At 72.5% G+C, this 57671-nt stretch carries 44 protein-coding genes and 1 pseudogene (1 of these 45 running past the window's edge); 27 read left to right on the forward strand and 18 right to left on the reverse strand.

Features of this window, described 5'->3' with window-relative positions; genetic code table 11:
- Both V7793_RS03140 and V7793_RS03145 read left to right on the forward strand, forming a co-directional pair.
- Nucleotides 1-1097, forward strand: a 1097-nt coding sequence (locus V7793_RS03140; RefSeq protein ID WP_335581326.1) for a lipase family protein, incomplete at its 5' end; no start/stop codon positions are given.
- Nucleotides 1098-1139: 42 nt separating this feature from the next.
- Nucleotides 1140-2744, forward strand: coding sequence for an FAD-dependent monooxygenase (locus V7793_RS03145; protein WP_335581327.1), 1605 nt, complete (start codon nt 1140-1142; stop codon nt 2742-2744).
- A 39-nt stretch (nt 2745-2783) separates the two neighbouring features.
- Here V7793_RS03145 and V7793_RS03150 read toward each other — a convergent pair whose 3' ends face one another.
- The gene (locus tag V7793_RS03150) at nt 2784-3332 is read right to left on the reverse strand and encodes a hypothetical protein (protein WP_335581328.1); all 549 of its coding nucleotides are present in this window, start codon (nt 3330-3332) and stop codon (nt 2784-2786) included.
- A 221-nt stretch (nt 3333-3553) separates the two neighbouring features.
- Here V7793_RS03150 and V7793_RS03155 point away from each other — a divergent pair, with 221 nt between their 5' ends.
- The 3 genes from V7793_RS03155 (at nt 3554) to V7793_RS03165 (ending at nt 6230) form a co-directional block, all read left to right on the forward strand.
- Nucleotides 3554-4429 (forward strand): NmrA family NAD(P)-binding protein, encoded by an 876-nt coding sequence (locus V7793_RS03155; RefSeq protein ID WP_335581329.1) that lies wholly within the window; start codon nt 3554-3556, stop codon nt 4427-4429.
- A 98-nt stretch (nt 4430-4527) separates the two neighbouring features.
- Nucleotides 4528-5520: a GlxA family transcriptional regulator gene (locus V7793_RS03160; protein WP_335581330.1), complete on the forward strand. Its 993-nt coding sequence runs from the start codon at nt 4528-4530 to the stop codon at nt 5518-5520.
- An 86-nt stretch (nt 5521-5606) separates the two neighbouring features.
- Nucleotides 5607-6230, forward strand: coding sequence for a cysteine hydrolase family protein (locus V7793_RS03165; protein ID WP_335581331.1), 624 nt, complete (start codon nt 5607-5609; stop codon nt 6228-6230).
- A 51-nt stretch (nt 6231-6281) separates the two neighbouring features.
- Here the strand turns inward: V7793_RS03165 and V7793_RS03170 are convergent, their stop codons facing one another.
- Nucleotides 6282-7274 carry an alpha/beta hydrolase family protein gene (locus V7793_RS03170; protein WP_335581332.1) on the reverse strand — a complete coding sequence of 331 codons (993 nt, stop codon included), beginning with the start codon at nt 7272-7274 and terminating at the stop codon, nt 6282-6284.
- Nucleotides 7271-8191, reverse strand: a complete 921-nt coding sequence (locus tag V7793_RS03175) for a zinc-binding dehydrogenase (protein WP_335581333.1) — start codon at nt 8189-8191, stop codon at nt 7271-7273. Before V7793_RS03175 ends, V7793_RS03170 begins: the two co-directional genes overlap by 4 nt.
- A gap of 89 nt (nt 8192-8280) precedes the next feature.
- Between V7793_RS03175 and V7793_RS03180 the strand changes: the two genes are divergently transcribed.
- The 6 genes and pseudogenes from V7793_RS03180 (at nt 8281) to V7793_RS03210 (ending at nt 16713) form a co-directional block, all read left to right on the forward strand.
- Nucleotides 8281-9210: a LysR family transcriptional regulator gene (locus tag V7793_RS03180; protein WP_335581334.1), complete on the forward strand. Its 930-nt coding sequence runs from the start codon at nt 8281-8283 to the stop codon at nt 9208-9210.
- Between the two features lie 206 nt (nt 9211-9416).
- Nucleotides 9417-9926, forward strand: a complete 510-nt coding sequence (locus V7793_RS03185; RefSeq protein WP_335581335.1) for a hypothetical protein — start codon at nt 9417-9419, stop codon at nt 9924-9926.
- 447 nt (nt 9927-10373) lie between these two features.
- Nucleotides 10374-10663, forward strand: a pseudogene (locus tag V7793_RS03195) (cbb3-type cytochrome c oxidase subunit I); the annotation flags it as partial.
- Between the two features lie 616 nt (nt 10664-11279).
- On the forward strand, nt 11280-13766 hold the full coding sequence (locus V7793_RS03200; RefSeq protein ID WP_335581336.1) for a GMC oxidoreductase: 2487 nt from the start codon (nt 11280-11282) through the stop codon (nt 13764-13766).
- Entirely contained in the window at nt 13763-15634 is a 1872-nt protein-coding gene (locus V7793_RS03205; protein ID WP_335581337.1) for a hypothetical protein, read from the forward strand. The genes V7793_RS03200 and V7793_RS03205 overlap by 4 nt, the downstream gene beginning before the upstream one ends.
- Entirely contained in the window at nt 15631-16713 is a 1083-nt protein-coding gene (locus tag V7793_RS03210) for an alpha/beta fold hydrolase (protein WP_335581338.1), read from the forward strand. Before V7793_RS03205 ends, V7793_RS03210 begins: the two co-directional genes overlap by 4 nt.
- Nucleotides 16714-16730: 17 nt before the next feature.
- On the opposite strand, the gene V7793_RS03215 is transcribed toward V7793_RS03210, so the two are convergent.
- Nucleotides 16731-18140, reverse strand: a complete 1410-nt coding sequence (locus tag V7793_RS03215; protein WP_335581339.1) for a Dyp-type peroxidase — start codon at nt 18138-18140, stop codon at nt 16731-16733.
- 238 nt (nt 18141-18378) lie between these two features.
- Between V7793_RS03215 and V7793_RS03220 the strand changes: the two genes are divergently transcribed.
- On the forward strand, nt 18379-19410 hold the full coding sequence (locus V7793_RS03220; protein WP_335581340.1) for a methyltransferase: 1032 nt from the start codon (nt 18379-18381) through the stop codon (nt 19408-19410).
- 11 nt (nt 19411-19421) lie between these two features.
- Here V7793_RS03220 and V7793_RS03225 read toward each other — a convergent pair whose 3' ends face one another.
- The 3 genes from V7793_RS03225 to V7793_RS03235 form a co-directional block, all read right to left on the reverse strand.
- Nucleotides 19422-21098, reverse strand: a complete 1677-nt coding sequence (locus tag V7793_RS03225) for a purine-cytosine permease family protein (protein ID WP_335581341.1) — start codon at nt 21096-21098, stop codon at nt 19422-19424.
- A 155-nt stretch (nt 21099-21253) separates the two neighbouring features.
- Nucleotides 21254-21961: a bifunctional 2-polyprenyl-6-hydroxyphenol methylase/3-demethylubiquinol 3-O-methyltransferase UbiG gene (ubiG, locus tag V7793_RS03230; RefSeq protein ID WP_335581342.1), complete on the reverse strand. Its 708-nt coding sequence runs from the start codon at nt 21959-21961 to the stop codon at nt 21254-21256.
- Between the two features lie 192 nt (nt 21962-22153).
- Nucleotides 22154-22828 (reverse strand): MerR family transcriptional regulator, encoded by a 675-nt coding sequence (locus V7793_RS03235; RefSeq protein ID WP_335581343.1) that lies wholly within the window; start codon nt 22826-22828, stop codon nt 22154-22156.
- Between the two features lie 134 nt (nt 22829-22962).
- Here V7793_RS03235 and V7793_RS03240 point away from each other — a divergent pair, with 134 nt between their 5' ends.
- Together V7793_RS03240 and V7793_RS03245 are read left to right on the forward strand one after the other, a co-directional pair.
- Nucleotides 22963-24267 (forward strand): YhgE/Pip family protein, encoded by a 1305-nt coding sequence (locus V7793_RS03240; protein WP_335581344.1) that lies wholly within the window; start codon nt 22963-22965, stop codon nt 24265-24267.
- Nucleotides 24268-24471: 204 nt separating this feature from the next.
- Entirely contained in the window at nt 24472-24807 is a 336-nt protein-coding gene (locus V7793_RS03245; protein ID WP_335581345.1) for a thioredoxin family protein, read from the forward strand.
- A 78-nt stretch (nt 24808-24885) separates the two neighbouring features.
- Here V7793_RS03245 and rox read toward each other — a convergent pair whose 3' ends face one another.
- Nucleotides 24886-26313 carry a rifampin monooxygenase gene (gene rox / locus V7793_RS03250; RefSeq protein ID WP_335581346.1) on the reverse strand — a complete coding sequence of 476 codons (1428 nt, stop codon included), beginning with the start codon at nt 26311-26313 and terminating at the stop codon, nt 24886-24888.
- A 190-nt stretch (nt 26314-26503) separates the two neighbouring features.
- Nucleotides 26504-27037 (reverse strand): hypothetical protein, encoded by a 534-nt coding sequence (locus V7793_RS03255; RefSeq protein WP_335581347.1) that lies wholly within the window; start codon nt 27035-27037, stop codon nt 26504-26506.
- A gap of 284 nt (nt 27038-27321) precedes the next feature.
- Between V7793_RS03255 and V7793_RS03260 the strand changes: the two genes are divergently transcribed.
- The 10 genes from V7793_RS03260 to V7793_RS03305 all read left to right on the forward strand — a co-directional run bounded on the left by V7793_RS03260 (nt 27322) and on the right by V7793_RS03305 (nt 36218).
- Nucleotides 27322-28113 (forward strand): tRNA-dependent cyclodipeptide synthase, encoded by a 792-nt coding sequence (locus V7793_RS03260; protein WP_335581348.1) that lies wholly within the window; start codon nt 27322-27324, stop codon nt 28111-28113.
- Nucleotides 28110-29333 (forward strand): cytochrome P450, encoded by a 1224-nt coding sequence (locus tag V7793_RS03265; protein ID WP_335581349.1) that lies wholly within the window; start codon nt 28110-28112, stop codon nt 29331-29333. The genes V7793_RS03260 and V7793_RS03265 overlap by 4 nt, the downstream gene beginning before the upstream one ends.
- Before the next feature lie 6 nt (nt 29334-29339).
- Nucleotides 29340-30119, forward strand: coding sequence for a class I SAM-dependent methyltransferase (locus tag V7793_RS03270; RefSeq protein ID WP_335581350.1), 780 nt, complete (start codon nt 29340-29342; stop codon nt 30117-30119).
- Nucleotides 30120-30403: 284 nt separating this feature from the next.
- Entirely contained in the window at nt 30404-31417 is a 1014-nt protein-coding gene (locus tag V7793_RS03275; RefSeq protein WP_335581351.1) for a beta-ketoacyl-ACP synthase III, read from the forward strand.
- 10 nt (nt 31418-31427) lie between these two features.
- Complete coding sequence (locus tag V7793_RS03280; RefSeq protein WP_335581352.1) at nt 31428-31712, forward strand: acyl carrier protein; 285 nt, start codon at nt 31428-31430, stop codon at nt 31710-31712.
- Nucleotides 31713-31748: 36 nt separating this feature from the next.
- The gene (locus tag V7793_RS03285; RefSeq protein WP_335581353.1) at nt 31749-32624 is read left to right on the forward strand and encodes an alpha/beta fold hydrolase; all 876 of its coding nucleotides are present in this window, start codon (nt 31749-31751) and stop codon (nt 32622-32624) included.
- 35 nt (nt 32625-32659) lie between these two features.
- Nucleotides 32660-33673 (forward strand): beta-ketoacyl-ACP synthase 3, encoded by a 1014-nt coding sequence (locus V7793_RS03290; protein ID WP_335581354.1) that lies wholly within the window; start codon nt 32660-32662, stop codon nt 33671-33673.
- Nucleotides 33674-33763: 90 nt separating this feature from the next.
- Complete coding sequence (locus V7793_RS03295; RefSeq protein WP_335581355.1) at nt 33764-34006, forward strand: acyl carrier protein; 243 nt, start codon at nt 33764-33766, stop codon at nt 34004-34006.
- A gap of 68 nt (nt 34007-34074) precedes the next feature.
- Nucleotides 34075-34941, forward strand: coding sequence for an alpha/beta fold hydrolase (locus V7793_RS03300; RefSeq protein WP_335581356.1), 867 nt, complete (start codon nt 34075-34077; stop codon nt 34939-34941).
- A 20-nt stretch (nt 34942-34961) separates the two neighbouring features.
- Nucleotides 34962-36218, forward strand: a complete 1257-nt coding sequence (locus V7793_RS03305; protein WP_335581357.1) for a glycosyltransferase — start codon at nt 34962-34964, stop codon at nt 36216-36218.
- Between the two features lie 97 nt (nt 36219-36315).
- On the opposite strand, the gene V7793_RS03310 is transcribed toward V7793_RS03305, so the two are convergent.
- The 5 genes from V7793_RS03310 to V7793_RS03330 form a co-directional block, all read right to left on the reverse strand.
- A complete protein-coding gene (locus tag V7793_RS03310) occupies nt 36316-36540 on the reverse strand; it encodes a hypothetical protein (RefSeq protein WP_335581358.1) in 225 nt (74 codons plus the stop codon).
- 122 nt (nt 36541-36662) lie between these two features.
- The gene (locus V7793_RS03315; protein WP_335581359.1) at nt 36663-42881 is read right to left on the reverse strand and encodes a beta-ketoacyl synthase N-terminal-like domain-containing protein; all 6219 of its coding nucleotides are present in this window, start codon (nt 42879-42881) and stop codon (nt 36663-36665) included.
- Nucleotides 42871-49062, reverse strand: a complete 6192-nt coding sequence (locus V7793_RS03320) for an SDR family NAD(P)-dependent oxidoreductase (RefSeq protein ID WP_335581360.1) — start codon at nt 49060-49062, stop codon at nt 42871-42873. Before V7793_RS03320 ends, V7793_RS03315 begins: the two co-directional genes overlap by 11 nt.
- An 83-nt stretch (nt 49063-49145) precedes the next feature.
- Nucleotides 49146-50783 (reverse strand): PfaD family polyunsaturated fatty acid/polyketide biosynthesis protein, encoded by a 1638-nt coding sequence (locus V7793_RS03325; RefSeq protein ID WP_335581361.1) that lies wholly within the window; start codon nt 50781-50783, stop codon nt 49146-49148.
- A gap of 7 nt (nt 50784-50790) precedes the next feature.
- Nucleotides 50791-51963: a cytochrome P450 gene (locus V7793_RS03330; protein WP_335581362.1), complete on the reverse strand. Its 1173-nt coding sequence runs from the start codon at nt 51961-51963 to the stop codon at nt 50791-50793.
- Nucleotides 51964-52440: 477 nt separating this feature from the next.
- On the opposite strand from V7793_RS03330, the gene V7793_RS03335 reads away from it, so the two are divergent.
- Together V7793_RS03335 and V7793_RS03340 are read left to right on the forward strand one after the other, a co-directional pair.
- Nucleotides 52441-53568 carry a serine hydrolase domain-containing protein gene (locus V7793_RS03335; RefSeq protein ID WP_335581363.1) on the forward strand — a complete coding sequence of 376 codons (1128 nt, stop codon included), beginning with the start codon at nt 52441-52443 and terminating at the stop codon, nt 53566-53568.
- 29 nt (nt 53569-53597) lie between these two features.
- Nucleotides 53598-53762, forward strand: coding sequence for a hypothetical protein (locus tag V7793_RS03340; protein WP_335581364.1), 165 nt, complete (start codon nt 53598-53600; stop codon nt 53760-53762).
- Nucleotides 53763-53796: 34 nt separating this feature from the next.
- Here the strand turns inward: V7793_RS03340 and V7793_RS03345 are convergent, their stop codons facing one another.
- Complete coding sequence (locus V7793_RS03345) at nt 53797-54372, reverse strand: hypothetical protein (RefSeq protein WP_335581365.1); 576 nt, start codon at nt 54370-54372, stop codon at nt 53797-53799.
- A gap of 283 nt (nt 54373-54655) precedes the next feature.
- Here V7793_RS03345 and V7793_RS03350 point away from each other — a divergent pair, with 283 nt between their 5' ends.
- Complete coding sequence (locus tag V7793_RS03350; protein WP_335581366.1) at nt 54656-55786, forward strand: ABC transporter substrate-binding protein; 1131 nt, start codon at nt 54656-54658, stop codon at nt 55784-55786.
- A 616-nt stretch (nt 55787-56402) separates the two neighbouring features.
- On the opposite strand, the gene V7793_RS03355 is transcribed toward V7793_RS03350, so the two are convergent.
- The 3 genes from V7793_RS03355 to V7793_RS03365 all read right to left on the reverse strand — a co-directional run.
- Entirely contained in the window at nt 56403-56609 is a 207-nt protein-coding gene (locus tag V7793_RS03355; protein WP_335581367.1) for a hypothetical protein, read from the reverse strand.
- A 224-nt stretch (nt 56610-56833) separates the two neighbouring features.
- Complete coding sequence (locus V7793_RS03360; protein WP_335581368.1) at nt 56834-57028, reverse strand: hypothetical protein; 195 nt, start codon at nt 57026-57028, stop codon at nt 56834-56836.
- 136 nt (nt 57029-57164) lie between these two features.
- Nucleotides 57165-57671 carry the 3' portion of an N-acetylmuramoyl-L-alanine amidase gene (locus tag V7793_RS03365; RefSeq protein WP_335581369.1) on the reverse strand. Its footprint extends 63 nt past the window's final position, so the window shows 507 of its 570 coding nt (coding positions 64-570); its start codon lies off the right edge, out of view — the gene reads right to left on this strand; its stop codon occupies nt 57165-57167.

A 57671-nucleotide genomic window follows, 5' to 3' on the forward strand; every position in this document is an offset into this window, starting at 1 on the left:
AGGTACCGCAGCCCCTGCCGCCCGCGGCGCCCGGAACTCTCATCGGGGCCAACGACCACGGCACCGACGCGCAGATCGCAGGTGCCCGGCGCTGGACCGTGCTGTACCACTCGCGGAACGCCCACGACGCGGACGTTCCCGTCAGCGGCGTCGTATTCGTGCCCCCGGGGCCGCCGCCGCCCGGCGGCCGGCCCGTCGTCGCCTGGGCGCACGGCACCACCGGCGTCGCCGACACCTGCGCGCCCTCGCACGCCGCCAACCTCGGCTACAACGCCTACGCGCAGGAGATCGGCGCCTTCCTCAAGGCCGGATACGCGGTCACGGCGACGGACTACCCCGGCCTCGGCACGCCCGGCATGCACACCTACCTGGTCGGCGCCGACGAGGGCAACGCGGTGGTCGACAGCGTCACCGCCGCCCGCCGGCTGGTCCCGGACCTCGCGCCGACGTGGTTCACCGTCGGCCACTCCCAGGGCGGCCAGGCCTCCATCTTCGCCGCCAACGCCGCGAAGAGAGCCCCGGACCTGCGCTTCGGCGGTGCCGTGGCCATCGCGCCCGCCAGTCACCTGAACGTGATGCTTCCCGGCGTCATCGCCGCGCACAACCCCGGGCAGCTCACCTTCGCCCTCTACTCGCTGGCGGGCCTGAACGCCACCGACCCGTCCGTCGGCCTCCCGCGCCTCCTCGGCCCCTCCGCCATGCGCACCGCCTCGCAGGTGTTCGAGGAGTGCATCAACGACCCGCATCCCAGCCTCATCCGCACCACCTCCGAACAGGCCATCCCGCTCGACTCCGCCCGGCTCACCGCCCTGGGCCGCACCATGGCCGCCTACGGCAACCCCGACCGCACCGCGGTCCGCAGCCCCCTCCTGATCGTCCAGGGCGGCAACGACCTCGACGTACCGGCCCAGTGGTCGGCGCAGGTCGCCGGCAACCTCCGCGCGCTGGGCTCGCCTGCGATCACCGAACGCACCTATCCGGGCAGCGGGCACGACGACGTACTCGGCCGGTCCTCGTGCGACATCCTCGACTTCCTGAGCAAGCACGGGGGTCGTCCCACCGCTGCGTGCACGCCCTTCCGCACGCTGCCGGGCTGACGGAGACTGGGTGGCACGCAGGGCGAGCAGGAGGAGCTCGACATGCCCGTGGCAGACGCCGAGGTGCCGGTACTGATCGTCGGCGGTGGGCCGGTCGGGCTCACCGCCCGGGCGCTCCTGGAACGCTGGGGCGTGCAAGCACTGCTGGTCGAGAAACACGCCGGGTTGTCCCCCTTCCCCCGGGCCCGGCTGGTCAACGTCCGCTCGATGGAGATCTACCGGCAGCTCGGGCTCGCTGCCACGATCACGGCCGGCGCGTTCGCGCCGGAGTACGGGCGCATCCGCTTCCGCGACACCCTGCAGGACCGCGACTTCGCCACGGCGGCGATGGTCGGGATCAACGCGCCGGTACCCGAGAGTCCCGTGATCGGTGTGGTCACCTCACAGGACCGGCTGGAACCCGCTCTGCGCGCCGCGGCGGACGCCCCGCTGCGGTTCGGGGTCGAGCTCACCGGCCTGACCGAGGAAGCCGAGGGCGTCGTGGCCGTCCTCGCCGACCACCGACGTGGTCAGGAGACGCGCGTCCGCGCTCGCTACGTACTCGCCGCCGACGGCGCGAACTCCACCGTCCGGCAGCGGCTGGGAATCGGCACGACCGGCCCCGGCGCGATGGCGGGCTTCACCACCGTCGTGTTCGACGCCGACCTCAGCCGCTGGTGCGCCGACCAGCCCGCCGGGGTCTACTTCACCCCCCATGGAATCTTCGCCCCGCTCTATCCGGAAGGAGGCTGGGCCTGGTTCGCCCCCACCCCCGAAGACACCGCACACGCCGACTGGGCCGGTCTCGTCTCGCGCGCCCTCGGCCCCGGCACGGACGTACGGGCCGACGTGCTGCGGGTTCAGCACTGGACGATGAACGCCGTCGTCGCCGAACGCTTCCGCCACGGCCGGGTCCTGCTGACCGGTGACGCCGCACACGCGATCCCCATCACCGGCGGCCTGGGCATGAACACCGGCATCGCCGACGTGCACAACCTCTGCTGGAAACTGGCGGGTGTCCTCCACGGGTGGGCCGGAACGGACCTGCTGGTCACCTACGAGACCGAACGCCAGCCCGTGGCCCACCGGACGCTCCAGCAAGCGGTGGCCAACACGCACCTCATGATCGAAGTACAGAACCGGCGCCGCGAGCAGCTGCGGACCGGCGAAACGGCGCCGGTCCGGATCGAGCTTCCGTGGTCGGAGCAGTACTTCGCCCAACTCGGTCTCGTCCTCGGCGTCGCCTACCGCTCCGACGCCGTCCTCGCCGACGCCGGCGCCCCGGCCGATTCCGCCGACACCGGCACCGGCACCGGCAGGGACACCGACACGAACTACGTCCCCAGCACGGAGCCCGGCCACCGCATGCCGCACCTCTGGCTCGCACGCAGCCGATCCACGCTCGACGCGGTCGGCGAACGGTTCACGCTCCTCACCCCGGATCCCAACTCCTGGGAGCAGCAGACCGCCACCACACCATGGCCGCTCCGGATCGAGCCCCTTCCCGGGGAGCACATCGGCCCCTGCGACCTCGGCCCGCACGGAGCACTGCTCATCCGCCCCGACGGCCACGTCGGCGCCCGCTGGCGCAACCTCCCGCCCGGCGACTCCACCACGGCCCTCCACCATGCCCTCACCACGATCACCCGCTCGGGTCCGGGCCGATAGCGGCCGCACCGGCCCGGACCAAGGCGTGAGCCCTCCCGATCAGGAGGAGAACTTCCGCGCGGTGACGTACCTGAACGGTCCGGAGACTCCGGCGCTGTGGTGGCCGGCGGCCGCGAGAGCCAGAGCGAGGCGCTTCCGTGGTTTGAGGTCCAGGTCCGCGGTGGCGTGCAGAGCGCCGAGCGCGAACTCGTCCCCGCACCCCACCGCCGCGTACCCGTCGGCGGGCTCGGCTATCTGGTAATCGGCGTAGACGGCGAACAGGCGACCGTATATACCGACGAGGAACGTCCCGCCCTGCTCCTGCTCGCAGTCCTTGCGCGACCAACCGCCGTTCTTGAGGCACGTGCGCAGCTTGTCGACGAAGACGGTGGTCATGAAGTGGTCCAGGTCGCCCTTGGGCGTGGGCGCCTTGAACGCGTGATGCAGCAGCTGGCCCATGCGGAAGCTGGTGGTGAAGCCCAGGGCGTAGGGGCCGTTGCGGAAGATCTTCGGGTCCCGGCGGACGGTGAGTCTGAGGCCGGCGACACCCGCCGAATCCCCGCCCAGGTGCACCCGCTCGTTGTGGACGAGTCCGACGATCACGGTCATGGTCTCCCCCTCTGCAGTTGCCGCCCTCCCGATACTGCGCCCGGGGAGCCGGGCGGAAACCGGGCGGTGAAGGGGGACGCAGTTCCGCGCCGGCCGCCTGTGAAACACCGGCTCGCCGGTGCGCGCCGGCCCGTTGAAGCGACTGCGGTCACGTGGAGCTCTAGAGTGCGGGGAACGCCAGTGCCGTACATGACCAGTGCCGCGCAGGAAGGGATGTTTCCATGAGCATCGTGGTCACCACACCGACGGGACACGTGGGGTCGCGCGTGGTGCGGCTGCTGCTCCAGGCCGGGGTCCGTCCCCGCGTTCTGGTCCGTGACCCGGCCCGCCTGGACGAGGCGACCCGCGCGCGGGTCGATGTGCACCGGGGTGACCTGACGGACGCCGGATTCGTCCGCGAGGCGGTGGCGGGAGCAGGAACCGTCTTCTGGGTCGATCCCACGCCGCATACGGCGGCGGATCCGATCGAGACCTCGCTACGGACCGCCGCACCGCTGGTGGATACCGCCCGGGTCGGCGATGTGCGGCGGGTGGTGTTCCTGAGCAGCATCGGCGCGGAGAAACGGCACGGGGCCGGACACATCGACCCCCTGGCCGGGATCGAGGAACAACTCGATGCCACCGGAGCCGATGTGCTGCACCTGCGGTGCGCGTACTTCTTCACCAACCTCCTGTTCGACCTCGAAGGACTCTCCCGCGGCGTTCTGACCACGGCGTTCGATCCCGGCCGCCCGATGCCGTGGGTCGATCCGCGCGACATCGGAGACGTGGTCGCGGCCCGGCTGCTGAGCGGCGCCTGGCAGGGCCGGGTGGTCCAGGCCGTGCACGGGCCGGAAGACCTCACCTTCGGCCGGGTCGCACAGATCCTCACCGATGCGCTCGGGTACCCGATCCGGCTCGACCCCGTCAGCGACAGCGCGACCCGGGACGCGCTGCGCGCGGCCGGGCTGCCTCCTTCGGCGGTGGAGGGCATCGTCGGGATGACCACCGGATCGCGCGACCTGGTGCCCGAGCAGCCCCGCGACCTGCTCACCACCACTCCCACCCGGCTCGGCGGGTGGGCTCATGCCCAGCTGCGTCCGCTGCTGAAGAGGTGACAAGCGCCCAGCATCCGGCGGCCGTCGAACACCTTCGTGTCCGGATGTGACAGACAGCCGTCATTGCAGTCATCTGCGCCGACGGTGAGGATGGGGTCATGCCCCTTCCGCACCGTGTCGTCATCGCTGTCTTCCCCGATGTCGACCTCCTCGACGTCACCGGCCCGGCCGAGGTCTTCGCGCTGGCCAACCGGGAGACCGCAGGCCGCGCCGGCTACCGGGTCCGCCTCGCCGGGCCGGCCGCCGGCGAGGTGCGGACGTCGGCGGGTGTGCGACTGCTGGCCGATCTGGCCTTCGGCGAGGTCGGCGGGCAGGTGGACACCCTCCTGGTGCCCGGCGCGGTCGACATGACCGACGACGGCCCCACGGCCCGGATCGACGCCGATGTCGTGGCGTGGGTGAAGGAGACCGCCGCGCACGCCCGGCGGGTGGCGTCGGTGTGCGTCGGTGCGCACGTCCTGGCGGCCGCCGGGCTGCTGGACGGGAGGACGGCGACCACGCACTGGTCGACCGCCGCCCAGCTTGCCGCCGACCACCCGGCCGTCACGGTCGACCCGGATCCGATCTTCGTCCGGGCCGACCGCGGCCGGCTGTGGACGGGTGCCGGCATCAGCGCCTGCCTGGACCTCGCGCTCGCTCTGGTGGCCGAGGACCTGGGCGAGGACGTCGCACTGGCGGTGGCCCGGCAACTGGTGATGTACCTCAAGCGGCAGGGCGGGCAGAGCCAGTTCTCCGTGCCGCTCAGCCGGCCCGCCTCGGCCCGCCGCGACATCGACGAGCTGCGGCTGTGGATCGCCGACCACCTCGACGAGGACCTGTCCGCGGAGGTGCTGGCGGCCCGGATGTGCCTGAGCGAGCGGCACTTCGCCCGCGTCTTCAAACAGGAGACCGGCGCCGGTCCCGCCGCTTACGTCGAGGCTGCCCGGGTCGAGGTGGCCCGGCGTCTGCTGGAGACCACCGACGACCCGCTCGACCGGGTGGCCGCCGAGGCCGGGCTCGGTTCGGTGGAGACCCTGCACCGGGCGTTCAGACGGCAGCTCGCCACGACTCCCGCCGCGTACCGCCGCCGCTTCCGCACCCGGACCACCTGACACCCCCATCCACCGGTATCCCCATGGCCCGCTCGGGCAAGGCGGGCAGCTCCGCCCTGCCTCGTTCCCCTTACGAAAGGCATCCCATGAGCAGCAACCAGCCCTCCACGACCCTGCGCGACGTCACCGGCCTGGACAACCGGCCGCCCGGGCTCGGCGACTCCGTCCTGATCCTGGTCGACTTCCAGAACACCTACCGCAGCGGCGTCATGGCCCTGGAAGGCGCCGAAGAAGCCCTCGCGGCCGGCGCCCGCCTCCTGGAGCGCGCCCGCACCGCGGGCATCCCGGTCGTCCACGTCATCCACGACGGCGGCGAGAACACCCCCTACGACATCCGTGCCCGCATCGGCGCCATCAGCGACGAGGTCGCTCCGGTGGACGGCGAGGCGGTCGTGGTCAAGCAGTTCCCCAACTCCTTCCACCTCACCGACCTGGAGAAGACCCTGACGGACCTGGGCGCCGCCCCGGGCAGCGGCAAGGACCTGGTCATAGGCGGCTTCATGACCCACATGTGCGTCAACTACACGGCCCAGGGCGCCTTCAACCTCGGTTACCGGCCCACGGTCGTCGCCGAAGCCACCGCCACCCGCGCCCTCACCGCACCCGACGGTGCCGTCCTGCCCGCCGCGGCCCTCAAGACCGCCGCACTGACCACCATCACCGACCTGTTCGGCACCGTCGTCCCCACCGTCGACGCCCTTCCCGCCTGATTCACCGGGGACCCCGGAATCACCTGATTCCGGGGTCCCCGGTGAAGCGGTTCACGCCCGCCCTGCGATCAGGGTGTTCGCGATGTGGTCGGCGAGGTGGGACAGCCAGTCGGGCCGCGCGTTGCCGAGGAGGTGATCGCCGTGCGGTACGGACAGATAGGTGCCGTACGGTGCCAGACGGGCCAGCGGCTCGCCGTTCGTCACTCCGGGAATGACGTCCTGGCCGCCGTCCACGACCAGCAGCGGGGCCGCGATGCGCGGGGCCAGGGCGGAGAGGTCCACTTGGCGGGCGAACTCGCGGGCGGCACCGGTCCCTCCGGTGCGCCGGGCCATGATGTCCTTCACCGGAGCGGGCAGTTCGGCCCAGTCGAGGCGGAAGGGGCCGCTGACGGTCGCGACCGCCGCCACGCGCGTCTCCAGTGCCGCGGTCCGGGCCGCGAAGTAGCCGCCCAGGCTGAGGCCGACGAGACCGATGCGTTCGGCGCCGAGGGCGTCGACGACCCGGCCCACGACCTGCTCGTAGTCCGGCCTGAGGGTCGTGGTGGCGGTGAGCGCGCCCTGCCCGGGGCCGTCCATCGCGAACACCGCCAGCCCCCTGGCCAGGAGCGCGGACGCCAGGTCGAGGAACTCCTCCTTGGCCGAGTCCAGGCCGGGGACGACGACCACGGTGCCGGGCGCGTCGGCGGGGCCGCGCAGCAGGCCGGTGAATCCTTCGCCGCTCACGCGCCGCGCGCCGGGCTCCAGCACCGTGAGGGCTCTGCCCAGGGCCCGGTCCGCCTCGGCGGCGGCGCGGCCGGTCTCCGCGTACGGTGCGAGCGTGGCGAGGTGGAACCACCGGGCCGCCATCAGCAGGTGCTCACCCGCCGAGACGGGGGATCCCGCGGCCTCCGCCCGCTCCAGGTAGGCGTGTCCGGTGCGCAGGAAGGACGGCCCCCAGCCGGCGAGGGAGGTGAGGGCGCCGGTGACCCGACGGTACTCGTGGGGGTCGACGCCCGCGCCGGTGGCGCGCGTCCACTGGGCGGCGGCGAACTCGGTGGCGCTCATCGTGCTTCTCCTGTCAGCAGTACGGCCTTGCCGCGTATCCGGCGCTCTCTGAGGTCGACCAGGGTGCCGGCGGTCTCCGCCCAGTCGGCCGTCCGGCCGATCTCCGGATGCAACCGGCCCCGTTCCACGAGACGCACCAGCGCCGCGAGGTCGGATCCGTACGGGGCGCCCGCGTAGTGGAAATGCTGGATCGTGACGCGCTCGGGCCCGCTCAGCAGCTGGAAGAAATCGAGGGTCACCGGGGTACGGCTCGCCTGGCCGAACCAGATGAGCGTGCCGCCCGGACGCACCTTCGCAAGGGCGAGGGGCAGCTCCGGGCCGCCTGTGGACTCCAGCACGACGTCGAACGGCCCCCGGGCCGCCGCGACGTCGTGCACCACCTCGGCGCCCAGTGCCGCGAGCCGCTCGCCGCGCTCCGGCGTGGCCGTCACCGCGGTCAGCTCGGCTGCGGCGCCGACGGCCAGCTCGGTGACGTAGTGGCCGACGCCGCCCGAAGCGCCGGTGAGCAGCACGCGCCGGCCGGCCACGGAGCCGGCCGTGCGCAGCAGCCGCAGGGCGGTGATCCCGGCGAGAGGCAGCGCGGCTGCCCGTACGCTGTCGATGCCGTCCGGGAGCACCGCGAGCGAGTGCGTGGGCACGGCGGCGTACTCGGCCCAGCCGCCCTGCGCCGGGTGCCCGACCACGCGGGTGCCGATGCCGGGGCCCGAGCCGTCGGCCGCGGCCTGTACGACGAGCCCTGCGATGTCCTTGCCGGGCAGAAGACCCGGGCGGGGCTGTTCGAGGAGGAACGTCTCACCCCGGTTCGGCGCGAACGCCTCGACCTTGATCAGTGCCTCACCGGGCTCCGGGGCGGGCTGGGGAACCTCGGCGAAGGCGACCGGACGCGCCGCGTCCCCCGTGGGAATCAGTCTTTGCATGCCGGCCATGCAACCGCTCGGGGCGCCGGGAGATCCAACAATGGACGGGCAAAGTCAACAACTATTGGTTGTCACCTATGGTGGGAGCCATGGATCTCGACGTGGCGCAGGTACGCGCGTTCGTTCGCGCCGCCGAGGAACTGCATTTCGGGCGGGCGGCCGGCACGCTCGCCATCTCCCAGCAGGCGCTGTCCAAGCGGATCGCGCGGCTGGAAACCCTGCTCGGCACCGCGCTGTTCCAGCGCGCCGGAGGCGGGGTGCACCTCACCGAGGCGGGCCGGCGATTTCTGCGACCGGCCCGGCAGACCGTGGCCGCCGCCGACGCCGCGGTCGCGGCGGCGGCCGGGAAGGACCGCCCGCTGCGGGTCGACGTCTGGGGGCACCTCTACGCGCCGATGCGGACGCTGGCCCAGGTCGCCGGACGGGCCGGGGAGCTGGTGCCGGGGCACGGGCGCGACCTGCCGTCGGTCACGGCGGCGCTGATGCAGGGCGACATCGACGCGGCCTTCGGCCGGGTCCATCCCCCGCTGCACGCGCAGCTGACGCACCGTCTCGTCCGCCTCGAACCGGTGGACGCCGTGCTGAGCACGGATCACCCGCTGGCCGCCGAGCCCGCCCTGCGGCCGGAACAGCTGCGCGGCAGCGTGCTGTGGTCACCCGGTGCGCTGGACAGGCTCGACTTCCTCCACCAGTTCGCCGAGCGGTTCGGCATCCGGGACAGGGCAGCGAGCGTCAACCTGGGGCTCGTCCATTTCCTCGACGAGGTGGCGCAAGCCCCGGACCGCTTCTCACTGCTGCCCGCCGACGTACCCCTGCCGGAGGTCCCCGGGCTGCGCTCCGTCCCTCTGGCCGGCCCCACGCCGCTGTACGCATGGTCGCTGCTGTGGCGCAACGGAAACGAACACCCGGGGCTGGACGGCCTCGTCGCCGCCTGCGCGGGAGAAGCCGGCCGGAGCCGCTGGCTGGAGTACGACCCGGCTCACGACTGGCTGCCCGAACCTCCGACGAGCCGCCCCTGACAGCAGGACGAACGACATCGAGGGTGCCCCACCGGCCCGGGGGCGGGGGGCCGTTCGGCCCTTTCCGTGGCGGTGTCCTTGGCGATCTTCTGGCGGGGCGGCCGGGTGTGCCGTCCCTGCATCGGCAGCCCGGATCCCGGGAGCGGGCGGGACACCCGGCGCGCACCACGTGCCGAGGGTGTGACGAGAGCGAACGGAGTCGACGGGTGATCGCTGTGGTGGGGCACCGGGACCTGGACGCGGGCACCTCGCTCGCGGCCGATCTGTGCGAGCTGCTGGAGCGCTGCACCACGGGGACGCCGGTGCTCGTCCGTGCCGGAGCGGGCGTGCCCGTGGCGGCGGGCCGGGCCGTGCGCAAGGCGGGCCTCAAGCTCGTCGTGCTGCTGCCCGCACCGGCACCGGGTGCCGGCGCACTTCCCCCGCGCGACCGTGTGGCGGCCGGTGAGCTGCTGGTCCTGGCCGAGCACGTACGGCTGCTGCCGTACGACCCGGCCGACCGGGACGCCTCCGTGAGCGCCGACGAGCAGCTGATCAGGTCCTGCAGGCAGGTGGTGGCGGTCTGGGACGGCTCGCCGTCCGACGGACGGGACGCCACGGCGCACCTGGTGGCCTTCGCCCGCGCCCGCGGCATCCCGGTGACGGTCTTCTGGCCGGCCGGCGCCGTCCGCGGGTCCTGCGGCCCGGCGGCACGAGGCCGGAGCGGCGAACGCATATGACGAGCCGAGCAGCGGTTGACCTGACGGGGACCGCAAGCACACGGGCCGAGGGCGCGGAGCGGCGAAGGGCGCACGGCAGGACGGCGCACGGTCCCGGGCGCCGGACGCGCCACCGCCTGGATGCTGGTCGTCTCCGGCGCGCTGGGCGTTCGGCTTCACCAACCCGCTGCTGGGTCTGGCCGGCTACGGCGCCGTGACCGTCATCGGCTTCGGTCTGCTGGCCGGGGCGCGCCACCGCCGCTGGTACTGAATCGGCCTGAACCTGGGAACGCTGGCCGGTACGGGCTTCTGCATGTGGCTGATGGTCCAGGCGCTGTGGCCCCTGCTCTGACGGGACCGCACCGGGACCTCGCAGGGACCACACAGGGGCCGTACAGGGACCACGCCGGGACCGGCACCCGGGACCGCACCGGGACCAACGGCCCACGCGCGAAGGCCCTTCCGGCAATGCACGGCTCGGTGATGCTGCTGCTGTTCGCGATGCCGCTGTTCACCGGCTTCGCGAACTGGATCATGCACTGCAGATCGGCGCGCCCGACGTGGCGTTCCCCCGGCTGAACATGCTCGCCTACTGGCTCTTCCTGTTCGGCTCCCTGATAGCGGCGGCCGGCTTCCTCACCCCTCAGGGCGCGGCGGACTTCGGCTGGTTCGCGTACGCGCCGCTGTCGGACCCGGTGCACTCCCCCGGGGCCGGCGCCGATATGTGGATCATGAGGGTGGCCCTGTCCGGCTTCGGATGCCGCGTCCCGTGGAACCCCTCCGAGGAGAAGGCGCATGTCCCACATCGTCCTGGCAGTCGGAGCGACGGCGGTCACCCTGGCGGGCAGTGCCTGGTACCTGCCCGCCGTCGCGGACCTGCGGGCCGGCGACGACCGCCCGCGCTCCGGGCGGCTCGCCGCCTGGGCCTGCGTGAGCGGGTGGGCGGCCCTCGCCGCCGTCGCCCTGCTGCTGTTCGGCCCGGCACCGTGGCAGGCCCTGTGCACGGTGGCGGGCGGCGGGGCCAGATCGTGGTCCCGGCACCGGGGCCTGCCGGCGGGTCTTCCTCGCCCGGGCCCTCCTGGGGACGGTCACCGCGTCCGCCCTGGCCCTCACGCTGCTCCTGGTCACGGACATGGTGACGGCGGCCCTGACGTCCGGGGTGCGTCGCCGCCACGGCGCTGCTCACCGCCGGCGCCCGTGTCGCCGTCCTCCGCGGGCCCCGAACCTGAGGGGTACGACCCGGGGACGTGCTCACGCTGCGGGGCAGCGGCTCCCGTCACGATTTGCCCGCTTGTTGCGCCAGCGCGAAGATTGCCCTAGAGGCCCGTCTGTTTTTCCCCGGGCCTTTCGGAGGAGCCCCGCAAGGGAGCACCGATGGCAAACGACCGGCTCCTGAGCCAATCAGCCGTAGAGACCGCCGACGTCGTGGTCGTCGGCTCGGGCTTCGGGGGTTCGGTCACCGCGTACCGCCTCGCCGAAGGCGGCCGGTCCGTGGTGGTGCTGGAGCGGGGCAAGCCCTACCCGCCCGGCGGTTTCCCCCGCGCTCCGGCCGACATGTCCCGCAACTTCTGGGACCCCAGCGCGGGCATGCACGGCCTCTTCGACATCTGGTCCTTCCGCGGCCTCGAAGGCATCGTCTCCAGCGGCCTGGGCGGCGGCTCGCTCATCTACGCCAACGTCCTGCTGCGCAAGGACGAACGCTGGTTCGTGCACGAGTCACCGCTGCCGGGCGGTGGTTACGAGAACTGGCCGCTGAGCCGGTGCGACCTCGACGCGCACTACGACCGGGTCGAGGACATGCTCGGCGCCACGCCGTACCCCTACACCGACACGCCCAAGACCGCCGCGATGCACGAGGCCGCGGGCCGTCTCGGCCTGCCCGTGTGGCGGCCGCCGCTCGCGGTCTCCTTCGCTCCCCGCCCCGGTGCGGCGCCCGTCCCCGGCGCGCAGATCGCCGAACCCTCCTACGGCAACCTCCACGGCCTGCCGCGCAGCACCTGCCGCATGTGCGGCGAATGCGACGTCGGCTGCAACTTCGGCTCCAAGAACACCCTCGACCACACCTACCTGTCGGCCGCCCGGCACCACGGCGCCGACATCCGCACCCGCTGCGAGGTGCGCGGCTTCACGCCCCGCCCCGGCGGCGGCTACGAGGTCCGCTACGTCGTCCACGAGCCCGGCCGCGAGGGCCGTCCGACCGCCACCGGCAAGCTCCCCGTCCACCGGATCGCGTGCCGCCGGCTGGTGCTCGCGGCCGGCACCTTCGGCTCGACGTACCTGCTGCTGCGCAACCGAGCCGCACTGCGCGGCATCAGCAGCACCCTGGGCACCCGGTTCTGCGGCAACGGCGACCTCCTCGGACTGCTGCTCCACGCCACCGACGGCGACGGCGGCGGCCCACCCGGGCCGCGCCGGCTGCGGAGCAGTACCGGGACGGTGATCACCAGCGCCGTCCGCGTCGGCGACGAGCTCGACGAGGACGGATCGACGGGGCGCGGCTTCTACGTCCAGGACGCGGGCTACCCCGCGTTCGTCGACTGGCTCAGCGAGACGGCGCAGATGCCCGGAAGCACCCGCCGCGCGCTCGCCTTCGCCCTGCACCGGCTGCGGGCACGGCTGGGCCACGACCCGCAGAGCAACATCGGCCGCCAGTTGTCCCTGCTGATGGGGCCGGCCGAGTTCTCCGACACGTCGCTGCCGCTGCTCGGCATGGGCCGCGACGTGCCCGACGGCCGGATGAGCCTGCGCCGCGGCTACCTCGACATCGACTGGACCGTACAGACCTCGCTGCGCTACTTCGAGCGCGTCCGGTCGGTCATGCGCGACCTGGGCGAGGAACTGGGCGCGGAGTTCCGCGACAACCCCTTGTGGTGGTCCCACCGGGTGATCACCGTGCACCCGCTGGGCGGCGCCCCGATGGGCCGCCACCCCGCCGAGGGCGTCTGCGACTCCTTCGGCGAGGTCTTCGGTCTTCCGGGCCTGTACGTCCTCGACGGCGCCGCGCTGCCCGGCCCGGTGGGCGCCAACCCGTCCCTGACGATCGCGGCGTTCGCCGACCGCGCCTGCGACCGCATCCTCGAGCAGGACCCCGGTGCGCACTCGGCCGCCGAGGTGTCCGCCGACGTGCCTGACGAGGTGCCCGGCAAGGCGCCCGCCGATCTGCCCCCCGAGGCGTTCGTACCTCCCGGCATGACCGTCGAAGAGGTCCCCCAGCCCGCGCCCGCGGGCGGTGAGCGGCCGACCGGCCTCTCCTTCACCGAGGAGATGGAGGGCCACGCGGCGCTCGGCGTCGACGACCCCGGACAGGGGCGGGACCTGGGCCGGCAGCGCAGGCAGCGGCTGGCGTTCCGGATCACCGTCACCGCCCACGACGTCGACCGCTTCGTCGACGACCCGGCCCACCCGGCCACCGTCGCGGGCCACGCGGACTGCGACGTCCTCGGCGGGCGCCTGCCGGTCGAGCACGGCTGGTTCAACCTCTTCACCCGCGACGACGACCCGACCCGGCGCCGCATGCTCTACCGCCTGCACCTGCGCGCCCCCGGCGGCAGCCCGCTCACGCTCGTCGGCCGCAAGGACATCCACGACGACCCCGGCGCCGACCTCTGGCCCGACACCACCACCCTCTACGTCCGCCTGCTCGCCGGACACGTACAGCCGGACGGCGACGCCGGCGCCGCGGTGCTCGGCGCGGGCGTCGTCACCGTCCGTCCCGCGGACTTCGTCGAGCAGCTGACGACGTTCCGCGCCACCGGCCCGCATCCGGCACGTGCCCTGGAACGCTTCGGCCGCCTGTTCCTGGGCGAGTTGTGGGACGTCTACGGCTCCCGCCTGCGGCCGCCGCCCGGGGAGCCGGCATGAAGGCCCGTGAGCTGCGCAAGCACGCCGAAGAGCTCCAGTTGCCCTTCGTCCCGCAGGAACAGGTGCGCTGGCTGGCACCCCAGGAGCTGGCCCGCACCGCCGGCAAGGTCGTCCTGGCCCTCACCCTCGCCGGCTACCTGGACAAGCGCGAGATCCAAGGAGCCCTCGACGCCGAGCCCCTGCACGCGCCCCTCGACGACCCCGGCGCACAGGAGATCTGGATCGACTACGCCGCCGACCTCGGCGACGGCTTCGACGCGACGAGTACGGTCGCCTGGACCCTGGCGGCGCGGGAGACCGCCGCCGAACGTCCCGGCGGCGCACCGGCCCGGCTGCCGCGCGGCTCCCTGCTCGTCCTCGGCGGCGACGAGGTGTACCCCGTGGCGTCGGCCACCGCCTACGAGAACCGGATGAAGGGCCCCTACCGCGCCGCCCTGCCGACGGCGGAGGACCGCCCGCTCATGGTCGCCCTCCCCGGCAACCACGACTGGTACGACGGCCTCACCGCCTTCCTGCGCATCTTCGCCCAGCGGCGCGACATCGGCGGCTGGCGCACCCGCCAGACCCGCAGCTACTTCGTCGTCCGGCTGCCCCGGCGCTGGTGGCTCGTCGGTCTCGACAGCCAGCTCGGCGCCTACGTCGACGACCCCCAGCTGCGCTACTTCGAGACCCACCTCTCCGCCCTCCTCCGGCCGGGCGACGGAGTGATCGTGTGCTCCGCGACCCCCGCCTGGGTCGAGAGCGCCCAGGAGGACGCCGACGCCTTCAACTCCCTGCACTGGTTCGACCACAACATCGTCCGGACCCGCGTCACCGACCGGGAGACGGGGGCGCGGGAGCCGACGGGCGCCGCCGTCCGGCTGTGGCTGACCGGCGACAAACACCACTACGCCCGTTACGCCGAACGGCTGCCCACCGACCCGCCCGGCCCCGGCGCGCCGCCACCCGACCCGCGCAGACGCCAGCTCGTCACGTGCGGACTGGGCGGCGCCTACCTGACCTCCACGCACGGGCTGCCCACCGACCTGCCGCTGCCGCCCCGCGAGTCCCACCTGCGGGAGAAGGACAGCCCACCGGTCGACTTCGCCCTCGCACAGCCCACCTGCCCCGCGGCCGACGAGTCCCGCCGCATCGCCCGGCGCATCGCCTTCCCGTGGTCGCGCGGCTGGCCGCCCCGGCGCAACCCGGGCTTCGCCGCACTGGCCGCGGGCGTGCACGCCGTCCTCTTCCTGCTCGTCGGCTTCGTGTTCGCGCTGGCCCGCGGCACGATCCGGCCCGACGAGGCCGTGCGCACCGCCGGCTGGGAGGACGCCCTCCGCTTCGCCGCGATGGCCGCGGCGATCGTGGCGGCGCTGATCGCCCTGCCCTGGCTCGCCCGGCTCGTCCGCAAGCGCAGACACGAGACGACCTCCCTCGCCCGGTCCGCGGCTCCCCCCGAGCCGGCGGTCGCCGCCCTGCTGCAGGGCGTGGTCGCCCTCGGGGTCCTGCTCGCCGCCGTCGCCCTGCCGTTCCCGTCCTCATGGCCCGGGTGGACCGTCCTGCTGCTGTGCCTCCTGCTCGCCGGGGCCGCCGGGGCGACCGCGGGCTCCGAAGCCTTCGCCCTGTGGGTGCTCCGGGCGCGCCACGGCACGGTCGCCGACTGGCAGATGTCGGGCCAGTCCATCGAGGACCACAAGGGATTCCTGCGCCTGCACATCGCACCGGACGGCGACCTCACCCTCCACGCTCTGGTGCTCGACGGCGTCTGCCGTGACTGGCACCTGGAGGACGATCCGGCCGGCGGCAAGCGCCCGGTGCCCGACCGTCTGCCGCCCGTGCGGCACATCGAGGACCCCGTCGTGATCGCCCGGGAGGCGAAGCCACCATGACCGGCACACCGACCGGCTCACCGCGACCGAACCGGCGCACCCGGCCCACCACGCGCCGGGACCACATCACCGAGGTGCAGCCGCTGAAGGCCCTGGACGGCCGGCCCCTCACGCTCGTCCACGTCCAGGGCCGCCACCCGCCCACCCGCGGCCCCGTCATCGTCGTCCACGGCGCGGGCGTACGCGCCGAACTCTTCCGCCCGCCGCTGCCGCGCACCTTCGTCGACGCCCTGCTCGACGAAGGCTGGGACGTGTGGCTGCTCAACTGGCGCGCCTCGATCGACCTCGACCCGGTGCCCTGGACCCTCGACCAGGCCGCCGCCTACGACCACCCCGCCGCGGTCGCCCACGTGCTCGACGCCACGGGCGCCGACCGGCTCAAGGCCGTCGTGCACTGCCAGGGCTCGACGTCGTTCACCATGGCCATGGCCGCCGGGCTGCTCCCCGAAGTGGACACCGTGGTCAGCAACGCGGTCTCGCTGCACCCCGTCGTCCCCCGCCTGTCGACCTTCAAGATAGGCACCCTGGCGCCGCTGATCGGCCGCGTGACCCCCTACCTCTCCCCCGCCTGGGGCGACCGCCCCGAGGGCGTCGCCTCCCGGCTGCTGGTCTGGGGCGTGCGCGCCACCCACCCGGAGTGCCGTAACCCGGTGTGCCGCATGGTCAGCTTCACCTACGGCAGCGGCCGGCCCGCCCTGTGGTCCCACGCCAATCTCGACGAGGCGACGCACGAGTGGATCCGCGGCGAGTTCGCCGAGGTCCCCATGACGTTCTTCGCCCAGATGAACCGCTGCATCCGGGCCGGCCACCTCGTACGGACCGGCGCCGTCGAGACCCTGCCGGCGTCGTTCGTCGCCCGGGCACCGAGCACGGATGCGCGCTTCGTCCTCGTCGCCGGCCGGGACAACCGGTGCTTCCTGGCCGACAGCCAGCGGCGCACCTTCGACTTCCTGCAGCGTCACCGTCCCGGCCGCGACAGCCTGCACGTCCTGCCCGGCTACGGCCACCTCGACGTCTTCCTCGGCCGCCGTGCGGCGACGGAGACCTACCCCCTCATCCTCGAGGAGCTCGCACGCTGAAGGCGCTCAGTGCGGGGTCACAGGCTGCGCAGGAAGGCGAGCGAGGGCATGAAGAAGTACTCGCCGCCCTTCATGGTCACGGTCTGCGCGGGGGCAGGGACCTCCTGGCCCTCCTCCTGGCCCCAGACGCGCGGCCAGGTCGCAGGGGGCCGGCTGCCCTGTCCGATGACCGGGTCGAGGCCGGGCGCCGGCTCGCTGCCGGAATCCGGGAAGCCGCCGCTGTTGGCCCAGTTGCGCTGCGTGAACTCGAACTGGTCGACCAGATCGGAGTTGAACGCCATGAACAGCAGGCCGACGCCGTCTTCGGGCAGCTCGTCGCCGGGGCCGTCGGTGCGCTTCCCGTAGGTCTGCCCGCGCCGCGCCATCAGGTGGAGGCGCTCCGCCTCCGGCGGCTCGAAGCCGCCGGACCCGCGCGGGTTGGTCTTGCGGATGTGGGCCTGGAAGGGGCACTTGTCGGCGGCGCCGTCGCTGGCGTAGGTGAAGTCGTTCATCACCGGGCTGTGCGCTCCGGGCGTGGCCTGCAGGGTGAGCGGCGTGCCGTCCTTGAAGCGTCCGACGAGCATCGCGCCGGCCCGTTCGCGGTCGTCGTTGTCGAGCTTCAACGCATCGGCGAGCTCTTCCTCCGCCTTCCTGAACGCGCGGACGTTCTGCTCCAGCTTGCGCAGCACGAAGTAGCTGCCGAAATCCGTCGCGGGATCGGGAGCGGCCGGGTCCGCGACCAGGATGCGCGCCAGGGCCTCGCCGGGATCCCACACCGAGACCCCGTCGGTACCGCGGCGCTCGTCCTCCAGGTCCTCGGTGAGGAACAGCGGCTGGCTGCGGCCGTCGACGTATCCGAAGTGCTCGATCCCGTCGCCGTTCGCGTTGCGCATGCCGCGGCCCACTTCCTTGCCGAGCACGCGGAGCGAGCCGGTCAGCAGCTCCTCGACCTTCTTGAGCCTGGCGCCCGCCGGGCGGGGTTCGGCGTCGCCGACCAGGACGACGGCGTGGATCTCCTCCCGGTAGCCGGCCTCCCACTGCGCGATGTCCGGGTCCTTCAGCATGCTGCGGGTACCGTCGTCCCGCATTCCCCGCTCGAAGGCCGCGTCGGAGGGGGCCCGGTCCGCCAGGCCCAGCCGGTCGTAGCCCGCCTTCGTCAGTCCCACACCGACGTAGGGGGTGTTCGAGACGCCGCTCGACCCGTTGCGCTTGAAGCCCTCCACTTCCTCGAGGTGCTCCTTGGCCGACTTCATCAGGGGGACCAGCCCGGCCAGGAACGCCCGGGCCTCCGCCGCGCCCGCCGAGCCCTCGCCGAACTGCACCAGCAGGATGTGCAGGTGCTCGCGGACGTGACCCTTCAGGATGTTCGCCTGCAGGTTCTGCAGCATGGTGTCGGCGTCACCGGTGGCGTTCTTCCACGACAGCGGCTTGCTGAGATCGACGGGCATGCCGGCCCCTTCCGTCGAGCCTGGACTCCGGGCGTCTTTGCGGTGGTCCGGACCGTGATCCGGATCCGGTGTCCAGCCTGGTGGACATCCCGGTGATGCGCGACTCGGCCGGGCCCGGACACGTCCTAGGACGGAAGTCCCGGCGAAGATCCGTACAGCGGCGGTGCCGGGGCCCGGGCGGCCGCTGGAAGGGTGGTGATCCTCCGGTACCCGCCGGAACCAGCCCCGGGAGATCACCTTGGAGCCCTCGTCCAGCCCCCGCGCCTCCGCCCCCGACGCCTCAGGGGCCATGCGGCTGATGGAGGAGACCTTCGGTTTCCTCCACTCCGCCGCGCTGCGGACCGCCGCGTCACTCCGGATCGCGGACCGGCTCGCCGACGGACCGCGCACCGCCGCCGAGCTCGCCGCGGACACCGGAACCGACGGCCCGACGCTGCGCCGGCTGCTGCGGCACCTGGCATCACGCGGCGTGTTCCAGGAGGACGCGACGGGCGCGTTCGGGCTGACGCCCGCCGCGTACGCCCTGCGCACCGACGTTCCCGGCTCGCTGCACGCCACGGTGCTCCTGCTCACCGATGACATGTTCCTGCGGCCCTCGGCCGACCTCGCCGAGACCGTACGCACCGGGGAATCCGCCTTCCCCAGGGTCTTCGGCACCCCCTTCTTCCAGCACCTCGCAGCCGACGGCGCGGCCCGGGAGGTCTTCGACGCCGGGATGGCGGCCTTCTCCGGTCCGCTCGACGACGTGGTCGCCGCCGCGTACCCGTTCCCGGACCGGGGCACGGTCGTGGACGTCGGCGGCGGACGGGGCGGGCTGCTCCGGGCCGTCCTGCTGCGCCACCCCGGCCTGTCGGGCGTCCTCTTCGACCGGGCGGCGGCGGTACGGGAACCCCTGCTCGCCGTGGAGGAGCTGACGGGGCGCTGGAGGGCCGAGCCCGGGGACTTCTTCGCCGGCGCCCCGGAGGGCGACATCCACCTCCTCAAGCACGTCCTGCCCGACTGGAGCGACGAGGACTGCGTCCGCATCCTGCGGTCCTGCCGCCGGTCCCTCGCCCCGGGCGGCCGGGTCCTGGTCGTGGACGCCGTCCCGCCGCCGGGCAACGACCCGCACCCCGGCAAGGATCTCGACATGCTGATGCTGACCGCCCTCGGCGGCAGCACCCGCACCCCCGCCGAGCTCGACGCCCTCTTCGCCGAGGCCGGCCTGCGCCGCCTCCGCACCCTGCCCACACCGGGCTTCGCCTCGATCGTGGAGGCGGCCGCGGGCTGAGCCTCCGCCGGTTACGCGGCGCCGCCGCTCGCGGGGAGCACGTGGTCGCCGATCCTGTCGGTGCTCAGGCACAGGGAGCAGACCACGGCGTCGTGGGTGCGGCAGGCGGCCACGTCCGGGCGCTCGAACTCCTGCCGGCAGACGTGGCACTCGTAGAGCGTGGCGCTCGGGTTTCCGTCCGCGTCGAGCAGGGGTTCGGCGATGCCGTCCGTGGTGCGGCGCAGGTAGTAGCGCCCCTTGGTCAGTACGGCCATCAGCGGGGTGAGGACGAGGGCGATCAGTGCCGCCGCGACCGGGGAGTAGGGCTGGAGGGTGTCGCCCAGGGCGTGGAAGTACATGGCGATCGACAGGCCGGAGGCGGCGACGAAGGCGACCGTGCCCACGGGGTTGACGGCGTAGAGCATGCCGCGCCGGAACTCGGGTGCGTGCGGGGAGAGTTTCAGCACGTACTTGTTCACGATGATGTCCGTGGCCACGGTGACGACCCAGGCGATGGCGCAGTTGGAGTAGAAGCTCAGGACGCGGTTGAGGAAGCTGAACATGTCGGCCTCCATCAGCGCCAGCGCGAAGGCCAGGTTGAGCAGGACGAACACCATGCGGCCCGGGTAGCGCCCGGTCAGCCGGGTGAAAGAGTTGGTCCATGCCAGTGAGCCGGAGTAGGCGTTCGTCACGTTGATCTTGATCTGGCTGATCACGACCAGGACCACGGCCAGCGGAAGGACCAGCCACGAGGGCATCATGGCGTCGAAGGCGGCCTTGAACTGCTGAATGGGCTCGGCCGCGGCCGCCGGTCCCACGGAGGCGATGACGTATACGGCGAGGAAGACCCCTATCGCCTGTTTCAGCGCACCGAGCACGACCCAGCCGGGGCCGGCCACCACGACCGCCGTCCACCAGGCGCGGCGGTTCGCGTCCGTACGGGGAGGCATGAAGCGCAGGTAGTCGATCTGTTCGCCGATCTGCGCGATCAGTGACAGGCAGACGCCGGAGCCCAGCAGCACCGAGGCGGTGTTCACTCCTCCCTGGCCGCCGGTGCCCGCGTACGACAGCCAGCGGTCCACCGTGCCCGGGTCGGCGGCCACCAGATAGACCAGCGGACCCACCATCAGCAGCAACCAGACGGGCGTCGTCCACACCTGAAGCTTGCTGAGCGCCTTCATCCCGTAGACGACCAGGGGGATCACCATGAACGTCGAGACCAGATAGCCGAGCCACAGCGGCAGCCCCAGGCCCAGCTTCAGCCCTTGCGCCATGATCGACCCTTCGAGGGCGAAGAAGATGAAGGTGAAGCTGGCGAAGATGACGCTGGTCAGGACCGAACCGTAGTAGCCGAAGCCGGAGCCGCGGGTGATCAGGTCCAGGTCGATGTTGTAGCGCGCCCCGTAGTAGGCGAGCGGAAAGCCGGTGACGAAGATGACCACGGCGGCGACGAGGATCGCGGCCAGGGCGTTGCCGGTGCCGTGGGTGAGGCCGATGCCGGCGCCGATCGAGAAGTCGGCCAGGTACGCGATCCCGCCCATCGCCGTGGTCGCCACGACCATCGGCGTCCAGCGGCGGTAGCTGCGCGGGGCGAACCGGAGGGTGTAGTCCTCCAGGGTCTCCCGGGCCGCGTGCCCGAGGTCGGCCCGGGCTTGCGGAGACTCTTCGCGGCCGATGGGTTCCCTCGATCGTCGCTCGGTACTGCTCATGCGGTCTCCTGGGCGTGCAGTGGCTGCAACGGCTGGCAGCCGGCCACGGGGAACGCTAGGCAGGGCGTATTTCCTGCCGCCGCCTCGAACGTGAAGGCGATGTTTCCGTGTTCACGTCCGGGTGGGCCGGGTGAGCCGCTGCGGTGCCCCTGCGGTCAGCGGCGGGCGGCGCCCAGGTAGGTGCAGGAGAGGTCGCGGGAAAGGCGGGTCCGGAAGCTGCCGTCGGGACGGCGGCCGACCACGAACAGGCCGGCCATCCGGCCCAGTGGTGTGAGTCCGGCAGCACCCAGGTAACCGGTCGCCTCGGCCGGGGTGATGAAGTCGTTCCAGTCGTGCGTCCCGCGCGGGATCACCCGCAGCACGTGCTCCAGTCCCCAGATCATGATCAAGCGGGAGCGCCAGGTCCGGTTGATCGTGTCGAACAGGAACACTCCGCCCGGGGCCAGTACGCGACGGATCTCGCGCACCACTTCGCCGGGGCCGGGCACGTGCTCGAGCACGTCCAGGCAGGTGACCACCGAGAAGGACCCGTCGGCGAACGGCAGGCGCTCCCCCGCTCCCACGGCGTAGCGGATGTCCAGGCCGGACTCCGCGGCGTGCTGCCGGGCGGCGCGCACCAGGGCCGGGGAAACGTCGACTCCCGAGGCGACCGCGCCGCGCGAGGCGAGGTATTCGGTGGTGAAGCCCCCGCCGCATCCGACGTCCAGCACCCGCTGACCGGCCCAGCCGCCGTCGACGTACCGGTCGAAGTAGGCGAACCGCGGTTGATTGAGGGCGCGCAAGGGCGCGGCCGGGGAATCCTCGGCCCACCAGTCACGGGCCATCTTCTCGAAGAGCTCGGCTCCTCCGTCGCCTCGTCCCATCCTGCACTCCCCGTTTCCCTGCGACCGGTCGGCATCGTCTCCTGTGAGCAACGAGGACCGGCCCGCACGGCAACGGACGGCGGAGACGAAGGCCGAAAGCAACGGGCCACGTGGCGGACACCCCGCGGCCCGCGGCCCGCGCCCCCGCACGGACTGCCGCCGCTGCCACCGCTGTCACCGCTGTCACCGCTGTCATCCGCTGCGGGGGCCGTCGCCCGGGAGGCTCGGGATGCGGCGGCGGACCTGGTCCTCCTGGGCCAGCCGCCGGAGCAGTTCGAGCACGGGGGCGGAGAGGGCGAAGACGATGACCGCCTGCTCGGCCAGGGCCTCCGGGGCGTCGTCGAAGGCGGCGGCGCGGTCGAGGTCCAGACGGGCGATGGAACGGGCCAGCTCCGCGTAGGCGACGAGTTCGCCGGGCCGGTAGTCCGCGTCGAGGCGCCTGAGCTCTCGCAGCGCCGCCGTGAGCCCTTCCACGTGGGGGGACGTGCCGGGCGTCTGCCAGTCCATGGCCGCGATCAGGTCCGCCACCTCCGCTTCCGCGGCCGAGCCGATCTCCGCCTCCCGGCCGGCGTCGCCGGCCGGGGACTCCGCGACGGGCACCGGCAGGGCGTAGCTCACCGCCCCGAGGGCACTGTCGGTGCTGTGCGCCTGGTCGACGGCGGTGAGGACGTCGCGGGTGGCGGCGATGGAGAGCCCGCCCAGGGTGGTCAGCGCCTTGATCAGCCGCAGGCGCTGGACGTGCTCCTGCCCGTACTCGGCCAGCGTCGCGGCCGTCGCCTTGCCGGCGGGCAGCAGGCCCTGCCGCCGGAAGTACTTGATGCTGGCGACCGGCACGCCGGTCGTGCGGCTGAGCTCGGAGATCTTCATGCGGCTTCCTTGCTGGTGGTGCGCCGGCCGGGCGTCCTACTGCGACGACTGGACACTCCTGGAAGATACTGCCACTATCTAGCTACTGGATACCTTCAGTATCTAGTTACTCTAGGTAAGAACTCGGAGCGAATATGCCTTCCCCCGAGCCCTCTTCCGTACTCCGCAGCCCGAAGCTGTGGATCGGTTCAGGCCTCATCGTCGCGGTGGTCTCCATCCTGTTCGCCCTGCTGTACGTCGGCGGCAACGTGGACCCCAAGGGCAACCTGCGCGACCTGCCCATCGCACTGGTCAACAGCGACCGCGGCGCCGACACCAACGGCAAGCACCTCAACCTCGGCGACCAGGTCGTCTCCGGGATCGAGAAGTCCGCCGCGAACAACGACAGCTTCGCCTGGCAGGTCGTCAGCCGGCAGGAGGCCGACAAGCGGCTCGGCCAGGGCAAGGTCTACGGCGCACTCGTCGTCCCGGAGAACTTCACCGCCACGGTGGCGGGGCTGACCAGCCCGAAGGCCACGGAGGCCAAGCGCCCGACCCTGACGGTGCTGACCAACCAGTCCGCCGGCAGCATCGGCTCCTCCATGGCCAGCCAGGCGAACCAGAAGGCGGCCCACGCCGCCTCCGCCCGGCTCGGCAAGGACCTCCTCGACCGGGCCGCCGCCCAGAAGGCCCCGCTCGCTCCGGCCGCCAAGCTGATGCTCACCGATCCGGTGAACGTCGAGGTGGCGGACGGCCACCCGCTCGGCACGCACAGCGCCATGGGTCTGAGCGCCTTCTACTACGCCCTGGTCCTCGTCGTCTGCGGCGTGCTCGGCGCCAACGCCATCAGCTCCCAGGTCGACACCGCGCTCGGCTACGTGCACACCGACTTCGGCCCCTTCCGCCAGCGGATGCCCGTCCGGCACACGAGCCGCGTCCGCACGCTGGCCGTCGGCACGGTCCTCATGCTCGGCCTCTCCGTGGTCATGGGATCCCTCGTCGAACTCGCCACGGTCGGCGTCCTCGACATGGACGCCTCGCACCTCGGCCTGCTGTGGCTCTACTCCGTGGGCACGATCGCGGCCGTCGGCGTCAGCGCCCTGGCCATGCTCGCCGTCTTCGGCACGCCCGGCATGCTGGTCTCCACCATCGTCTTCATCGCCATGGCCGTCCCGTCCTCCGGAGCGACCGTGCCGCTGGAGGCGCTGCCCGGCTTCTTCCGCACGCTCTCGGAGTTCGAGCCGCTCCGGGCGATCACCGGGGGCACGCGCTCCATCCTGTACTACGACGCCCAGGGCGACGCGGGCCTGACCCGCGCGTGGATCTCCATGGGCATCGCCCTGGTCGCCTCCGTGCTCTTCGGCTTCGGCGTGACGCGCCTCTACGACCGTAAGGGCCTGCACCGCGTCCCCCGCCCGGACGAGTCCGCAGACACGGCGGCGGCGGCTGCCGCAGCCTAGAAGGCGTCAGCGAAGAAGGACCGGTGAGCCCCGGGCGCATGGCGCCCGGGGCTCATTTCTCGTTCCCCCCGCTCACTTTCGTTCCGGGCTCCTGACGGCAGGGCGCGACGGCCGGTATGCGCGACCACCCGACCCGTGGAACCGTGATGCACACGGGCTGTCCCCCTCCATGCACGCCGGAAGAGTCACGAAGGGACGAACGACATGGCCATCACACCGCTGACGAGCTTGGCCGAGTTCGAGGAGACGATCAGCCAGGACAAGCCGGTGGTGGTGTTCTTCTGCGCGACGTGGGCCTCCCTCTGCCGCGTGACCGGTCCCCTCCTCGAGCGCTTCTCCGGACTTCCCGAATTCGCCGGCACCGAATTCCGTTCGGTGGACCTGGACGAGGCGTACGAGGTCGCCCAGAAGGCGGGCGTGGGCCCGGTCCCCGTCGTCATGGCGTTCCGCAGCGGCACCAGGCTCGCCGAAGCCGTCGCACCCGGTCCGGAAGCGCTGCGGGAGCTGATCGGCGCAGCGGGCACGACGGACACCGCGTGACGCTGCGCGGATCACCGGACCGCGCCCCGGAGCACATACCGGCAGCCGGGGAGGGCCCGGTGCCACGACCGGGCGCGCTCAGCTCGCGGCGGCGCCGAACCACCTCGGCAGCTCGCCGAGCAGACCTGCCTGGTCTTCGCCCGCCCACGCCACGTGGCCGTCCGGCCGCAGCAGTACTGCCGGCACGTCCAGTTCCTCGCTGACGTCGACGACGTGGTCGACCCGGTCGGCCCAGCCGTCCACCGAGAGGCGGCCGGTCCGGTCGAGCAGCAGACCTCGGCCGCCGTGCATCAGCTCGTAGAGGCGCCCCCGCTTCAGCTGTACGTCCCGCAGGCGCCGGCCGAGCAGTTCATGCCCTTCGCCGAAGTCGTAGCGGACCCCGATCGCAATGATCTTCTCGATCAGGAACCGGTTCACGTCCTCGAAGTCCATCAGTTCCGACAGCAGCCGGCGCACTGCCCGGGCGCCCGGCTCGAGGGAGATCAGCTCCATCTGCGCGCGGGTGTTGTCCAGGACGCCGGCGGCGACCGGGTGCCGCTCGGTGTGGTAGCTGTCCAGCAGCCCCTCCGGTGCCCGGCCGCCCACTTCGGCGGCCAGCTTCCAGCCGAGGTTGAACGCGTCCTGGATGCCGAGGTTGAGCCCTTGCCCACCGATCGGCGGGTGGATGTGCGCCGCGTCGCCGGCCAGCAGCACCCGGCCCACCCGGTAGCGCTCGGCCTGCCGGGTGGCATCGCCGAACCGGGAGAGCCAGCGCGGCGAGTGCACGCCGAAGTCGCTGCCCGCGACCTCCCGAAGCCGCTGCTTGAACTCCCCGAGCGTCGGCTGGACCGTGCGGTCCTCGGCCACCCCCGCGGCGGGGACGACGACGCGGTACACCCCGCCCCCGAGGGGCCCGGCGCCGAACCGCAGCTGGGTCTTGCGGATCTCCGTGACGACGGCGGCCACCGTCGCCGGGTCCTCGGCCACCTCCATCTCGCCCAGCAGCGTCTCGACCCTGGTGGGCTCGCCGGGGAAGCCCACGCCGAGCAGCTTGCGCACCGTGCTGCGGCCGCCGTCACAGCCGACGACGTAGCGCGAGCGCAGCCGCGTGCCGTCCGTCAGCTCGACGGTCACCCCGTCCTCGTCCTGGCTCAGCCCGGCCACCTCGCAGCCGCGCCGCACCTCGGTGCCGAGCTCGGTGGCGTGCTCGGCCAGCAGGCGATCGGTGACGGTCTGCGGGATCCCGAGGACGTAGGGATGCGCGGTGTCCAGCCGGTCGGGCCACGGCTTGCCGATGCCGGCGAAGAAGCCACCGACCGCGTGCTGCCGGCCGTGCGCGAGGAAACGCTCCAGCAGGCCGCGCTGGGCCATCACCTCGATGCTGCGCGCATGCAGGCCGAGCGCGCGGACGAACCTGGTGGGCTCGGCCTCCTTCTCCAGTACGACCACGTGCACGCCGTGCAGCCTCAGCTCGCCGGCCAGCATCAAACCGGTCGGCCCGCCGCCGGCCACGATCACGTCGATCACGAATTCTCCCCCTTGTTTCCGCCTTCGGCCGGTGATTGTGCGCCATGACCGGGGCCTTGCCGCAAGGCCCCCTGTGCGCTATACGTTGAGAGTGGGGAGAGGTGCGTCCACTCCTGCATGACCGAAGGCGGATACGGCGCCGGGGTTGCGCCGGGGTGCGCCAGGGTGTTCCGTGTTCGAACCGCTTACGTCAGAGGCCCACCGGCGTATTCATCAGCGACACCCGGCCCTCGGTGTCGAAGAGGCCCTCGCCCGCAGGGACCGGGGAGACGCCCAGCACCTCCGTGAACAACGCCGCCCCCTCATCGGTCAGCGTGACCGGGAGCTTCGCCGTCAGCCGGGCCGGGGTCAGTGACAGCACCTGCGGGTCCAGGCGGAAGGCGAGCCAGGGCACTTCGCGGCCGTCGACGGTGGCGTAGTAGCGCGAGGCCGCCGCGTCCGCCCAGTGGTCACGGATCTGCAGTCTGCGGCCGTCCCCGTGGGCGAAGTCGAAGCCGCCCTTGCACTGCAGCGTGCCCCGGGAGAAGTCCGGGCTGATGCCTCCGCCGGTGATGGGAAGCGACACTCCCCCGTTCCCATTGGTGTGCGCTTCGCCGGGGGACAGCGCTTTCAGCGTGATCCCGGCTTCCTGCAAGGCCGCGGCCGCTCGGGCCGTCAGATGGTACTCGCCACGCCCTTCACCGAAGCGGACGAGTTCCCCGGGGTTCAGCTTGTCTCCCAGCATGCCGGTTTCCTTTCTCGAGGTGCAGGCGGCTCTTGCTCTTGATGTGCACACGCGTGGCAACTCCCTGAGGAGTCTCCCGCCGTGTTCCGCCGTACGCGGGATGCACGTGAAGCCACCCGAATGCACCGGCACCCGGAGTGACCCGGGCGGCGGACCCGCTGCATCCGGCGTGGGATACGGCCCGCGGCGCGGGCGTTGCGTCACCATGTGCCCACCGGACAGCGCACCCCGCAACGAGAACGCCCGACGCGAACCCGCACCGCCATGGAGATCCCACCGAGCCCATGGAGACCACACCCCCCTATCGCACGCTTCCCTGCACCGAGCGGTGCGGGCGCCATCTCATGGCGGCCGAGCACGCTCTGATCGGACTGTCGCCGTGGAACGGCTACTTCACGGCGCGGCGGGTCGAGTCCCTGGTGGAGTGGGCCGCCGGCACCTTCCGCACGGTGGACGTGTTCATCCCGAGCTACGAGGCGGCCTACACCCTCATCGCTGCCGGCGTGGAACCGTCCGTGGCGGTGGGCCGGGCGCGCAGGGCGGTCAAGAAGCTCCGCGGTCCGGCGCAGCGCGCGCTCGCCCGCGCCGGGTGCGGCGAGGGCCGGGTCCACACGGGTACGTCCCTGGCGGCGCTGCCTCGATACCGGCAACTGCGCCGCACCGCGGAACACATGTACCGCCACGATCCCGGTGTCCGCGCGGCATGCCGGGCCGTCGCCCGGGCGGCCGTGGCCGGCGCGCTCGGCGTACGGGAGCGGGGATCGTCGCGGCCGGCACCGGATCCGGGGCTGTCCGAGGAGGCGCTGGACACCGCGGCTCGTTACGCCTGGGCGGAGTTGCCGGTCATGCTCGATTCGCCCGGCATCTTCGGCGTCGGCTCGTCGGTCCTCGTCTACCACCGGCGCATCCCGCTCATCGAGTCGCTCCTGGAGGACGGCTCCGCGCTGTCTCCCGCTCCGGGGCAGGGCTTCGTCGTCGTCACGCCCGCCAGGGGGCCGTCCCCCGGCAGCGCGGCGGAGGACGTACAGGGCTCGCCCTACAGGGCGTCTTCGGGCCGGGAGGCCGCGGCTCTGTGACCGCCCTGCCGATGCCGTCGACCGCCCCTTCCCTGCCCCTGCGCTACCCGTTCGCCCTCGGCCCCATGGGCACACCGCCGCCCGTCGTCCACTGGGCGCGGGCCCACCGTCCGGTCTGCCCCGTCCTGCTGCCGTCCGGGGCGCGGGCCTGGATGCTCACGCGCGGGGACGACATCCGCTCGGTCCTGGCCGACCGGCGCTTCTCGCGCAGACTCGCCTTTGCTGGGGCTCCGCGGGTGGTCGGCGAGGACTTCACCGCCGTGCCCGGGTCCCTCTTCAACCTCGACCCGCCGGACCACACCCGGCTCCGCCAGATCCTCGCGCCCTACTACACGCGCACGGCGGCCGCGCGCTGCCGCCCGGTGATCCGCGCACTGGTCGACGAGGTCCTCGGCGAAACGGCCCGCGGTCCCAATCCCTGCGATCTCATGGAGGCCTTCGCCGCTCCCCTCCCGCCGCGGCTGGCCTGTGCGCTTCTGCGCGTTCCCCGGTCGCTGTGGGAACAGGGCGCAGCGGGGTTCGCCGCGCAGTCGGGCTTCGCCGCCGACAGTGCGGAGGTGGCCGCCGCGACCGAGGCCGTCACCGGTTTCACGCGGCGGGCCGTCGACCTTCGCCGTGCCGATCGGTCCCGACGCGACGACCCCTTGGGCGCGCTTCTGACAGCATGTCAAGCAGGGGACATCACGGAGGAGGAGCTGTACGGGACGGCCTCCTACCTGCTCGTCACCGGCGTGGAATCGTTGGTCTCCCCCATGGCCACCGGCCCTCTGACGCTCCTGCTCCACCGCGGCCAGCTCCTGCGCTGCCTCGCGGATCCGGCCCTGTGGCCGGCTGCGGTCGAGGAGGTACTGCGGTACCACCACAACGGCGTCCTCGGACTGCCGCGCATCGCCCTGGAGGACGTCGAACTGCACGGCACGCTCATCCGCGAGGGCGACGCCGTGTGCGCCACGATGCTCGGCGCCACCTGGGATCCCGCCCACTACCGCAACCCCGCCAGGTTCAACATCCAGCGGCGGGAGAACGCCGACCCCACCTTCGGAGCGGGCCCCCACTACTGCCTCGGCGCCGCCCAGGCGCGCACTGCCCTGACCGTCGCCTACCACGCCCTGTTCGAGCGCCTGCCCGGTCTGGAGCTTGCCGTGTCACCCCGGGAGATCGCCTGGGACACCACCTCCATGTTCATCCGGCCCGCCACCCTGCCCGTCGTCTGGAGGTAATCCCGTATGAGCGACCTCAACACGGCGGGCGCGGCCGGAAGAACGGACGCGTTCGACGCCCTGGGCGCCCTCTACGAGGAATCCGCCCGGCTGCCGTTCCGTGAGCACCTGGAACACCACTCGGTCCGGCGGGCCGTCGGTGACGTCACCGGGCTCGACGCGCTCGACCTCGGATGCGGCTCGGGCCTCTACACCCGTCGCCTGGCGGCCTGGGGCGCGGCCCGCGTCACCGGCGCCGACAGCTCCGCGGGCATGCTGGCCACGGCACGGGCCGTCGAGCGGGCACGGCCGGTGGGCGTCCGGTACGTGCACGCCGACGCCACCCGCCCGGCCGCCGTGGGCCTCGACGGCACCACCGACCTCGTCCTGAGCGTCTACGTCCTGTGCTACGCCCGCTCCGAGCAGGAGCTCACCGCCGTCCTCACCACGGCCCGCCGCGCGCTGCGCCCCGCCGGAGGCCGCCTCGTCGCCGTCACGCTCAACCCGGACTACGGGCGGGGCACCGCCTACTACGCCCCCTACGGCTTCACCCTGACGCAGCCGGAAGAACGGGAGGGCGCCCCCGTCACCCTGGACGCGCTCCTCCCCGGCGGCCGCTTGCACGTCACCGCGCACTGGTGGTCGCGGAGGACCTACGAAAGAGCCGCCCGCGCGGCGGGCTTCGCCGGCACGTCCTGGACACCTCCGACCGTGTCGCCGCGGGGCCGGAGGCTTCTCGGAGACGCCTACTGGTCCGCGTACCTCCGCGCGCCGCAGGCACTGATTCTGGAAGCCACCGTGGCGTGAGTGGTCCGCGCACGGTGACGCGGCACCGCAAGATCTGAAGCGGTCAGGGCGCAAGCGTTCCCTAATACGGGGCGAGCGGAAATCAAACAGCTCACGGCCACATACATCCATCGCCGGAACAAGAATGCGGATGCCTGCTCGTTCGATGATCGCACTTTCGTTGCACGGTAAACGTGATCGTCAGAAGGAATCCCCGACTCCTTTGACGGGCACTTAATGCGTGAAATACAGTGGCGCACGATTGACGCACGATCACAGGCTTGCTGTCGATCCGGGGGATTCGTATGGCCAGTTCCGCTGCCGTGGTGGCCGGTGTCGGTTCCCACCTCCCTCCGCGCGTGATCCGTAACGACGACCCGGCGCTTGCGCATCTCGGTTCGAGTGACGAGTGGATTCGCAGCAGGACAGGGATCGGGTGCAGACGGTGGGTGGAGCCGGGAACCGGCACGGGGGACCTCGCGGTCGAAGCGGGCCGCGCGGCCCTGCGCAGCGCCGGCGATCCGGTCGTGGACCTCGTCGTACTGACGACCACGACGCCCGACCACCATTCACCGGCAACGGCTCCGTGGGTCGCCGCCCGGTTGGGACTGGGCACCTTGCCGGCGTTCGACGTCGCGGCGGCCTGTTCGGGGTTCACCTACGGGCTGGCCGTGGGCGACGCGTGGATCCGGTCGGGGTCGGCGGAGTGCGTGCTGGTCCTGGCCGCGGAGACGCTGTCGACGATCACCGACCCCTCGGACCGCGGCACCGCCGTGGTCTTCGCCGACGGGGCCGGGGCCGTGGTGCTGCGCGGCGGCGAGCCCGACGAGCCCGGCGCCGTTCAGGCGACCTGCCTGGGCAGCGACGGCATGCAGAAGGACCTCGCCGTGGTCGAAGCCGGCGGCTCCCGCCGGCCGGACCCCGGGGGTGCCGCGCCGGTGGCGGACCGCTGCCTGCGGATGCAGGGGCCGCAGATGTTCGCCCACGCGGCGCGCCGGATGACCGAGGTGTCCCGGGAATTGCTGGAGAGGGCGGGATGGCCGGTGGATTCCGTCGGCGCGTTCATCGGCCACCAGGCCAACCAGCGGATCCTGGACAAGGTGGCCGACTTGGTGGGAGTGCCCGATGCCAGCCGCTTCGGGAACGTTCATAAAGTCGGCAATACCTCTTCGGCATCGATTCCTCTGGTCATGGACGATCTGGTCGAGGCCCGGGCCGTCGCCCCCGGTACGCGGACGCTGCTGACCGCGTTCGGAGGCGGCGCTGTATGGGGGGCGGTCGCGTTGTCCTGGCCCGATCTCAAACCCGCACGACGGTAAGGAGTTTTTCATGGGGGAGCCGGTTCAGCGGCCGTTCGACTTCATTCGCGACTACCTGGCCACCACCTACGACCTCGATCCCGGGGAACTGACCGGCGGCCGTTCGTTCGACAGCCTCGAGCTGGACTCCATCGCGCAGGTGGAAATGTTCGTGACCCTTTCCGACCACTACAGGATCCAGCTGGACGACTCGCTGGCCTCCGGGAACACCACGCTCCAGGAGACGGCCGACCTCGTACAGCAGGCCCTGGACGCGGCGGGCGACCGGCAGCAGGACGCGTCCGCGATCGGCTGACTCCGAACGAACCGACCCGACCTGCGACGGAGAGCTGTGACCAAGACGATCACCCACGCCCTGCAATTGGACGGGCTGTCGTTTTCCTACCAGGTGGTGAACAGCGACGCCCCCGCCATCGATCCCGTGCTCGTCCTCGGAGGCGTTCTGCAAGGCATGCACGGCTGGTCCATCATGGAGCGTCACGTCCTGCCCCACGCCGGCCTGATCTCGGTGGACCTCCCCGGCGCCGGTGAATCCACGCCGCTGCGGCCCGAGCAGGACATGGAGACCATGTGCCGGGCCATCGAGATCATCATCGACGACCTCGGCCTGGAGCGCGTCAACTTCCTCGGCTACTCCTTCGGATCAGCGGTCGCCTTCCGCTGCGCGCAAAGACGCCCGGACCGGTACGCCAAGCTGGCTTTGGGCGGCGTGCCCGTCCGCATCAGCGACAAACTCATCGACCTGTGGATGCGCGGCGCCCGGCGGATGCTGTCCGGGGATGCGAACGGGTTCGTCGACGTCCTGGCGGAGATGTTCCTGTGCTCCGACGCCGAGGCGACCGTCAGGAACCGCGATGTGGTGCGTCAGCTGGTCAAGCGGATGACCCTGCGGGCCGTCACCGGCAGCGCGCACGGGTTCCGGACGATGGAGCGTTCGGTCCTGGAGAACCTGGATCCCGAGGGCGGTCTGCACGGCGTACCCACGCTGGTGTTCTGCGGCGAGCACGACACCATCAGCTCCCTGCAGGAGCAGAAGGAGTTCGCGGCCACGATCGGGGACTGCACGTTCGCGGCGATCGGCGAAGCGGACCACTGGGTGTTCCTGCAACGCCGCTACGAGGCGAGCGACTTGGTGATGCGGTTCTTCACCGGCCGCCCGCTCACCGATCTCGACTACCTGACCGAACCGGCCATGGCTGTCGGGTGACGACCACCCGCCACCCCGCCCCAACGGAAAGAACCGTGGCAGAAGAGCAGAAGACGAACACCGTACTGGCGGGACTGGGGTGCTGGCTGCCGCCGACCGTGGTGACCAACGCGGATCTCATGGGCCCCGTGATGGACGACTTCGTACGGCGGCGGATCGGCATCGCCCGCCGGCACCGTGTCAGCGACGGCGAGGCCACCGTGCACCTGGCCACGGAGGCGGGCGCCCGCGCGCTGGCCTCGGCCGGGGCGTCGCGCGTCGACGCGCTCGTCCTGGCCACCACGACCCCGGACCGGCTCTGCCCCGCCGGGGCTCCCGAAGTCGCGAGCCGCCTGGGCATGACCGGCGTCCCCGCCTTCGACCTGAACGCCGGCTGCTCGGGGTTCCTCTACGGCTGCGAGCTCGCCCGCGGGCTGATCGCCGCCGCCACCGCGGGAACGGTCCTGGTGATCGGCGCCGAAAGCTCCTCCACCATGGTCGACCCCCGGGACTCCAGCACCGCCCCGATCTTCGGCGACGGCGCCGGCGCAGCCGTGCTGCGGCGGGCCGAACCCGGTGAGCCCCCCACCTTCGGCCCATCGGTATGGGGCAGCGACGGCACCCTCGCCGACGCCATCGCCATCCCAGCCGGCGGCTCCCGCCGACGCACGCCCGCACCGGACCTCGGCGGCGCCGATGCGTACCTGCACCTGCGCGGCACCGAAGTCGTGCGCAACGCCGTCAAGCGCATGAGCGCCGCCGCGATCGCCGCCGCCGAGGCCGCACACTGGAGCCTGGAGGACGTCGACGTGCTCGTCGCGCACCAGGCGAACGCGACGATCACACAGGCCGTGGCCGCCACCCTGTCCTTCCCGACCGCCCGCATGCCGTCCAACATCGAGCACGTCGGCAACACCGCCGCGGCGTCCGTTCCGATCCTGCTCGCACACGCCGCCTCCGACGGCGCGATCAAACCCGATCAGCGGGTGCTGATGGTGGCCTTCGGCAGCGGCCTGTCATGGGCCGCCACCACCGCCACATGGCCACACGCTCTCACTGCCCACCTGTGACTCACGACCTCGGAGCGCCGCGGCGGCCCCTCCCCCGGCTGTCACTCACAGTCGGCAACCCCCACCCGTCACGTCCGGAAGGCCAGGCGCATGGACGACATGCAGAAGACGGTCATCGGCATTCTGACCGGGAAGGCCGGACTGCCTCCCGGACCGGTCACCCCGGAGGCCACGTTGGCGGAGGCCGGCGTGGACTCCATGGCCGTCGCCGTACTCGCGATGGTCATCGAGGACGAGTACGGCCTGGTGATCACCGAAGCCGACCTGTCGGCGAACTCCACCGTCGCCGACCTCGCGGCACTCATCGGAAGGCATTTGGCGGCGAAGGCGTGACCCGGCAAGGCTCCCCGCTCCTGTCCGCAGATGCCGGTGCGCACGACCGCCGCATCCCTTGGAGGGCCGTGGATTTCCCGTGCAGGACCGTCGTCCCGTACGGCCCGGCCGGCGCCGAACCGCTCCTCGTCCTCAGCGGCGGCCTGCAGACCAGGCACTCGTGGGCACGCTTCGAGCGCCACGTGGCTTCCCGGCTCCCCCTCGTCATCCCCGACCTGCCACCCGCCCGCACGCCCGGGCAGGCAGCGCAGAGCCTGAGCTGGGACGACCTCACCGACGCCGCCCTGCACGCCATGGACCGGCTCCGTATCCACCGCTTCGCCGTCCTCGGTGTCTCCTCCGGCTATCCCATCGGCTACCGACTCGCCCAGCGCCACCCCGATCGCGTCACGCGGCTGATGCTCTTCGGCGCTTCGCCCCGGCCCGCCCCTCGCCTGGCGGAACTGATCAGCAAAGGACTGCACCAGGAGGCCGACACCCGGAACCCGCGCTCCACCGAGGGCCCGTCCGATCGGCTGCGAGCCGCCCGCGACCTGGTCGGCGTCCTGACCAACACCGCGGCGGCAGAACGGCACCTGCTGATCAAAGCCGCAGGGCGCGTCGTGCTCGACCAGCTCGCCGCGTCCCCCGGCGACCCCCTCGTCCGCTACGTCCACGACCGCGGGTTCCTCCTGCTGCGCGACCCGCTGCCCCCGGGTGGCCTCCGCGGCGTTCCCTCACTCGTCGGAGTGGGCGAGTTCGACACCGCCACCACCGTCGCCGACAACCGGGCCGTCGCAGCCACCATCAGCGGCGCGACCTTCGTCGTCATGAAGAACGCCGACCACCTGCTGCACATGGAGCGCGACGCCGACTTCGCCGCTCTCGTCACGCTCTTCCTGGACGGCAGGCCGCTCGGCACCCTGCAGCACTGCTCGATCGAGACGATGCCCTGAACTCCGGGAGTCCCGCAGCCATGCAATCCCCCCTCAAGCCTCAACCGGCCACGCCGCAGCGTATCCTCCTGGCCGCCTGGGGAACCACCGGCGACATCGCCCCCTACACCGGCCTCGCAACCGGCCTGAGCAAGGCCGGCCACCAGGTGACGGTGGTGACCTCACGGCGGTACGCGGCCCTCTTCCGCGAACACGGGTTCCGGGTACGGGCCATGCCCCTGGACGAGCAGGAAGCGGCGGTGGGAGCGCACAAACCGCGCCGCGCACGGATCGCCAACGGCCAGGACATGGCGCTCACCGCAGGCAAGGTGCTTCTGGAAGCAGCCGGCGAAGGCGCCGACGTGCTCCTCGCGCATCCCCTGATGCACCCTCAGGCGGCTGTCATCGGCGAAGGGCTCCGCCTGCCGTGCATCGGCGTCTTCACCGTCTCGCACGCCATGATGCTTCCGCGGCTCATCTCCGGGACCCCGCGCCTGCGCTACACCGTCGCCGATGCATTGGTCCAACGCATCCTCGGCCCGCTGTACGCGCCGGTGGTCACCGCCCTACGACGTGAACTCGGCCTGCGCCACCGCTTCACCGGCGACACCCTGATCCCTTCCGCCCGTCGCCACCCGGTGTACTACGGTTTCGGCAGCGCTCTGCTGCCCGACCGCATGCCTCTGCCCTCCAGGCACAAGACCGTCGGCGTCTGGCGGCCCGCTCAGCCGCCGGACTGGCGGCCCGATGACCGTCTCACCGATTTCCTCGCCTCCGGGCCCGCACCCGTGTATTTCGGCTTCGGCAGCATGGGCCGGGGCCATGCGGAACAGTTGTCCCGGATCATCACCCGCACCGTCCGCCGACTCAGGATCCGCGCCGTCGTCCAAGGCGGCTGGGCCGGCCTGGCAGGCGACGGCGAAGGCGATGACATCCTCACCATCGAGGAATGCCCGCACGCCTGGCTCTTCCCGCGCATGGCCGCCGCCGTCCACCACGCGGGGCCGGGGACCGTTCACGCCACCCTGCAAGCCGCTCTCCCCACCCTCCCGGTCCCCTTCAAGCTCGACCAGCCCTTCTGGGCCGCCCGGCTCCACGCACTCGGCCTCACCCCCGCCGTCGTTCCGATGCCCCGCCTCGACAGCGACAACCTCGGCCTTGCCCTCACGCGGCTCCTCGCCGACGGCCGCTACCGCGAACGGACCCGCCGCATCGGGGCGATGATCGGGCAGCAGGACGGCATCGCGGGGGTCGTCCGCGCACTCGGCTGCGCCGAGCACGCGCCGCAACACCGGTGACGCTGCCGCAACGGCGCGGGACCTCCGCCGGTCCTGGCCGGCGGAGGCCCCGTCACGCGGCACGCAAAGGGGTCCGCGTGCCATGGTGGACGGGCTCTCACTCCAGGTTCTGGCACCCGATGAACTGCGCTTGGTCGTAGAGGGCCCGGACCAGCGCGCAGTACAACTTCGCGCCCTCGTTGTCGGCGTGGGCGGGCGTGGCCATGGCCACGCTCCCGATGGTGAGGAGAACCCCTGCCGCGGCTGCTGCGACGGCACGACGGATGGTGTTGATGGCGGACCTCCCGAGAGTCAGGGCGGCGACTGCCGCCTCAAGACGCACCGAGAGGCTTTCCTCACCCTCCGTGCACAAACGCTCACCAGAGGCTGCATCAGCGCTCCAGGAGGCGCACTCGGCCACCCGCGCTCTCCGGTGCCCACCCCGGACCTGACGACCCTCCCCCTTCATGTGCGGCCCAGTCGCACACCCAGCCCCCGCACCCGGTAAATACGGCGGTCGTCCACCCAGAGCCAGCCGTCGGCCCGGGCGTGGCGTCCCTCTTCGTCTTCGCCCTGCTCGGTGATGTCGATGCCGACGGTGATCCGCCCGTCGGCAGGGACGGCTTGGCCTCGATAGCGCCACGTGAACTCCCGCCCCGTCAGGGGTTCGAGGGTGCCGCCGGCGATCGCCGACGCCGGAGCTGACTTCAACAGGTGGAACTGCAACAGCTGGGCCATCGCCTCCACACCCAGGGAACCGGGCTGGACCGGGTCCCTGAAGAAGTGCGCCTTGAAGTACCAGGCACCGGCGTCCACCGGCTTCTCCGCCCGCAGCCGGCCCAGGCCCGCCGGGCCGCCGTCCGGCCAGTGGCCGGTGACGCGGTCCAGCATCCGCAGCATGGGGCCGGGAAGCCGTGCGCCACCGGCCGGGCGTTGCGCTGTGAGGTCGGCACTCACGTCGCAGGGCGCAGCCCACTGCGTACGCTCATCGGCATCGGCGGGCAGGCCGACCTGCCGGTCGAGCGCGGTCTGCGGGAAGAACCCGAACGACGCCGTCGTGGTCAGCAGGGGCGCCCCGTCGGCCGTGCAGTCGACGGTGAAGGAGACGATCGTCGTGTCCCCGTGCCCGGCGGAGCCGGTGAATTCCACTCGAGTGCGCACGATTCGTACGCCCGGCCGCACTTGCCGGTGCAGTCGGGCGGTGCCGTCCAGATTACGGAAGACGAGCCGGGGCCCGGTGGTGAGGGAGCGGGTGTCGGCGGTGCAGACCGCCAGCCAGCCGCACGGCTGCAGCGCGACCTCCATCAGGACCGCCCAGGGCATCACGGCGGTACCGTTCTGCTCGAAGTACCACACCTCCTCGGGCACGTCGTACTCGGCGACGACCACGCTGCCCGGCCGCGGCCGGCCCGGAGAGGCGTCGAGGGACACGATGCGGCTCATGAAGTGGTAGGGCGGGCCCGGCAGATGGATGGTGGTCGGCGCCCGGTCCAAGGCGGCAGCGGACGGCCCGAAGGCCTGGCCGAGGCGGCCCCAGGCGCAGGCGAGCAGCGAGGGGTAGTCGAGGGCGAAGCCGTTCTCGGTGACCACCGGGCGGCGTTCGTGATAGCCGACGAGGCCGCCCAGGAGCCGGGGTTCGGGGCATGCGCCGGTGGTCTGCTCACGGTGCGGTCCCAGTTCCCGCCAGTGGTCCAGCGGGGCGTCCCGCACCAGGCGCAGCGCGAGGTTCCGGCCGTGGAAGGCGTTGACGCCGTCGACGCTGACCATGGCTTCCGCGTACAGCACGGGTTCCGGGCCGGTGCTCAGGCCTCCGACGTGGATCTCGTAGACCACGTGCCGGCTCGCCGGGGTCGCCTGGCTGCGGCAGCGCGACACGGCCGTGACGCCGGGTTCGGCCTCGAAGCGGGCCCCGTCGCGGTCGATGGTCAGTCCGAGGGCGGCGAGGTGGAAGGCCATGGCCTGGTGCACGCCGTGGCTCATGAGGGAGCCTGCCATGACGGGGTCGTTCTTGAAGTGGCCCTCGAAGTACCAGTCGTCGGGGTGCAGCCGCGTCTCGGCGCGCAGGTAGCCGCGTCCCAGTGCGCCGCCGGTCGGCTCGAACGCGGTGATCTCCTCGATCAGCAGGAGCCGTCCGCCGTCGATGCGGGGTGTCCTCACGTGGGCGCGGGTGACGTTCCAGGCGGGTCCGAAGCAGTCGTACGGGCGGCCCTCGGCGAAGGCCCGTACGGCGTCGGCGCCGAACCGCGCGGCGGTGGGGGGCGGCGTGGGCGGATCGAAGGGCAGGTCGCGGGAGAGGGCCGCGCCCGGGGTCCACGCGACGCCGCCGGCCGCGGCGAGTTCGGCGTCGGTGAAGAATCCCGCCTGTGCGTTGCGGATGCTGACGACCGGCTCGTCGCCCGCGAAGCAGTCGTAGCGGAAGAAGAACAGCCGCGTGCCCCGGTGCTCCGCATGGCCGTCGATGTGGATCTCGTAGCGCAGGGTCTGTCCCGCCCGCGGTGCGCTGCCGTGATAGGTGGCTTCGCAGCCGAGCAGCCGGTAGACGCGCTCGCCCCGGTTGAGGAGGTCGACGCCCAGCCAGCTGATGAGGAGCAGGTCGGCCTGGCCGGCCTCGACCAGCAGGCCGCCGGGGATCCGGCCGGTGTGGTCCAGGTACCAGGAGTCGAGCCGGATGTCCGTCTCGGTCCAGATGGTGCCCGTTCCCATGGAGGCCGGTTCCGCGTCGATGCCCGTGACGCGGTCCACCAGCAGCAGGGGCGGCCCCGGCAGTCGCGTCTGGCGCCGGTAGCCGTCCTGGGGGGCGAACAGCGGACCGAGCAGCTCGGAGACCGGGCCGTCCGCCAGCCGTTCCAATTGTGCGCGGTCGAACTTCGGTCCGGGTAGGGCCGGTCGCTGCGGCGGGGCGACCGGCGGAGCGGGGACCGGAAGCGGACCGGCCTGTGGTGGGGCCGCCGAGCGGGGCAGGGTACCCTCCGTCGGTCGCTGCCCCTTCATCAGCCGCTGTCCCTGCAGGAACCGCTGGTGCAGGGCGGCCTGCTCCGTCAGGTACTGCCGGTGCAGGGCGGTGACCCGGGCACGGTGCCGTGCCACGGCCGCGGTGCCGGGCGGGGAGGGTGGCGAGGCGTGCGGCCCCGCGGTCCGTTCCCCGCTCGTCGGGGCGGTGGGGAGCACCGGGGGCAGGGCCGGTGCGGGGGGCAGGACGGTGACGGGTGCGTACGGTGCGGGCAGCCTGACGGCAGGGGGATGGGCCGGTACGCGCAGCATCCGGTCCGCCACCGGTCCGGAAGGTCCGGCATCGCCCGGCCCGAGCAGCCGCAGCAGCGGTGCCGGGTCGCACAGTCCGGCGGCCGCCAGGCGCTCCACCGACCGGCGCAACCGGTGCAGGGCACGGCCGCCGGGTTCGTCGAGTGCGACCGCCAGATGCTCCCGTCCGTGCAGGATGCGGCCGATCCAGTCGGTGCACAGGGAGAGGGGGCCGTGCTCGACGAAGACGCGGACGCCGTCGGCGTAGGCCCGCTCGATCACCGCCGGGAAGTCCACCGTCGTGGTGGACTGGGCCGTGATGGCGTCGGCGGCGCTCTCCTCGGTGGGCACGTACGGTTCGGCGGTGTCGCCCCGGTAGAAGCGGACGCCCGGGACGGGCACGGTGCGCCGGCGGTGCAGCCGGTGCCAGGCGTCTCGGACCGTCTCCAGTTCGGGGGCGTGGGCGGCGATGTCGTAGTCGAGCCGGACCGCCCGGTGGGCGAAGCAGTCCCGTACCAGGGCGGCGCAGGCGCTCTCCTCTCCTCCGATGACGCAGACGCCGGGGGCGTTGACCGCCATCAGGTGCACGGCCGGCTCGGCGGCGACGGCTTCTTCGACCTCTTCCAGCGGTGCGGTGAGCAGGTAGTTCCGCCAGCGGAGCCCGGTGATGCCCCGGGCCTGCCAGGCGCGGCGGACCGCCCGGTACTCGCCCGTGACGTCACGGGTGAACAGGTCGCCGCGCCGGGCGTCCTCGGCCAGGGCAGCGGCGTCGGGCCACGCCTCCAGAGCGACCAGCGCGGAGGTCTCGCCCGAGGAGTAGCCGATGGCCGCGTCGGGCCGCAGGCCGAGCACGTACCGGGTGATCAGTGTGTGCAGGGCGGCGAGCCGGGTGGTGGCCCAGATCCTGCCGAGCACGCCCGTGCCGGCGAAGTCCGTGGGCGGCCAGGGGGCGTCCCCGTCCCCGGTGTCGCAGCGGTGCCGGACGGCCTCGGCGAGGTCCGGCAGGGCGAGGGTCAGTTCCCGGCTCATGTGGGGGTAGGCGGCGGAACCGTTCGTGTACACGAAGGCGACCTGTCCGTGGCGCCGGGCGGGCGCGCCGGTCGTGGGCGCGGCACGTAGCCGCACCCGCCGTTGCGGGCCCGCCAGGACCGGGACGACGGCCTCGGCCGTACGCAACGGCGTTCCGATGTCGGCGAACCGGCCCGGTCGGGGCCTGAATCCGAAGTGCAAGGCGGTGACGGCGGTCGCGACGGCGAGCAGGCCGGTGGCGGCGTGCGGCGTGCCGAACAGTGCGGAGTTGTCGCAGCAGTCCTCCGTGCCGTCCAGGGGAACGGTACTCACCCGCAGGTCGGACGCGCCACCGTCGGGCTGGTCGTCCAGGATCGCGAGGACCGGTTCCCCGGCCCGCTCGGCGTCCGGCAGCCGTTTGAGGACGAGGACGACCGCGGCGTCCCCCGGTTCCCTGTCCACGCCCAGGTCGCGCAGGGCCGCCCGGTGTACGGGGTCGTGCGCCAGGTCGACCGCTCCGACGACCGCGGCGTCCGCCTCGCCCGCCCGCAGGAAGCGGGCGGCCAGGGCGAGGGCGGTGGTACCGGAGTCCTCCTCGGCCGAGACGGTGAGGCCGGGCCCGGTCAGGTCGAGCTGACTGTTGATGCGGTTGGCGACGATGTTCATCATGGCGCCCAGAGCTCCGGCGGCGGTGCCAGGAGGTGTGAACGCGTCCTGGAGCCCGGTCGGCGCACCGGGTGGCGGAAGAAGCCCGGCACGCTGCCAGAGGCCGTCGATCCGGCGGCGGGCGGCGTACCGGCCCACCTGCGGGTCGACGCCCGCCCCGACGACGACGACCGTGCGCGACGACGGAAGGGACACGCCGCCGGCGGCCTCCCGCGCGGCGTCGAGGACCAGCAGTTGCTGGGGCAGGGTCTCCCGCAGGTCCACAGGAGGGAACCGCAGGCCCTGCAGAGCGATGTCGACGCTCTGGCGCGGTTCCCGGGCGGGCCGCCCCGTGCACAGCGCGACGGCGAGGTCCTCGGTGCCGCCGTCACGTCCCACCCGGGCGGCGAGCGCGACGACCGCCAGGGGAACGCCGTCCGGCCGGGGCTCGGAGGCGGGGAGCGGCAAGGGGGTGTCGTGCGTGTCCCCGGCGTCGAGAACGAGGTGGGCGTTGGAGCCGCCGAAGCCGAACGCGCTCACCGCCGCCCGGCGGGGGCCTGACCAGTCCTCGTGTTCCGTGAGGAACCGGATCGGCTGCCCCTCGAGTGTCGTGGGGGTGCCGTCGTGCGGGCACGCCGGCAGGACCCCGGCCCCCAGCGCGGCGATCACCTTGAGCAGCGACGCCCCGCCCGCGGCGGTCAGCAGGTGGCCCACGTTGGCCTTCACGGATCCGGCCGGCAGCCCGCGGTGAGCGGCGAAGACCCGGCCCGTCGACCGGACCTCGACGGCGTCTCCCACGGTCGTCCCGGTGGCGTGACACTCCAGCAGCCCCACGGACTCGGGGGGCACCCCGGCCGACGCGTAGGCCGCGCGCATCGCGCGCTCCTGGCCCGCGGCATCGGGGGCGATCAGTCCGGAGGCGCGTCCGTCGTTGCCGAGCCCCACGCCCCGGACCACGGCGAGCACCCGCCGGTCCTGGGCCAGGGCGTCGCTCAAGCGCATGAGGGCGAACATGACGGCGCCCTCGGACGGCACCAGGCCGTCGGCCTCCCGGTGGAACGGCCGGCTTCGCCCCGTCGGACTGCGCGCACCCATGACCGTGAAACCGCCATGGATGAGCGGGGGATCGCAACGGCTCACCGCACCCGCCACCATCAGGTCCGCCGCCCGGTCCTGCAGCCGGTCGCAGGCGAGTTTGACCGCGTACAGCGAGGTGGCGCAGGCGGCGTCCAGGGCGTAGGCGCCGGCTTCCATCCCCAGCGCGCGGGCCGCGAGCAGGGCCGGGAGGCCGGAGGAGAAGCGGTTGAAGGCATGGGGCCGGGGCGGCACCGCTGCCAGCAGGGCGTCCCGCACCGGGGGTTCCTGCTGAGCGAGCCATACGTGCTCGGTGTGCCGGGCGGCGGCTGTGGAGGGGTACGACAGGTTGCCGAGGACGAGGCCGGCGCGCGACGGCGCGACGGCCGGGTGCCCGGCTTCGGCAAGGGCCCGGAGCCCGGCGTGCAGGACCCATTGGAAGAGCGGGTCGAGGCTCTGGACTTCCGCACGGCCGAGGGCGTACGCGGCGGGATCGAAAACGTCGTCGAAGCCGCGGACGAATCCGCCGACTCCGTGGACTGCCCGGGCCGGGTCCTCGGCAACGGCAGGCACGGTGCTTGACAGCCCCCAGCGGTCCTGCGGAACCGGGCCGATGCTGACCCGGCGGTCGAGGACGTTCCGCCAGAACGCCTCCGGGCTCAGCGCGTCGGGCAGCACGCAGCCGCGCCCCACGACGGCGATGGGTTCAAAGGCCACCGGTGTCCCGCCTCTCCTCGCTCGGGGCGCCTTCGGAGGCCGGGGGGACGTCCGGCCGTCGGACCAGCTCGACATCGAGCAGGTCGGCGAAGGGGGTGCCGTCCTGGCCGGTCAGTCGCAGGTGGCACCGGTCCGGGCCGCCGTCGGCCCGGACCGGCAGGAGGGTGCAGGTGACCGGGCCCTGTGCGGGGCCACGACGGTGGGGAAGGAACGTGCCCACGGACATCGGGAGCGTGGCGTGCCCGAGGGCCTCGCGCGCCCAGATCAGGGCGAGTTGCAGGGCACCGTCGAGGGCGGCCGGGTCGGCATGCCACGTGTCACCGGGCCAGCCCAGCACGGTCAGGCCTGCGAGGGTGCCCCGGGCGCCGGCCGGTCCCATCCCTTCGACGCTCGTCAGCGCGTGCAGCAGCGGGCCGTGGAAGAGCACGTCCCCGTCGTAGATCTCCCCACGTTCCCATGGCGGCAGGCCGGGGTCATCCGTCTCCGCCGGTACGGGCGGGATCGCGCCTGCCGTGCCGTCATCGGTTGCCACGAGCGCCCTGCAGTGCACGCGGCCCCCCTCACCGCGCAACTCCACGGTCAGCGAACCGGGATCCGAGGTCCCGTTCGTGCCGCGAAGGGTGAACTCCCTGTTCCGGGCGTCCGTCTCTTCCCAGGTGGCCGGCAGCAGGACGCGGACGTCGCGCAGCGTCAGGGCGGCGGCAGCAGGGTTCCAGGCGCAGGCAGCCGCAAGGATCCACTCCAGGGACTGCGCCAGGGGCAGAACCGTCCGGCCCCGGATGACGTGGTGGGCCAAGTGCGGATGTGTGGCCGGGGTGACGCGCGCCCCGGCGGGCTGCGGGTGGCGCAGCCCGGTCGGCGGCAGGACGGCGGGGAGTCCTCCCTGCGCCCGGGCGCCGGCGGGCAGTGCCATGAGGACCACCCGGTCGTCCTCGCCCGGGCGGGTCAGTTCCTCGACGAACGCCTGTGCTCCGGCCGGGACGTCCAGCAGGGGCACTCCGGCCGCCGCGAAGTGGTCCGCCAGTGCGGAGGTGACCATGCCGCCCTGCCAGGGGCCCCAGGCCAGGGCTCGCACCCGGCAGCCGGGGCGGGCGGCCGCCTCGGTGGTCGCCACCTGGTTGAGGGTCTCGTTGGCCATCGCGTAGTCGCTCTGCCCCGGGTTCCCGAAACAGCCGGCGACGGACGAGAACAGGCAGAGGGTCCGCAGCGGGTCGGCGGCCGTCGCGTCCAGGAGGACGCGCAGACCCGAGACCTTGGTGCCGAAGACGTCGTCGAACTGCCGGTCGGTCTTGTCCGCGATCCGCTTGTCCGCCAGTACCCCGGCACCGTGGACGATGCCGGTCACCGGTCCCCACTCGGTGCGCACGGCGTGCAGAGCGGCTCGTACGGCGTCGGGGTCGCGTGTATCGGCCGGGAAGTAACGCACGGGCGCGCCCGCTTCCTCGATCGCGGAGAGGGTCGCCCGGATCTCGCGGACGGCGAGGACGCGACGGGCCTCCTGAGCGAGACCGGCCGGGGATGTGCCCGGCCGCTGCGCGGCGAGCGCCCGTACGAGGGCGGGTTCGTCCGCCCCTGACGGCAGCCCGGGGGGCTCGTCGGCCAGTTCGGTGCGGCCCAGCAGGGCCAGCCGCGGCCGCCCGGACCGGGCGAGGGCCGTCACCGCGGCGGCGGTCACCCCGCGGGCGCCACCGGTGACGACGATGACGTCGTCGGGTCCCGGGCCGCCGTCCTCCGCTCCCGGCGGCGCGGCGACGGCCACTGCCGTCACACGGCTCCCGTCCGCGGGGAGGCCCGCTTCCAGCGACGGTCCTCCGTGGAGCAGTTCCCCGACGACCGCATCGGCCACGGCCTCGGGTGAACGGCCCGATCGCGCGCAGTCGATAGCCTTGACCACGGCCTCCGGCCATTCCCCGGCGAGCGTCCGCACGAGTCCCGCGAGGCCGCCCAGCCAGGCCCGCTCGCCCTGCGCGCCCCCCGCTCCGAAGTCCCCGCCGGTGTCCTGCACGGTGACGAACACCCCGCCCTCCTCGGCGAACCGCGGTGCCACCGTGCGCGCCGCCCGGAAGGCGTCCCGCTGTACCTCCAGCATGGCGTCGACCGTCAGGTCCTCGGCCAGGCCGCCCAGCAGCAGCACCGCCCGGCTCTCCGGCGGCAATTCCGTGACGGCTTCGGCGGGGACTCCCCGCTCGCCCAGGCGCCCGGCCACGAGGGCGGCGAGGCCGGAGCCCCCGTCGACCACGTGGACGACGTGCTCCCCCAGGCCGGGCACCGCCAGCCCGGTGGGCGGGGCGGGGACGGTGCGCAGCGCGTAGCGCCCCAGGACGGCCGGGGCCCGGACCGGCTTCGGCTCCGGTGCCGGCGCCGTGGCGGAGCCGGAAGGACCGGAAGGAGCAGGAGGAAGCGCCGGCGTCTCGGCGGGACCGGGCCCGAGCGCCGGTGCGTCCGCAACCGCCTCCGTGCCGCCGGTCGCCTCCCGCAACTTGCCGACGACCTGCCGGAGCGTCCGCAGGGACACCAGCTCCGTCGGGTCGCCCTGCATTTCGGGCAACTCCCCCATCCGTTGCCGCAGTACGGAGAGGATCTCCACGCGCTTGATGGAGTCGATGCCCAGCTCCGACTCCAGCTCCATGTCCAGGTCGAGCATCTCGATCGGGTAGCCCGTCCGCTCGGCCACCACGGCCAGCAGTTGCTCTTCCAGCCGCGCGGGGTCGAACTCCGCCGGTCCGGGCCCGGTGACGGATGCGACGGCCTGCGGCACGGCAGGAGAGGGCGCGAGGGCCGGGGCGGCGGACTGGGGGGCCGCCGTGCTGTCCGGCCGGGCGGCCGGGGGCACGACCGCGGGGGCCGGGTACAGGTCGGGAGCCCGTTCCGGCAGCGGGAAGCCCGGCTCCCCGGGCGCTGCTCCCACCAGTGCCGCGAAGGACGTCTCGGACATCCGCAGGAATGCCTGATGTGCCTCGCTCATGGACCGCAGGAAGACGGCATGGGCGTCGGCCGTCTGGCGCTGGGCGTCCTCGATCAGCGCGACCCGGGCGTCGTGCTCGTCCGGCGGCGGGGCCACGTCCGCCTCCACGTCCGGCGGTACGGGGAGCCCCGCCGGAACCGGCCCGGGCCCGGGCGGCGTCGCGGCGGGAGCGTGAAAGCCGGGCAGCGCGGGCGCCTCGGGCATGGCGAACACACCGGGCGGTACGGGCTCCGCGGGCGCTGCGGGCGCTGCGGGAGCCGCGGGCGGCCCCGCCGAGGACGGGGCGGACGTGTTCGCCGCCTTTCCCCGCTCCGCGCTCCCCCACCGATCCCCGTCCCTCGGGTTCTCCCCCTCCTGCGGTGGATATCGTCGACCGTGATTGCCGCCGTCGATCGGTACGGACATCCTGGGCGCGCGCTCCTGGCCGGCGGAGTACGGCACGGCGTAGTGCTGCCAGTAGGAGGCGAAGTCCAGGGCGATCCCGTGGACGGAGAGCCGGGCCAGCGCGTCCTGGAAGGCGGTCACGCCGTGCGTCCCGCGCCGGTCGAGGGGCACGGCCAGGTGGGGCCTGTCACCGAGGATCTGATCCACCAGCGCCGTGAGGATCGTGCCCGGTCCGGCCTCGACGAAGGTCCTCACCCCGGCCCGGTACATGGCCTCGACCTGTTCCGTGAAGCGCACGGGTTCGGTCAGATGGCTCGCCAGGCGGGCGCGGATCTCCTCGGCGTCGGCAGGGTAGGGCGTGGCATCGGTGTTGGAGAAGACCTCCGGCCCCGGGGGCGAGAGCGCGGCACCCGTCAGGGCGGCGGAGAAGGGGGCGCGGGCGGCGGCGACGAGCGGGCTGTGGAAGGCGGCGGAGGTGGCCGGCGGCACGGTGGCGATGCCGTCGGCCTTCATCTGTTCCGTCACCGTCGCGATCGCCTCGGGAGTGCCCGAAACGACCGTCTGCCGGGGACCGTTGTGGTTGGCGATCCACACGTCCGCCGCGCCGGTCCGCGCCAGCGCGTCCCTGACCTCGGGGTGGCCTGCGAGGACCACCAGCATCGCCCCCGGGGTCGCGGCCGCGGCATCGCGCATCGCCTCGCCCCGGGCGCGGGACAGGCGCATGAGCGTTCCGCCGTCGTAGGCGCCCGCCGCGTGCAGGGCGATGAGTTCGCCGAGGCTGTGGCCCGCGACCGCGTCCGGCCGAAGACCGAACTCGTCCAGCAGGGCCAGCAGAGCCAGGCTGTGCGCGGACAGGGCGGGCTGCGCCCACTCGGTGGCCGTGAGCAGCTCCTGCTGTGCGGCGCGTCGGCCGTCCGGCAGGGGCGCGGGGAAGACCACGCGATGCAGTGGCGTTCCTCCGGGGTCCGTCCCGCCCGTTCCACCCACCGCGTCCCAGACGGCCAGCGCTCCGGGGTGGTGGGCCGCCAGGTCGGCCCCCATGCCGACGTACTGGGATCCCTGGCCGGGGAACAGCCAGGCGAGGCGGCCGGGCTCGCACTGTCCTGTCCCCCAGTGCAGGGCGAGCGGCCGGGAGGGGCTCTCCCCCGTGTCCAGTGCCGCGGCGGCCCGGTCGAGCCGCTCGACGAGCCCGGCGGTGTCGGTGGCCAGTACCGCGAACCGCCGGCCCGCGTCGGGCCGGAAGTCCTCCTGACTGCGCCGGGCCAGGCCGGCGAGCCCGTGCGCCGGCCGCGCGCCGGCCTCCACCGCGGCCCGCCGAAGGTCCGCGACCCGCTCGCGGAGCTCTTCGGCTGATTCGGCACAGAGCAGCAGGAGTTCCGTCGGTGCGGTGCGCAGGCGGGGCCGGGAGCCGGCGGGAGCACCCGCCGGGGCGCGGTGTTCCTCCAGCGTGGCGTGGAAGTTGCTGCCGCCGAACCCGAAGCTGGAGACGGACGCGCGGCGCGGGGTGTCCCCGGCCCGGATCCACGGCCGGGTCAGGGTGTTGAGGTAGAACGGGCTGGTCTCCATGTCCAGCCCGGGGTGCGGGCGATCGGCGTTGATGGTCGGGGGAAGCACCTTGTGGTGCAGGGCGAGGACGGCCTTGAGCAGGCCGGCCGCCCCCGCCGCGCTCTTGGTGTGGCCGATCTGGGACTTGACCGATCCCAGGGCGCACCACTGCCGGCCGGCACGGCCGGGCGCATCGAACACGTCCCTCAGGGAGGCGAGTTCGGCCTGGTCCCCGGCCTTGGTGCCGGTGCCGTGGGCCTCGACGAGTTCCACGGTGGCGGGTGCGTAGCCCGCTTCCTCGTAGGCCCGGCGCAGGGCGAGTGCCTGGCCCTGGGCCCTGGGCGCGTAGATGGCCGTGCCGCGCCCGTCCGAGGAACTGCCCAGGCCGCGGATGACCGCGTACACGCCGTCCCCGTCGCGTTCGGCGTCGGCCAGGCGCTTGAGGGCGAACATCACCACGGCCTCGCCGAGCATGGTCCCGTCGGCGTCCTCCGCGAACGGCCGGCACTCCTGCGTCGGGGAGAGCGCCGGGGTGGTGGTGAAGCAGCAGAACATGCCGATGTCGTTCGACACGTCGACGCCTCCGCTGATGACCAGGTCGGCACGGCCCAAGGAGAGTTCGTCGAGGGCGGTGGACAAGGCGGCGAACGAGCTCGCGCACGCCGCGTCGGTCGTGTGGTTCGTACCGTGCAGGTCGAACCGGGCGGCGATGCGTCCGGCGACGACGTTGCTGAGCAGGCCGGGAAAGGTGGCCTCGGTCGGTGGGGGGTAGTGGGCAATGATGCGGTTGCAGACGGCTTGCGCCTCCGCCTCGGGCAGGCCGTGCTCGCGCAGGGCCTTGAGCCAGACCGGCCGCTGCGTCGGGGCGTTGGACTCCACGAGCAGTCCCAGCGCGGCCGTGCCGAGCACCACGGCGACGCGGTCGCCGTCCGGCCGGGCGACACCGCCGTCCGCGGCGTCCCGCAGGACCTGGTCGGCGACCAGCAGGGCGAGCAGCTGCGCGGTGTCCGTAGACGCGAGGTTCTGCGGCAGGATGCCGTAGGCCATGGGGTCGAAGTCGACGGTGGGCAGGAACGCGCCGCGGCGCGTGTAGATCTTCTGCGGAGTGCCGGGTACGGGGTGGTAGTAGTCGTCGATCAGCCAGCGGGTCGGCGGGACGTCCCGCATGAGGTTCCGGCGGCCGAGGATCAGCCGCCAGCCCTGCTCGACGTCACGGGCGTCCGGCAGCAGGGCGCCGAGACCGACGACGGCGACGGGTACGCGGCGTGGGAGCGGCTCATCCGGCATGGTGTGTCCTCATGTCGCGGAACGGGGCGGAACGGGGCGGGGCGGTGGTCGGTGCGGCCGGACCCGGCGGTCGCCGACAGGGGCTAGGCGAGCCGCCGGGGCCGGAAGGCGAAGGCGGCGGCGGGCACGGCGACGCCGTGACTGCGCAGTTGATGGGCTCGGGTGAGGACGGCCGCGCCCTCCAGGAGGTTCAGGGCGATCTGGACCACGTCGCGCCGGCCCGGCTCGGCGAGGAAGCTGTCCGCCGCCCAGCGGTTGAACGCTCCCATGGCCGGGCCGCACCAGATCTGGTAATCCGCTCGGCGTTCGGCGTTCCCCGCCACCGCCCAGCGGCTGGACATGCCCAGGTACCAGCGGAAGGCCAGCGCCATCCGGTCCCGGGGATCCTGCTCGGCCTTCCGGAGCCGGGACGGGTCCCGCTGCTCCCAGAAGCGCACGGTCTCGGCCCAGACGGCGTCGAACGACGTCCTGAGGATGTCCTGTTCGACCCGGGCTCGCTGCCCGGGCGGGATGTCCTCCCAGCTCTCGTGGTCGCGGTAGAGCTCGTAGAGCAGGGTGGCGCGCCCGGCGAAGAGCGTTCCCCTGCGCAGCACCTGGAGCTTCACCCCGAGCTCGAACATGTCGGCCGCCGGTGCCATGGTCACGTCGGCGACGTCGGCCCGCGCCAGCATCGCCTTCGCGTCGTCCGACAGCCCCGATTCCCGGGTGGCCTGATTGACGGAACCGGTCAGGACGTACGCCGCGCCGAGGGCGAAGGCGCCTGCCACCGCGGCGGGCGTGCCCAGCCCGCCCGCCGCCCCGATCCTGATGCCGCGGTCGTAGCCGTGTACGGCCGTGAGCTCGTCCCGCAGGGCGAGCATGGCCGGCAGAAGGACCGTGAGCGGCCGGTTGTCGGTGTGGCCGCCGCTGTCCGCCTCGACGGTGACGTCCTCCGCGACGGGCACTTGGGCGGCCAGCTCGGCCTCGTCCGCGGTGAGCTCCCCCCGCTCCACGAGAGCGCGCACCAGGGGCTCGGGGGCCGGCGCCATGAAGGGCCCCGCGACCTCGGGCCGGGACACCTTGGCGAACAGCCGGGTGCCGCGCAGGATCCGCCCGTGGGGTCCGCGGCGCAGCCCGCGGGCGGCGACCTTGATCACCGCGGGGGTGAGTGCCATGAACGCGGAGGCGGAGACGGCCGGCACGCGGTGGCGCAGGGCGATCTCGGCGACCCGGTCCTCCAGCACCGGCTCACCGGGCGAATGGATCAGGTTGACGCCCCAGTTCGGCTTCCCCGCGAGAGCGGAGGCCAGCTCGGAAACCGCCCGTTCGACACGCTCCGGATCCAGTCCGGCGGCGCCGAAAAAGCCGAGCATGCCCGCCCGGGCCATGGCGGAGACCATGGCCACGGTCGCGATGCCGCCCGCCATCTCCCCGGCGACGTAGGGGAACCGCACGCCGTGCGCCTCGCCGAAGGAGCGGTCCCCGAGCCACTCCGGGTACAGCGGTGGCAGGGTGCCCAGCAAGGGCAGCCCCTGCCGGCCGGGGACGACCGGGCCCGTGGCACCCCCTACGGCGATCCCGATCCCCCGTCCCGCGGGGGCGGTCACGAGATGGACGGCTTCCCTGATGACAACCGCCGCGCTCAGGATCTCCGCCGGCGTGAAGGCGGCCGGGCGGTCGCCCGGATACCACCGGACGGATGCGGTGGGGGCCGGAGAGGCAGCCGGACGAGAAGAGTCCATCACGGCGTCAGCCGCGGGCTGCGCGATCGCCGGCCGCCGCGAACCGCAGCGACGTGTGATCGGCCGTGCGAGGGAGGGGTCGTTCGGGTCCGAGACGGTTCGACGAGGTGATGCGCCAGTCGTGGCCGAGCAGTTCGGTGAGGAGCACGGCACTGGTGGAGAGGACGATCTCCTTGCCGAGGCACTGGGCGGGGCCACGGCTGAACGGTGCGATCGACCAGTCCGCCTCGGCCCGCCCGTCGAGCCACACCTCGGGTTCGAACCGGTCGGCGTACGGAAGGCGCCGGGCGTCCCGGTGGAAGAACGGGGTGCAGGCGATCACCGCCGCGCCCGCCGGAAGCGTCCAGCCGCCCGGCCAGTGCGTCTCGGCAGTCGTGTCGCGCACGAGGGCCAGGGTCGTGGGCCACAGCCGCTGGGCCTCCAGGACGCAGGCCCTGAGGTACGCACGGTCCGCGCGGGCCCTGGCCGAATGCTCCGGGCGGCCGGCCAGGAGACCGAGCGTGAGGTAGTCGGAGACAGGGGCGGCGTCGAAGGCGAAGAACCAGTGCTGCATCTGGGCCACGGGGTTGATCTCGGCCGTGGCAGGGGTGGCACTCACCGCCCGGGCCAGGCCGCCCGGCTCGGGCAGGTCGATGTAGTGCCGGCAGCGGACGAACAACTCATTGCGCAGACGATGGCGTTTGCGGTGCAGCATGAACCAATTGCCGTCGCTGCGCAGCTTGTCCCGTAGCTCGGTGATGCGCTCGTCGTCCCGGGCGGCGTCACCGAAGACGATCCGGCGCACGATGCGTTGGTAGGCGCCGCGGAACCGCTTCCACGTGAGCGGGCCCCCGACGAGCAGTGGCCGCGCCTCCTCCTCGACGGCTGCCCGGCAGGCGTCGCGGAACCACTGCCCGGCCACGCCATGGTCGATTGCGGCCTCGTTGAACCTGCGCCGCTCCGCCTTGAGGGAGCCCGGAGTGATCAGCACGGCGTCCGGCTCGAAATGTGACAGGGCGGCCATTTTTTCGCGGTTGGCAGTCGTGAACGACACACCGGTCTCGGCGAGCATGCGGCGAGCGTCGTCGGCCGAGAGGAGGATGAGACCTGTCCTGCCGAAGGCGTTGACGAGCACCGGCCCCGGACCGTGACGCTCGCGCAAGTCGTCCAGAAGGCGGCAGCCCCAAGCGTGGGTGTCCATTGCGGCCGTGAGCCTCACTCCCAAGGAGCGACGGAGACAGGCTCCCTGGACGAGGGTGGGGAGCACGCCGATCACGAACAACCGCACGACGTCGGCCCGGCCGGCTCGGGTAGGTCCTGGTGCCACGACAGCGACTCCTCCCGCCCGGGAAGCTTCCGGGAAGAGGCTGCCCGGCGCATTCCCCGCTACCCGCAGGAGGAATCGAGCTCACCCGATCAGGTGAGTACGCACGCTGTGGCTACGACGGCCTGCACCGGCGGGGCGCTGACGCTCGGGCCGACATGGACGGTGTGCCGGGCCATGACGTGCACCCGTTCACGCTCGGGCACGGGGCTTCCCTGGGCCCGGCGACGGCCGTTGCGGGGGCCATCGCAAGGAGTGCGGCGGCAGCCGGCGTCAGAAACGTACGTATCTCATCTCGACTCCGAACATCGCAGCGGGCCTCCCTCGGTGTCCGGATCGGAGATCTTGTACAGCATGGAGATTCACGGCAGTTGCAGCGATCGGTTCAGCGCCGTACGAGCGGAATTCGCCGACTCCCTGCGCAGCGGCGCGGACGTCGGCGCCTCGGTGGCGGTCTACGTCGACGGCGAACCCGTCGTCGACCTGTGGGGCGGGCACGCGGATCAGGCCCGTACGCGGCCATGGCGGCGCGACACCGTCACCAACGTGTGGTCCATCACGAAAACGATGACCGCGCTGTGCGCTCTCCTCCTCGCGGACCGCGGGGAACTCGATCTGTCCGCACCGGTCGCGAAGTACTGGCCCGAGTTCGGTACTGCAGGCAAGGAGCACATCAAGGTCCGGCATCTGCTCGGCCACACCGCCGGACTACCCGACTGGGACCGGCCCATGACGCTCGGCGACCTGTGCGACTGGGAGAAGGCCACCACCCTGCTGACCCGCCAGACACCCCGCTGGAAGCCTGGCACAAGGTCCGGTTACCACCGTTTCACCCACGGCTTCCTGATCGGCGAAGTCGTCCGCCGCATCAGTCAGCAGTCGATCGGCACCTTCTTCGCGGAGCAGCTTGCCGCCCCACTGGGCTCCGACTTCCACATAGGCCTGGAAGCCGAACACGATCACCGCGTCTCCCACGGCATCCCCGCGGCCGGTTCCGCACCCGCACCCGCCGCCAGCCCCCGGGTGACCATCCCGGTCGGCGCCTACGTCACGACCCAGGACACCTGGACCGTCCAGTGGCGTCGCGCCGAGATCCCGGCTGCAGCGGGCTACGGAAACGCACGATCCGTCGCCGCCGTCCAGTCGCTGCTCTCCTCCGGAGGCCGTACGCCTTCGGCGCGCCTCCTCTCCGAAGCCGCCTGCCGCTCGGTATTCGACGAGCAGTCCCACGGCATCGACCTCGTACTCGGCATCCCCTTGCACTTCGGCATCGGCTACGCCCTCAACGCCGCCGACACACCGGTCACCATGGCCGGCCCGCATGCGTGCTACTGGGGCGGACGAGGTGGATCGCTGATCGTCAACGACCTCGGCACACGCATGACCTTCGCCTACGTGATGAACCGGATGACCAACCTCGGCCTCGCCGACCCGCGCGGCCACGCGCTCCTCCGTGCCACGTACGAAGCGCTCACGCCCTGAGGAGGGGCGCTACACCGGCCGGGAGGGCCTTGGCGATCTTCCTTGTTTGCCTGTGTGACGACGGCACGGTGACCCACGGGTCGAACCTGCGGGTGGACATGCTTTGCGGGCGTCTCGTCCAGCCGACGGTGTACCGGCTGAGCGTGTTCGTCGAGCACGCGCCGCCGCGCCTCGCGCCGTCGTGGGAGTCCTGAGCCTTCGAGCGGGGCCCGGCAGGCCCTTGGCCGCCTACGAGGCCGACGGCGTCGGCGCCGCCGCCTCCGCGGCCGCGTAGATGTCCCGGAGCCGCGCGGCCAGGGCTTCGTACGCCGCGTTCGCCTTCTTGCTCACGTCGGTGAAGTCGACCGGCGCGTCGAGGGAGACGCCCGAGGCCGCCCGCGTGATGGCTTCCTCCGCGACGTCGGCCAGTGCCCGGACGTTGTGCGCGAGGATGAAGCCGATCTGGGAGCGCAAGGCGTCGAGAGCGGCGTCCGAGGCATCGGATGCGTCCGTCACGGGCTGCCGGAGGCTCTCCGGGGGTTCGGACGGTTCTGCTTGCATGCGCGACCTGTACAGATGCCGGGCGGAACTGAAGGCGAGGAGAGCGGCCATCGCGTTCCGCAGCAAGGTGTTCACTTCCACCAGATGCGTCAGCTCGAACGTCTCACGGCGCTCGGCGAGCACCTTGTAGCGGTCGGCCCTCCTGGCCAGTGCTTCGCGCCTGAACTGGGATCGATTGTTGAAGATCCCTGTCGCCAGGACCGTGGCCTGGCCGAGCAGCATCGACGACACGATCCAGAACCAATTCCAGCCCCCCGCAGCCATACCGGTAGTTTAGGGACACCGAGGGGAGCCCGGCGGCGAGTTCCGTTTCCCGCATCCGAGGCGTTCCCCGTCCTCGATCATCGACGCCGAAGCACCAGGCTCTACCGCCCGGGCTGCCCGAATCCGTGCGAGGCCCGGGGCACACCTGCGCACCCCCACCCCCGCACCGCACCCGCACACCCCGGCACCACTCCTTGAACATTCAACGAGAGCGTCCTAGAGTGAGCGCTCGGAAATCGTTGAACTTTCAAGATCTCCCGCCTCCCCCCATGAAGGAGCCTTCGTGAAGTCCCCCCGAAAGGCCTGGGCCACCGCCGTCGCCCTCGGCGTCCTCGCCGCGAGCGGAGCCACCGCCGCTGCCGCCACCCCCGCCGCCCGCCCCGCGCCGAAGAGCGCGAGCGAGGACGAGCAGCTGCAGAAGCTGTACCAGGAGGCCGTCGCCGAGGGCGGACGTCTGGTCGTCTACGCCGGCGGCGACAAGCCGGGCCAGGCCGACTCCCTCAAGAACGCGTTCGTCAAACAGTTCCCCAAGATGAAGGTCGACACCGTCGTCGACTTCAGCAAGAACCACGACGCGCGCCTCGACAACCAGATAGCCGAGCGCAAGGTCGTAGCCGACGTCGTCCACCTGCAGACCCTCGACGACTTCCCGCGCTGGAAGAAGGAGGGCGCGCTCGAGAAGTACAAGCCGGTCGGCTGGAACAAGGTCTACGACCAGGTCAAGGACAAGGACGGCTACTACACGGGCCTGTTCTTCATCGCCTTCGCCAATGTCACCGCCACCACGCTCGGCAACAACGCGCCCGTCGAAGCCCAGGATTTCCTGAAGCCCGAGTTCAAGAACAAGCTCGTCTTCACGTACCCGAACGACGACGACGCCGTTCTGTACTACTTCAAGCAGCTCACCGACAAGTACGGCACCGACTACCTGAAGAAGCTCCTCGCCCAGAACCCCAAGTTCGTCCGCGGCACCGCGGACGCGTCCGGCCTGGTCGGCACCGGCGACTACGTGGCGAACTTCGGCAGCTCGGGCAGTGCGAGCGGCCTGTCGAAGACGAGCATCCCGGAGAAGTCGCCGTGGGTCGCGTGGCCGCAGACCGGCGCCATCCTCAAGGACGCCCCGCACAAGGCCGCCGCCAAGCTGTACATGAGCTGGATCCTGTCGATGCAGGGGCAGCAGAACCGCTGGAGCGCCCGCACCGACGTCGCCACCCCGGCCGGCCGCAAAGGCATCTTCGACTACCCGAACATGAACCCGCTCGGCCTGGGCGCCTTCATGAGCGACCGCGCCGCCCTCGACCGCTACAAGGCGCTCATCAACCTTTACGTCGGTGACGTCAAGGGCGCCAACCCGGCCGACCCCGAAGGCCGGCTCGGCCTGTACCCCGTCGACCAGAACGGCACCCAGGGCTAGAACCCTGCAGGCAACCCGGAAAGTGGCCCCGATTCCCCCGCACGGCGGAGGGCACGCCCTGGAATCGGGGCCCAGGGATGACGCGCCGGCACCCGCAACAGAACAGCATGGAACCGCCGGCGAAGGCCGTCGGCCGGCGTGCTCGCCGTCGCCGCCAGGTGACGTCCGGGGACGTGTCGAAGAACGTCAGGCTTCCGCGCCACGCCGCCTCGGGATCCGTCCCGCGGGACGGCGAATGCACCGGATCCTGGGCCACATGCAGGACCGCCGACACCCGGCGGCGAAGGGCCGGGAGCCCGCCGCCCGACGCCGTCACGTCCGCGTGCGGCACGAAGCGGTCACCGTGCTCGTAGCGCACAGGAACTGCGGTGCCTCGCAGGGACCCAGGGGGACCCCGAAGCGCTCCGCCAGCTTCTCGCGGAGGGCTACGAAGCGGCGTCGTACCGGTTCCGAGACCACCGGCGGAACACACACGGTGCTGGTGCGCCGCACGTGGCGGTCGACCCGGCGGCCCGTGGGTGTGAGGACCTCGGCTGGTCGGCCCTCGCCCGCCCTCATGGCCCGGGCGAGTGCGTCCAGGCGAGGGGGTTCCACCACGGACGCGAACACCGCCACGTCACGGCTCGGCCGGAACATCCCCGACCCCCGTCCCGAGTGTCGTGTCGTCCTCTTGGCCGAGTCTTCGCAGCTCCCTCCGGGCGGCCGGCGTGATGCCGGCCCAGCTCCAGAAGACGCGGGTCAGCGTCTCGTCGTAGGCCGGGCTGGGATGCAGCGTCCACGCGAACGCTTCCCTGTGGTGCCGGTGGGCGTACGCGCCCAGCACGTTGAATTCGGAGAAGGGAAGTGTTCCGTCGCCGCCCGCCAGGGCGCCCCGCGGCGGAAGTGGCGATCCGGGGTGTACAGCATGCGGGGGCGGCCCGCGCCGTCCATCAGGTCCGCCGGGCTCATGGGGCGGCGGACCACGCAGTCGGAGTCGAGGTGCGCGATGAAGTCGGCGTCGGTGAGCCGGCCGGCGAGGACCTTGGTGACCTGCTGGCCCAGGTAGTCCTAGGCGTAGTCCGGGCACCGGATGATGCTGTTGGCCTCGATGCCGTACCGGGTCAGACGCGTCGCGCTCTTCCGGGGCACCACCACGACGACACGGCGGAATCCCGTACGGCGGCGCCGAACGGCGGACAGGCAGTGCCGGAGCCACGCGAAGTCCTTGGCATGGCTCCGGATGACGATGTCGACGGTCGGCACGGCGGCGCGGTTCCCCGGCCGCTACTGCTCGGCGCCAAACCCGCCTCGCCCAGCAGCCACGTGCTGAACGCCGCGCCTCCCGGACGGTCAGGTGGACCCGCCCGTGTCGCATTCCGCGAGGTCTGCCCCCAACGGCCTAATGTTTCCGTCCGTCGCCGAGCTCGGTCCAGAACGCCGACACGGCTTTCCAGGGGAAGAGCGGGCCGGGGTCGATCCGGCGGCGCACCTTCGCTTCGGGGCGGTCCTCTGCGGGGACCAGGGCGGTATCGAGATCGCTGTGCCGGTACAGGTCGGCGAGGTGGTGGAATTCGCCGCGAAGCGCCCTCAGCACTTCCCGGAGCGATTGCACCTGCGCGGCCGGGAACGGCTCGGTCGGGGTCTGGTGGTCGGTGTCGAACCAGCGGGGGTACCGCCCGCGGTTGATCAGTTCGATGCCGATGGACGAGGTGTTGTGTCCGCGGACGTGTTGTGCGACGCGTTCGAACGGCACCAATTGGTGCACCGCACCGTCCCGGTCGATGTACAGGTGCCCGCACATCCCGCGCCCGGTCTCGCTCTCCCGTGCCGTCCTGTCGGCTTCCAGCAGCGCCTCGTCGAAACCGGGCAGCTCGGTGGCGTGCAGCACGACCGCGGTGACGGTGTC

Origin of the sequence: Streptomyces sp. KLMMK, assembly GCF_036961605.1 — a bacterium.
GTDB lineage: Bacteria > Actinomycetota > Actinomycetes > Streptomycetales > Streptomycetaceae > Streptomyces > Streptomyces telluris.

Coding starts and splice junctions, on each gene's coding strand:
- V7793_RS03145 (WP_335581327.1), top strand. CDS start 1,140: ATGCCCGTGGCAGACGCCGAGGTGCCGGTACTGATCGTCGGCGGTGGG.
- V7793_RS03150 (WP_335581328.1), bottom strand. CDS start 3,332: ATGACCGTGATCGTCGGACTCGTCCACAACGAGCGGGTGCACCTGGGC.
- V7793_RS03155 (WP_335581329.1), top strand. CDS start 3,554: ATGAGCATCGTGGTCACCACACCGACGGGACACGTGGGGTCGCGCGTG.
- V7793_RS03160 (WP_335581330.1), top strand. CDS start 4,528: ATGCCCCTTCCGCACCGTGTCGTCATCGCTGTCTTCCCCGATGTCGAC.
- V7793_RS03165 (WP_335581331.1), top strand. CDS start 5,607: ATGAGCAGCAACCAGCCCTCCACGACCCTGCGCGACGTCACCGGCCTG.
- V7793_RS03170 (WP_335581332.1), bottom strand. CDS start 7,274: ATGAGCGCCACCGAGTTCGCCGCCGCCCAGTGGACGCGCGCCACCGGC.
- V7793_RS03175 (WP_335581333.1), bottom strand. CDS start 8,191: ATGCAAAGACTGATTCCCACGGGGGACGCGGCGCGTCCGGTCGCCTTC.
- V7793_RS03180 (WP_335581334.1), top strand. CDS start 8,281: ATGGATCTCGACGTGGCGCAGGTACGCGCGTTCGTTCGCGCCGCCGAG.
- V7793_RS03200 (WP_335581336.1), top strand. CDS start 11,280: ATGGCAAACGACCGGCTCCTGAGCCAATCAGCCGTAGAGACCGCCGAC.
- V7793_RS03205 (WP_335581337.1), top strand. CDS start 13,763: ATGAAGGCCCGTGAGCTGCGCAAGCACGCCGAAGAGCTCCAGTTGCCC.
- V7793_RS03210 (WP_335581338.1), top strand. CDS start 15,631: ATGACCGGCACACCGACCGGCTCACCGCGACCGAACCGGCGCACCCGG.
- V7793_RS03215 (WP_335581339.1), bottom strand. CDS start 18,140: ATGCCCGTCGATCTCAGCAAGCCGCTGTCGTGGAAGAACGCCACCGGT.
- V7793_RS03225 (WP_335581341.1), bottom strand. CDS start 21,098: ATGAGCAGTACCGAGCGACGATCGAGGGAACCCATCGGCCGCGAAGAG.
- ubiG (WP_335581342.1), bottom strand. CDS start 21,961: ATGGGACGAGGCGACGGAGGAGCCGAGCTCTTCGAGAAGATGGCCCGT.
- V7793_RS03235 (WP_335581343.1), bottom strand. CDS start 22,828: ATGAAGATCTCCGAGCTCAGCCGCACGACCGGCGTGCCGGTCGCCAGC.
- V7793_RS03240 (WP_335581344.1), top strand. CDS start 22,963: ATGCCTTCCCCCGAGCCCTCTTCCGTACTCCGCAGCCCGAAGCTGTGG.
- V7793_RS03245 (WP_335581345.1), top strand. CDS start 24,472: ATGGCCATCACACCGCTGACGAGCTTGGCCGAGTTCGAGGAGACGATC.
- V7793_RS03255 (WP_335581347.1), bottom strand. CDS start 27,037: ATGCTGGGAGACAAGCTGAACCCCGGGGAACTCGTCCGCTTCGGTGAA.
- V7793_RS03260 (WP_335581348.1), top strand. CDS start 27,322: ATGGAGACCACACCCCCCTATCGCACGCTTCCCTGCACCGAGCGGTGC.
- V7793_RS03270 (WP_335581350.1), top strand. CDS start 29,340: ATGAGCGACCTCAACACGGCGGGCGCGGCCGGAAGAACGGACGCGTTC.
- V7793_RS03275 (WP_335581351.1), top strand. CDS start 30,404: ATGGCCAGTTCCGCTGCCGTGGTGGCCGGTGTCGGTTCCCACCTCCCT.
- V7793_RS03280 (WP_335581352.1), top strand. CDS start 31,428: ATGGGGGAGCCGGTTCAGCGGCCGTTCGACTTCATTCGCGACTACCTG.
- V7793_RS03295 (WP_335581355.1), top strand. CDS start 33,764: ATGGACGACATGCAGAAGACGGTCATCGGCATTCTGACCGGGAAGGCC.
- V7793_RS03305 (WP_335581357.1), top strand. CDS start 34,962: ATGCAATCCCCCCTCAAGCCTCAACCGGCCACGCCGCAGCGTATCCTC.
- V7793_RS03320 (WP_335581360.1), bottom strand. CDS start 49,062: ATGCCGGATGAGCCGCTCCCACGCCGCGTACCCGTCGCCGTCGTCGGT.
- V7793_RS03325 (WP_335581361.1), bottom strand. CDS start 50,783: ATGGACTCTTCTCGTCCGGCTGCCTCTCCGGCCCCCACCGCATCCGTC.
- V7793_RS03330 (WP_335581362.1), bottom strand. CDS start 51,963: ATGGACACCCACGCTTGGGGCTGCCGCCTTCTGGACGACTTGCGCGAG.
- V7793_RS03335 (WP_335581363.1), top strand. CDS start 52,441: ATGGAGATTCACGGCAGTTGCAGCGATCGGTTCAGCGCCGTACGAGCG.
- V7793_RS03345 (WP_335581365.1), bottom strand. CDS start 54,372: ATGGCTGCGGGGGGCTGGAATTGGTTCTGGATCGTGTCGTCGATGCTG.